General features: G+C 55.2%; 51 protein-coding genes, 4 tRNA genes and 3 rRNA genes (2 of these 58 cut by a window edge). 38 read left to right on the top strand and 20 right to left on the bottom strand.

What is annotated here, in order from left to right:
* The 13 genes from rseP to tilS form a co-directional block, all read left to right on the top strand.
* A protein-coding gene (gene rseP / locus AC236I_RS20405; protein WP_004858123.1) for a sigma E protease regulator RseP crosses the window boundary here: on the top strand, positions 1–381 show its 3' end. The gene continues 972 nt to the left of window position 1, outside the view; 381 of the gene's 1,353 nt are visible here — the last part of the coding sequence; its start codon lies off the left edge, out of view; its stop codon occupies positions 379–381.
* A 31-nt stretch (positions 382–412) separates the two neighbouring features.
* On the top strand, positions 413–2,842 hold the full coding sequence (gene bamA / locus AC236I_RS20400; protein ID WP_004858125.1) for an outer membrane protein assembly factor BamA: 2,430 nt from the start codon (positions 413–415) through the stop codon (positions 2,840–2,842).
* A gap of 122 nt (positions 2,843–2,964) precedes the next feature.
* Positions 2,965–3,450 carry a molecular chaperone Skp gene (gene skp, locus AC236I_RS20395; protein ID WP_004858127.1) on the top strand — a complete coding sequence of 162 codons (486 nt, stop codon included), beginning with the start codon at positions 2,965–2,967 and terminating at the stop codon, positions 3,448–3,450.
* 3 nt (positions 3,451–3,453) lie between these two features.
* Positions 3,454–4,479, top strand: coding sequence for a UDP-3-O-(3-hydroxymyristoyl)glucosamine N-acyltransferase (gene lpxD, locus AC236I_RS20390; RefSeq protein ID WP_004858130.1), 1,026 nt, complete (start codon positions 3,454–3,456; stop codon positions 4,477–4,479).
* Positions 4,480–4,650: 171 nt separating this feature from the next.
* A complete protein-coding gene (gene fabZ / locus AC236I_RS20385; protein WP_004858132.1) occupies positions 4,651–5,106 on the top strand; it encodes a 3-hydroxyacyl-ACP dehydratase FabZ in 456 nt (151 codons plus the stop codon).
* A 3-nt stretch (positions 5,107–5,109) separates the two neighbouring features.
* On the top strand, positions 5,110–5,898 hold the full coding sequence (gene lpxA, locus AC236I_RS20380; protein ID WP_004858134.1) for an acyl-ACP--UDP-N-acetylglucosamine O-acyltransferase: 789 nt from the start codon (positions 5,110–5,112) through the stop codon (positions 5,896–5,898).
* Positions 5,898–7,046: a lipid-A-disaccharide synthase gene (lpxB, locus tag AC236I_RS20375; protein WP_032716599.1), complete on the top strand. Its 1,149-nt coding sequence runs from the start codon at positions 5,898–5,900 to the stop codon at positions 7,044–7,046. The genes lpxA and lpxB overlap by 1 nt, the downstream gene beginning before the upstream one ends.
* Positions 7,043–7,639 carry a ribonuclease HII gene (gene rnhB, locus AC236I_RS20370; protein WP_004858138.1) on the top strand — a complete coding sequence of 199 codons (597 nt, stop codon included), beginning with the start codon at positions 7,043–7,045 and terminating at the stop codon, positions 7,637–7,639. Before lpxB ends, rnhB begins: the two co-directional genes overlap by 4 nt.
* A gap of 37 nt (positions 7,640–7,676) precedes the next feature.
* Positions 7,677–11,159, top strand: coding sequence for a DNA polymerase III subunit alpha (dnaE, locus tag AC236I_RS20365; RefSeq protein ID WP_487608623.1), 3,483 nt, complete (start codon positions 7,677–7,679; stop codon positions 11,157–11,159).
* 12 nt (positions 11,160–11,171) lie between these two features.
* Positions 11,172–12,131, top strand: coding sequence for an acetyl-CoA carboxylase carboxyl transferase subunit alpha (accA, locus tag AC236I_RS20360; RefSeq protein ID WP_015585101.1), 960 nt, complete (start codon positions 11,172–11,174; stop codon positions 12,129–12,131).
* Positions 12,132–12,244: 113 nt separating this feature from the next.
* Entirely contained in the window at positions 12,245–14,401 is a 2,157-nt protein-coding gene (locus AC236I_RS20355; RefSeq protein ID WP_015585100.1) for a lysine decarboxylase LdcC, read from the top strand.
* Positions 14,402–14,443: 42 nt separating this feature from the next.
* Positions 14,444–14,833: a VOC family protein gene (locus tag AC236I_RS20350; protein WP_004858147.1), complete on the top strand. Its 390-nt coding sequence runs from the start codon at positions 14,444–14,446 to the stop codon at positions 14,831–14,833.
* A gap of 66 nt (positions 14,834–14,899) precedes the next feature.
* The gene (gene tilS / locus AC236I_RS20345) at positions 14,900–16,201 is read left to right on the top strand and encodes a tRNA lysidine(34) synthetase TilS (RefSeq protein WP_048024667.1); all 1,302 of its coding nucleotides are present in this window, start codon (positions 14,900–14,902) and stop codon (positions 16,199–16,201) included.
* Between the two features lie 15 nt (positions 16,202–16,216).
* Here tilS and rof read toward each other — a convergent pair whose 3' ends face one another.
* A complete protein-coding gene (rof, locus tag AC236I_RS20340) occupies positions 16,217–16,477 on the bottom strand; it encodes a Rho-binding antiterminator (RefSeq protein ID WP_004858152.1) in 261 nt (86 codons plus the stop codon).
* The gene (locus AC236I_RS20335) at positions 16,464–16,664 is read right to left on the bottom strand and encodes a YaeP family protein (protein ID WP_004858155.1); all 201 of its coding nucleotides are present in this window, start codon (positions 16,662–16,664) and stop codon (positions 16,464–16,466) included. Before AC236I_RS20335 ends, rof begins: the two co-directional genes overlap by 14 nt.
* Before the next feature lie 196 nt (positions 16,665–16,860).
* On the opposite strand from AC236I_RS20335, the gene AC236I_RS20330 reads away from it, so the two are divergent.
* From AC236I_RS20330 to nlpE, 3 genes are read left to right on the top strand one after another with little or no spacing between them, the layout of a single operon-like run.
* Positions 16,861–17,406 carry a YaeQ family protein gene (locus AC236I_RS20330; RefSeq protein WP_004858157.1) on the top strand — a complete coding sequence of 182 codons (546 nt, stop codon included), beginning with the start codon at positions 16,861–16,863 and terminating at the stop codon, positions 17,404–17,406.
* Positions 17,403–17,816: an alternative ribosome rescue aminoacyl-tRNA hydrolase ArfB gene (arfB, locus tag AC236I_RS20325; RefSeq protein ID WP_004858159.1), complete on the top strand. Its 414-nt coding sequence runs from the start codon at positions 17,403–17,405 to the stop codon at positions 17,814–17,816. Before AC236I_RS20330 ends, arfB begins: the two co-directional genes overlap by 4 nt.
* A gap of 42 nt (positions 17,817–17,858) precedes the next feature.
* Positions 17,859–18,557 carry an envelope stress response activation lipoprotein NlpE gene (gene nlpE / locus AC236I_RS20320; RefSeq protein ID WP_004858161.1) on the top strand — a complete coding sequence of 233 codons (699 nt, stop codon included), beginning with the start codon at positions 17,859–17,861 and terminating at the stop codon, positions 18,555–18,557.
* 103 nt (positions 18,558–18,660) lie between these two features.
* On the opposite strand, the gene proS is transcribed toward nlpE, so the two are convergent.
* From proS to metN, 6 genes are all read right to left on the bottom strand, one after another.
* Positions 18,661–20,379, bottom strand: coding sequence for a proline--tRNA ligase (proS, locus tag AC236I_RS20315; protein WP_004858164.1), 1,719 nt, complete (start codon positions 20,377–20,379; stop codon positions 18,661–18,663).
* A gap of 112 nt (positions 20,380–20,491) precedes the next feature.
* Positions 20,492–21,199 (bottom strand): tRNA (N6-threonylcarbamoyladenosine(37)-N6)-methyltransferase TrmO, encoded by a 708-nt coding sequence (gene tsaA, locus AC236I_RS20310; RefSeq protein ID WP_088912187.1) that lies wholly within the window; start codon positions 21,197–21,199, stop codon positions 20,492–20,494.
* Positions 21,196–21,603, bottom strand: coding sequence for an Rcs stress response system protein RcsF (gene rcsF, locus AC236I_RS20305; RefSeq protein ID WP_004858168.1), 408 nt, complete (start codon positions 21,601–21,603; stop codon positions 21,196–21,198). Before rcsF ends, tsaA begins: the two co-directional genes overlap by 4 nt.
* A gap of 108 nt (positions 21,604–21,711) precedes the next feature.
* The gene (locus AC236I_RS20300) at positions 21,712–22,527 is read right to left on the bottom strand and encodes a MetQ/NlpA family lipoprotein (protein ID WP_004858169.1); all 816 of its coding nucleotides are present in this window, start codon (positions 22,525–22,527) and stop codon (positions 21,712–21,714) included.
* An 84-nt stretch (positions 22,528–22,611) separates the two neighbouring features.
* Positions 22,612–23,265: a methionine ABC transporter permease MetI gene (locus AC236I_RS20295; RefSeq protein WP_487608622.1), complete on the bottom strand. Its 654-nt coding sequence runs from the start codon at positions 23,263–23,265 to the stop codon at positions 22,612–22,614.
* Positions 23,258–24,289: a methionine ABC transporter ATP-binding protein MetN gene (metN, locus tag AC236I_RS20290; RefSeq protein ID WP_004858173.1), complete on the bottom strand. Its 1,032-nt coding sequence runs from the start codon at positions 24,287–24,289 to the stop codon at positions 23,258–23,260. The genes AC236I_RS20295 and metN overlap by 8 nt, the downstream gene beginning before the upstream one ends.
* 188 nt (positions 24,290–24,477) lie before the next feature.
* Between metN and gmhB the strand changes: the two genes are divergently transcribed.
* The 8 genes from gmhB (at position 24,478) to dkgB (ending at position 31,826) form a co-directional block, all read left to right on the top strand.
* On the top strand, positions 24,478–25,044 hold the full coding sequence (gene gmhB / locus AC236I_RS20285; RefSeq protein ID WP_004858176.1) for a D-glycero-beta-D-manno-heptose 1,7-bisphosphate 7-phosphatase: 567 nt from the start codon (positions 24,478–24,480) through the stop codon (positions 25,042–25,044).
* Positions 25,045–25,399: 355 nt separating this feature from the next.
* Positions 25,400–26,939 (top strand): 16S ribosomal RNA (locus tag AC236I_RS20280).
* Between the two features lie 71 nt (positions 26,940–27,010).
* A tRNA-Ile gene (locus tag AC236I_RS20275) sits at positions 27,011–27,087 on the top strand.
* 104 nt (positions 27,088–27,191) lie between these two features.
* A tRNA-Ala gene (locus AC236I_RS20270) sits at positions 27,192–27,267 on the top strand.
* Positions 27,268–27,474: 207 nt separating this feature from the next.
* Positions 27,475–30,381 (top strand): 23S ribosomal RNA (locus tag AC236I_RS20265).
* Between the two features lie 93 nt (positions 30,382–30,474).
* Positions 30,475–30,590, top strand: a 5S ribosomal RNA gene (rrf, locus tag AC236I_RS20260).
* The 16S, 23S and 5S rRNA genes sit together here with 3 tRNA genes alongside, the layout of an rRNA operon.
* A 191-nt stretch (positions 30,591–30,781) precedes the next feature.
* A tRNA-Asp gene (locus AC236I_RS20255) sits at positions 30,782–30,858 on the top strand.
* A gap of 164 nt (positions 30,859–31,022) precedes the next feature.
* Positions 31,023–31,826 (top strand): 2,5-didehydrogluconate reductase DkgB, encoded by an 804-nt coding sequence (gene dkgB / locus AC236I_RS20250; protein WP_004858179.1) that lies wholly within the window; start codon positions 31,023–31,025, stop codon positions 31,824–31,826.
* A gap of 61 nt (positions 31,827–31,887) precedes the next feature.
* Here dkgB and yafC read toward each other — a convergent pair whose 3' ends face one another.
* Positions 31,888–32,790, bottom strand: a complete 903-nt coding sequence (gene yafC / locus AC236I_RS20245) for a DNA-binding transcriptional regulator YafC (RefSeq protein ID WP_004858181.1) — start codon at positions 32,788–32,790, stop codon at positions 31,888–31,890.
* Positions 32,791–32,894: 104 nt separating this feature from the next.
* On the opposite strand from yafC, the gene AC236I_RS20240 reads away from it, so the two are divergent.
* The 3 genes from AC236I_RS20240 to AC236I_RS20230 all read left to right on the top strand — a co-directional run bounded on the left by AC236I_RS20240 (position 32,895) and on the right by AC236I_RS20230 (position 35,840).
* On the top strand, positions 32,895–34,082 hold the full coding sequence (locus AC236I_RS20240; RefSeq protein WP_004858184.1) for an MFS transporter: 1,188 nt from the start codon (positions 32,895–32,897) through the stop codon (positions 34,080–34,082).
* Positions 34,083–34,185: 103 nt separating this feature from the next.
* Positions 34,186–34,983, top strand: a complete 798-nt coding sequence (locus AC236I_RS20235; protein ID WP_015585098.1) for an endonuclease/exonuclease/phosphatase family protein — start codon at positions 34,186–34,188, stop codon at positions 34,981–34,983.
* An 86-nt stretch (positions 34,984–35,069) separates the two neighbouring features.
* The gene (locus tag AC236I_RS20230; protein ID WP_004858189.1) at positions 35,070–35,840 is read left to right on the top strand and encodes a class I SAM-dependent methyltransferase; all 771 of its coding nucleotides are present in this window, start codon (positions 35,070–35,072) and stop codon (positions 35,838–35,840) included.
* 64 nt (positions 35,841–35,904) lie between these two features.
* Here the strand turns inward: AC236I_RS20230 and mltD are convergent, their stop codons facing one another.
* Complete coding sequence (gene mltD / locus AC236I_RS20225; protein ID WP_004858192.1) at positions 35,905–37,272, bottom strand: murein transglycosylase D; 1,368 nt, start codon at positions 37,270–37,272, stop codon at positions 35,905–35,907.
* A 71-nt stretch (positions 37,273–37,343) separates the two neighbouring features.
* On the bottom strand, positions 37,344–38,099 hold the full coding sequence (gene gloB, locus AC236I_RS20220) for a hydroxyacylglutathione hydrolase (RefSeq protein WP_004858194.1): 756 nt from the start codon (positions 38,097–38,099) through the stop codon (positions 37,344–37,346).
* A 33-nt stretch (positions 38,100–38,132) separates the two neighbouring features.
* On the opposite strand from gloB, the gene AC236I_RS20215 reads away from it, so the two are divergent.
* Complete coding sequence (locus AC236I_RS20215) at positions 38,133–38,855, top strand: class I SAM-dependent methyltransferase (protein WP_004858196.1); 723 nt, start codon at positions 38,133–38,135, stop codon at positions 38,853–38,855.
* Here AC236I_RS20215 and rnhA read toward each other — a convergent pair.
* Complete coding sequence (gene rnhA, locus AC236I_RS20210; RefSeq protein ID WP_004858198.1) at positions 38,852–39,319, bottom strand: ribonuclease HI; 468 nt, start codon at positions 39,317–39,319, stop codon at positions 38,852–38,854. The genes AC236I_RS20215 and rnhA overlap by 4 nt on opposite strands.
* 64 nt (positions 39,320–39,383) lie before the next feature.
* Here rnhA and dnaQ point away from each other — a divergent pair, with 64 nt between their 5' ends.
* Together dnaQ and AC236I_RS20200 are read left to right on the top strand one after the other, a co-directional pair.
* Positions 39,384–40,115 carry a DNA polymerase III subunit epsilon gene (gene dnaQ, locus AC236I_RS20205; RefSeq protein WP_015585096.1) on the top strand — a complete coding sequence of 244 codons (732 nt, stop codon included), beginning with the start codon at positions 39,384–39,386 and terminating at the stop codon, positions 40,113–40,115.
* A 132-nt stretch (positions 40,116–40,247) separates the two neighbouring features.
* Positions 40,248–40,324: transfer RNA gene (locus tag AC236I_RS20200), tRNA-Asp, on the top strand.
* A gap of 75 nt (positions 40,325–40,399) precedes the next feature.
* Here the strand turns inward: AC236I_RS20200 and AC236I_RS20195 are convergent.
* The 7 genes from AC236I_RS20195 to fadE form a co-directional block, all read right to left on the bottom strand.
* Entirely contained in the window at positions 40,400–40,825 is a 426-nt protein-coding gene (locus AC236I_RS20195) for an ion channel (RefSeq protein ID WP_004858204.1), read from the bottom strand.
* A gap of 1 nt (position 40,826) precedes the next feature.
* A complete protein-coding gene (locus AC236I_RS20190) occupies positions 40,827–41,849 on the bottom strand; it encodes a DUF2955 domain-containing protein (protein ID WP_032716708.1) in 1,023 nt (340 codons plus the stop codon).
* A gap of 12 nt (positions 41,850–41,861) precedes the next feature.
* Complete coding sequence (locus AC236I_RS20185; protein ID WP_044349658.1) at positions 41,862–42,956, bottom strand: HlyD family secretion protein; 1,095 nt, start codon at positions 42,954–42,956, stop codon at positions 41,862–41,864.
* On the bottom strand, positions 42,953–44,476 hold the full coding sequence (locus AC236I_RS20180) for an efflux transporter outer membrane subunit (RefSeq protein ID WP_032716709.1): 1,524 nt from the start codon (positions 44,474–44,476) through the stop codon (positions 42,953–42,955). Before AC236I_RS20180 ends, AC236I_RS20185 begins: the two co-directional genes overlap by 4 nt.
* Positions 44,466–45,593 (bottom strand): AI-2E family transporter, encoded by a 1,128-nt coding sequence (locus tag AC236I_RS20175; protein WP_004858217.1) that lies wholly within the window; start codon positions 45,591–45,593, stop codon positions 44,466–44,468. Before AC236I_RS20175 ends, AC236I_RS20180 begins: the two co-directional genes overlap by 11 nt.
* Before the next feature lie 277 nt (positions 45,594–45,870).
* Complete coding sequence (locus tag AC236I_RS20170) at positions 45,871–46,641, bottom strand: amidohydrolase (RefSeq protein ID WP_015585091.1); 771 nt, start codon at positions 46,639–46,641, stop codon at positions 45,871–45,873.
* Between the two features lie 183 nt (positions 46,642–46,824).
* A complete protein-coding gene (fadE, locus tag AC236I_RS20165) occupies positions 46,825–49,269 on the bottom strand; it encodes an acyl-CoA dehydrogenase FadE (RefSeq protein ID WP_004858224.1) in 2,445 nt (814 codons plus the stop codon).
* Positions 49,270–49,507: 238 nt separating this feature from the next.
* On the opposite strand from fadE, the gene lpcA reads away from it, so the two are divergent.
* Positions 49,508–50,089 (top strand): D-sedoheptulose 7-phosphate isomerase, encoded by a 582-nt coding sequence (gene lpcA / locus AC236I_RS20160; RefSeq protein ID WP_004099149.1) that lies wholly within the window; start codon positions 49,508–49,510, stop codon positions 50,087–50,089.
* Positions 50,090–50,196: 107 nt separating this feature from the next.
* Positions 50,197–50,964, top strand: a complete 768-nt coding sequence (locus AC236I_RS20155) for a class II glutamine amidotransferase (protein WP_004858226.1) — start codon at positions 50,197–50,199, stop codon at positions 50,962–50,964.
* Here AC236I_RS20155 and dpaA read toward each other — a convergent pair.
* Positions 50,935–51,675, bottom strand: coding sequence for a peptidoglycan meso-diaminopimelic acid protein amidase (dpaA, locus tag AC236I_RS20150; protein ID WP_004858229.1), 741 nt, complete (start codon positions 51,673–51,675; stop codon positions 50,935–50,937). The genes AC236I_RS20155 and dpaA overlap by 30 nt on opposite strands.
* A gap of 410 nt (positions 51,676–52,085) precedes the next feature.
* Here dpaA and AC236I_RS20145 point away from each other — a divergent pair, with 410 nt between their 5' ends.
* The 6 genes in view from AC236I_RS20145 to nqrF are tightly spaced (at most 11 nt apart) and all read left to right on the top strand, a layout consistent with a single transcriptional unit that may run on beyond the window.
* Positions 52,086–53,429: a Na(+)-translocating NADH-quinone reductase subunit A gene (locus AC236I_RS20145; RefSeq protein WP_004858233.1), complete on the top strand. Its 1,344-nt coding sequence runs from the start codon at positions 52,086–52,088 to the stop codon at positions 53,427–53,429.
* A gap of 3 nt (positions 53,430–53,432) precedes the next feature.
* Complete coding sequence (locus tag AC236I_RS20140; protein ID WP_004858236.1) at positions 53,433–54,671, top strand: NADH:ubiquinone reductase (Na(+)-transporting) subunit B; 1,239 nt, start codon at positions 53,433–53,435, stop codon at positions 54,669–54,671.
* Complete coding sequence (locus AC236I_RS20135) at positions 54,664–55,458, top strand: Na(+)-translocating NADH-quinone reductase subunit C (RefSeq protein WP_004858241.1); 795 nt, start codon at positions 54,664–54,666, stop codon at positions 55,456–55,458. Before AC236I_RS20140 ends, AC236I_RS20135 begins: the two co-directional genes overlap by 8 nt.
* On the top strand, positions 55,451–56,089 hold the full coding sequence (locus tag AC236I_RS20130; protein ID WP_004858245.1) for an NADH:ubiquinone reductase (Na(+)-transporting) subunit D: 639 nt from the start codon (positions 55,451–55,453) through the stop codon (positions 56,087–56,089). The genes AC236I_RS20135 and AC236I_RS20130 overlap by 8 nt, the downstream gene beginning before the upstream one ends.
* 6 nt (positions 56,090–56,095) lie before the next feature.
* Complete coding sequence (gene nqrE, locus AC236I_RS20125) at positions 56,096–56,692, top strand: NADH:ubiquinone reductase (Na(+)-transporting) subunit E (RefSeq protein ID WP_004858248.1); 597 nt, start codon at positions 56,096–56,098, stop codon at positions 56,690–56,692.
* 11 nt (positions 56,693–56,703) lie between these two features.
* Positions 56,704–57,671, top strand: partial view of an NADH:ubiquinone reductase (Na(+)-transporting) subunit F gene (gene nqrF, locus AC236I_RS20120; RefSeq protein ID WP_004858252.1) — the 5' portion only. Its footprint extends 256 nt past the window's final position; the window shows 968 of its 1,224 coding nt (coding positions 1–968); its start codon is at positions 56,704–56,706; its stop codon lies beyond the right edge, outside the window.

Raw genomic sequence — 57,671 nt, 5'->3', positions numbered from 1 at the left:
GCCGCCATTGCTGAAGCCACGGATAAAACCTGGCAACTGATGTCATTAACCGTCAGGATGCTGGGTAAATTGATAACCGGTGATGTCAAACTGAACAACCTCAGCGGGCCGATTTCTATCGCCCAGGGGGCTGGAATGTCAGCGGAGTTTGGATTGATTTACTATCTGATGTTCCTTGCGCTGATTAGCGTGAACCTCGGAATAATCAATCTGTTCCCGCTTCCCGTCCTGGACGGGGGGCACCTGCTATTTTTGGCGATTGAAAAGCTGAAGGGCGGGCCGGTATCCGAGCGAGTTCAAGACTTTAGTTATCGCATTGGCTCAATACTGCTGGTGTTGTTAATGGGGCTTGCACTTTTCAATGATTTCTCTCGGTTGTAAGAGAGTTTGTTAGGAAGAACGCATAATAACGATGGCGATGAAAAAGTTGCTCATAGCGTCGCTGCTGTTTAGCAGCGCAACCGTATACGGTGCTGAAGGGTTCGTGGTGAAGGACATTCATTTCGAAGGCTTGCAGCGTGTCGCTGTTGGTGCGGCCCTCCTCAGTATGCCCGTGCGTCCTGGCGATACGGTGACCGATGATGATATCAGTAACACCATTCGTGCTTTGTTTGCCACTGGCAACTTTGAGGACGTCCGCGTCCTGCGCGATGGTGATACCCTGTTGGTGCAGGTGAAAGAGCGCCCAACGATTGCCAGCATCACTTTCTCCGGTAATAAGTCGGTGAAGGATGACATGCTCAAGCAAAACCTTGAGGCATCCGGCGTTCGCGTTGGGGAGTCCCTTGACCGCACGACCCTCGCTGATATCGAGAAAGGGCTGGAAGATTTCTACTACAGCGTCGGTAAGTACAGCGCCAGCGTAAAAGCTGTCGTTACGCCGCTGCCGCGTAACCGCGTCGACCTGAAACTGGTATTCCAGGAGGGCGTCTCGGCGAAAATCCAGCAGATTAATATTGTCGGTAACCATGCGTTCAGTACCGATGAACTGATCTCAACATTCCAGCTGCGCGATGAAGTGCCGTGGTGGAACGTGGTCGGCGATCGCAAATACCAGAAGCAGAAGCTGGCCGGGGATCTCGAAACCCTGCGCAGTTACTACCTGGATCGCGGTTACGCACGTTTCAACATCGACTCCACTCAGGTGAGCCTGACGCCGGATAAAAAAGGCATCTATATCACCGTGAATATCACTGAAGGCGAGCAGTACAAGCTTTCTGGTGTTCAGGTGACGGGCGATCTGGCGGGACATTCGGCAGAAATCGAAGCGTTGACCAAAGTCGAGCCGGGCGAGCTGTATAACGGCGCCAAAGTGACCAAAATGGAGAATGATATTAAGAAACTCCTCGGTCGCTATGGCTACGCTTATCCGCGCGTCCAGTCTCAGCCGGAAATTAACGATAGCGATAAGACCGTGAAGCTGCACGTCAACGTCGATGCGGGCAACCGTTACTACGTACGTAAAATTCGCTTCGAGGGCAACGACACCTCCAAAGACTCCGTTCTGCGTCGCGAAATGCGTCAGATGGAAGGGGCATGGCTGGGCAGCGATCTGGTCGACCAGGGTAAAGATCGTCTCAACCGCTTAGGCTATTTTGAAACGGTCGATACCGATACGCAGCGCGTACCGGGCAGCCCGGATCAGGTCGACGTAGTCTATAAAGTCAAAGAACGTAACACCGGTAGCTTCAACTTTGGTATCGGCTACGGTACGGAAAGTGGCGTCAGCTTCCAGGCCGGTGTTCAGCAGGACAACTGGTTGGGTACCGGCTATTCCGTCGGAATTAACGGCACCAAAAACGATTACCAGACCTATACTGAACTGTCGGTCACTAACCCGTATTTCACCGTTGATGGCGTGAGTCTCGGTGGTCGTATTTTCTATAACGACTTCGACGCGAACGATGCGGATCTGTCTGACTATACCAACAAAAGCTATGGTACGGACGTTACGCTGGGCTTCCCGGTTAACGAATACAATACGCTGCGCGCGGGCTTAGGGTATGTCCATAACTCCCTGTCCAATATGCAGCCGCAGGTGTCGATGTGGCGTTATCTGAACTCAATGGGTCAATATCCGGAAAATACCGATGATAAAAACTCATTCAGCGCCAACGACTTCACCTTCAACTACGGTTGGACCTATAACAAGCTCGACCGCGGCTTCTTCCCGACGGAAGGTTCGCGTGTCAACCTGAATGGTAAAGTGACCATTCCAGGTTCTGATAACGAATACTACAAAGCTACGCTGGATACCGCGACCTACGTGCCGATCGATAACGATCACAAATGGGTGGTTCTGGGACGTACTCGCTTCGGCTATGGCGACGGTATTGGCAGCAAAGAGATGCCGTTCTACGAGAACTTCTATGCCGGTGGTTCAAGCACCGTGCGCGGGTTCCAGTCGAACACCATTGGTCCGAAAGCGGTTTATTTCCCGGCCAGCAATCGCCACGATGGCGATGATAACTATGACAGTAACTGTAAGAGCACTGAATCTGCACCGTGTAAATCGGATGATGCAGTGGGCGGTAACGCCATGGCCGTGGCCAGCCTGGAGCTGATTACTCCGACGCCGTTTATCAGCGACAAATATGCTAACTCGGTCCGTACCTCCTTCTTCTGGGATATGGGTACCGTGTGGGATACTCACTGGGATTCGAGCGCTTACGCGGGTTATCCGGATTACGGTGATCCGAGCAACATCCGTATGTCCGCTGGTATTGCGGTACAGTGGATGTCGCCGTTGGGGCCGTTGGTATTCTCCTACGCCCAACCGTTTAAAAAGTACGAAGGAGACAAGGCCGAGCAGTTCCAGTTTAACATTGGTAAAACCTGGTAATTGCGGGCAGCAATGGAATGTAAGTGCAGTATAGCGCTGACTTTAGGCGATAATCACGGTTATCGCCTGGCCACGCAAATAACGGTACCCCTGGGTACTCATGGGATGGTAAGGAGTTAATTGTGAAAAAGTGGTTATTAGCTGCAGGTCTGGGTTTAGCAATGGTAACTTCCGCTCAGGCGGCAGATAAAATTGCAATGGTTAACATGAACAGCCTGTTCCAACAGGTTGCCCAGAAAACAGGCGTTTCTAACACGCTGGAAAACGAGTTCAAAGGCCGCGCGAGCGAGCTGCAGCGTATGGAAGGCGATCTGCAGTCCAAAATGCAGCGTCTGCAGTCCATGAAACCGGGTGCTGACCGTACCAAGCTGGAAAAAGACGTCATGGCTCAGCGCCAGACCTTCTCTCAGAAGGCGCAGTCTTTTGAGCAGGATCGTGCACGTCGCTCCAACGAAGAGCGCGGCAAACTGGTTAACCGTATCCAGACTGCTGTGAAAAGCGTAGCGAGCAGCCAGAGCATCGACCTGGTTGTTGATTCTAATGCCGTTGCATACAACAGCAGCGATGTAAAAGACATCACCGCTGATGTGCTGAAACAGGTTAAATAAGTAATGCCTTCTATTCGACTGGCTGATCTAGCACAGCAGTTGGATGCAGAATTACACGGTGATGGCGATATCGTCATCACCGGCGTTGCGTCCATGCAGACTGCAAAAGCAGGTCATATTACGTTCATGGTCAACCCTAAGTACCGTGAGCACCTGGCCGCTTGCCAGGCTTCTGCCGTTGTCATGACGCAGGATGATTTACCTTTTGCCCAAAGCGCTGCACTGGTAGTGCGTAATCCCTACCTGACCTATGCGCGAATGGCTCAAATTCTGGATACCACGCCGCAGCCGGCGCAGGATATCGCCCCGAGTGCGGTGATTGATGCCACGGCGACGCTGGGTAAAAACGTCTCGATTGGCCCTAACGCCGTGATCGAATCTGATGTTGTGCTGGGTGACAATGTGGTGATTGGCGCCGGGTGCTTCGTTGGGAAAAAGACCAAAATTGGTGCTGGCTCCCGTTTGTGGGCCAACGTGACCGTTTACCACGAGATTGAGATCGGTGAGAATTGCCTGATTCAGTCCAGCACCGTTATCGGTGCCGATGGTTTCGGCTATGCCAACGACCGCGGCAACTGGGTGAAGATCCCGCAGCTCGGTCGCGTCATCATTGGCGATCGCGTGGAGATCGGCGCCTGTACGACCATTGACCGTGGTGCGCTGGATGATACCGTGATTGGCAATGGCGTTATCATTGATAACCAGTGTCAGATTGCGCATAACGTTGTGATTGGTGACAATACTGCCGTTGCAGGTGGCGTTATCATGGCAGGCAGCCTGAAAATTGGCCGTTACTGCATGATTGGCGGAGCCAGCGTAATCAACGGACATATGGAAATCTGCGACAAAGTCACCGTCACCGGTATGGGGATGGTCATGCGTCCTATCACCGAGCCTGGCGTCTATTCTTCAGGGATTCCGCTGCAACCGAATAAGGTGTGGCGTAAAACCGCGGCGCTGGTGATGAATATTGATGAGATAAACAAACGCCTCAAATCGATTGAGCGTAAGGTTAATCAGCAAGATTAGCGCATCAGTTGACACACAAAATCATGCAAAGCAGTATCCGGGCGGCAACCACCGCTGACAAAGACACTGCCAGAGAGATGAAGTGTAAAAATTTTCGGCCTGTTGCATTCATAAGATTGCCGCAGGCCGTGTTATTATTGCCTTTTAGTATATTTAGACAGGAAGAGTATTTTGACTACTGAAACTCATACTCTGCACATTGAAGAGATTCTGGAACTTCTCCCTCACCGCTACCCGTTCCTGCTGGTAGACCGTGTGCTGGATTTTGAAGAAGGTCGTTTTCTGCGCGCAGTAAAAAATGTTTCTGTTAACGAGCCGTTTTTCCAGGGGCACTTCCCTGGTAAACCGATTTTACCGGGCGTGCTGATTCTGGAAGCGATGGCGCAGGCCACCGGCATTCTGGCATTCAAAAGCGTAGGTAAGCTCGAACCGGGTGAACTCTATTACTTCGCCGGGATTGATGAAGCGCGTTTCAAACGTCCGGTAGTACCAGGCGATCAGATGATTATGGAAGTCACTTTCGAGAAAACCCGTCGCGGCCTGACTCGTTTTAAAGGCGTCGCGCTGGTTGATGGTAAAGTGGTTTGCGAAGCAACGATGATGTGTGCGCGTAGCCGGGAGGCCTGATACGTGATTGATAAAACCGCCTTTGTTCATCCGACTGCCATCGTGGAAGAAGGCGCCGTTATCGGTGCTAACGCCCACATTGGCCCGTTTTGTATTGTTGGTGCTAACGTCGAAATTGGCGAAGGTACCGTACTGAAGTCTCATGTTGTTGTTAACGGCCATACCAGAATTGGTCGTGATAACGAGATCTATCAGTTCGCTTCCATCGGTGAAGTTAACCAGGACCTGAAATACGCTGGTGAACCGACGCGTGTGGAAATTGGCGACCGCAACCGCATCCGCGAAAGCGTCACCATCCATCGTGGCACAGTACAGGGTGGTGGATTAACGAAGGTGGGCAGCGATAACCTGCTGATGATCAACGCTCACGTCGCGCACGATTGTACGGTCGGAAACCGCTGTATTCTGGCCAACAATGCCACGCTCGCCGGCCATGTCTCGCTGGATGATTTCGTTATCATCGGCGGCATGACGGCAGTCCATCAGTTCTGCATTATCGGCGCACACGTCATGGTCGGCGGCTGCTCCGGCGTCGCGCAGGATGTCCCGCCGTTCGTGATTGCCCAGGGCAACCACGCAACGCCGTATGGCGTCAATATTGAAGGGCTGAAGCGCCGTGGCTTTAGCCGCGAAGCCATCACCGCGATTCGCAATGCGTACAAACTGCTGTACCGCAGCGGGAAAACGCTGGATGAAGCGAAGCCGGAAATCGCCGAGCTGGCGACTCAGTATCCTGAAGTTCAGCCATTTGTCGATTTCTTCGCCCGCTCCACGCGCGGTCTGATTCGTTAATGTCTGCACAGCGTCCCCTGACGATTGCCCTGGTCGCCGGAGAAACCTCCGGCGATATTCTTGGTGCAGGTCTCATCCGCGCCCTTAAAGCACGTATTCCCGATGCCCGCTTTGTCGGCGTGGCGGGGCCATTGATGCAGGCCGAAGGCTGTGAGGCCTGGTATGAGATGGAAGAGCTGGCGGTGATGGGCATTGTCGAAGTGCTCGGTCGCCTGCGTCGCCTGCTGCATATCCGCGCCGATCTCACCCGGCGATTTACCGAGCTTAAACCAGACGTATTCGTCGGGATTGATGCGCCTGACTTCAATATCACCCTCGAAGGTAATCTGAAGAAGCAGGGTATCAAAACGATCCATTACGTCAGCCCGTCAGTTTGGGCATGGCGGCAAAAACGCGTTTTCAAAATTGGCAGATCCACCGATCTGGTACTGGCATTTCTGCCTTTCGAAAAAGCGTTTTACGACAAATTTAACGTTCCCTGCCGCTTTATCGGCCATACCATGGCGGATGCCATGCCGTTGGATCCGGATAAAGGCGCCGCGCGGGATCGCCTGGGCATTGCCCGGGATGTGCACTGCCTGGCGCTGCTGCCGGGCAGTCGCGGCGCTGAGGTCGAAATGCTCAGCGCAGACTTTCTGAAAACCGCGCAGATTCTGCGCAAAGATTATCCCGACCTGCAGGTCCTGGTGCCGCTGGTGAATGCCAGAAGGCGGGAGCAGTTCGAACGTATTAAAGCGGAAACGGCGCCGGATCTTACGGTACATCTGCTGGATGGTCAGGCGCGCGATGCCATGATCGCCAGCGATGCGGCCCTGCTGGCTTCCGGAACCGCGGCGCTGGAGTGCATGCTGGCCAAGTGTCCAATGGTGGTTGGCTATCGCATGAAGCCGTTCACTTTCTGGCTGGCGAAACGACTGGTGAAAACCGACTACGTTTCGTTGCCGAACCTGCTGGCCGGCCGCGAGCTGGTCAAAGAGCTGCTGCAGGATGAGTGCCAGCCTGCGTTGCTGGCGGATGCGCTGCGGCCGCTGCTGGCCGATGGTAAAACCAGCCATGACATGCATGACACTTTCCGCGCGCTGCATCAACAAATTCGTTGTAATGCGGATGAGCAGGCGGCGGACGCAGTACTGGAGTTAGCAAAATGATTGAGTTTGTGTATCCGCATACTCACCTGGTCGCCGGCGTAGACGAAGTCGGTCGGGGACCTCTGGTCGGAGCGGTCGTGACCGCCGCGGTGATCCTTGACCCGGCACGGCCAATTGTGGGTCTGAATGACTCCAAAAAATTAAGCGAAAAGCGTCGTCTGGCGCTGTTCGATGAAATCAAAGAGAAAGCGTTGGCCTGGAGTTTCGGCCGTGCGGAACCGCACGAAATAGACGAGCTGAATATTCTGCATGCGACCATGCTGGCGATGCAGCGCGCCGTTGCTGCTCTGCCGGTTGTGCCGGAGTTTGTGCTGATCGATGGCAACCGCTGCCCGCCGCTGCCTGTGCCTTCACAGGCGGTGGTCAAAGGCGACAGCCGGGTGGCAGAAATCAGCGCAGCGTCTATTCTGGCTAAAGTCGCGCGCGATGCGGAAATGGCTGAGCTGGACCTTGAATTTCCTCAATACGGCTTTGCGCAGCATAAAGGCTATCCTACCGCTTTCCATCTGGAAAAACTGATCGAACATGGCGCAACCGAGCATCATCGGCGTAGTTTTGGCCCGGTAAAACGCGCGCTGGGCCTTGCGTCCTGATTCTTGTGTCGAGAAATAAGTAAACCGGAATCTGAAGATGTCTGAACCACGTTTCGTCCACCTGCGGGTGCATAGCGACTATTCCATGATCGATGGGCTGGCAAAAACCGGGCCGCTGGTGAAAAAGGCGGCCTCGCTTGGCATGCCTGCGCTGGCGATCACCGATTTTACTAACCTGTGCGGACTGGTGAAGTTCTACGGAGCGGGACATGGCGCGGGCCTGAAGCCTATCGTCGGCGCGGATTTTCACGTCCAGAGCGAACTGATGGGCGATGAGTTCACCGAACTCACGGTGCTGGCGGCCAACAATGTGGGTTATCAAAACCTGACGCTGCTGATTTCACGTGCCTATCAACGCGGCTATGGCGCGCTGGGGCCGTGGATTGACCGGGACTGGCTGGCCGAACATCAGGAAGGGCTGATCCTGCTTTCCGGCGCGCGTAAAGGCGATGTTGGCGTCAGCCTGACGCGTGGCAATATGGCGCTGGTCGATCAATGTCTCTCTTTCTACCAGCAGCATTTCCCGGATCGCTACTATCTGGAGCTGATCCGCACCGGCCGCGCCGATGAAGAGGCCTATTTACACGCCGCCGTGCGGCTGGCTGAAGAACGCGGTTTACCGGTCGTGGCGACCAACGATGTGCGTTTCCTGGAAACCGGTGATTTCGATGCGCATGAGATCCGCGTCGCGATCCATGACGGCTTTACCCTGGACGATCCGAAGCGCCCGCGCAAATACTCGCCGCAGCAATATATGCGCAGCGAAGATGAAATGTGCGAGCTGTTCTCCGATATTCCGGAGGCGCTGGAAAATACCGTCGAAATCGCCAAGCGCTGCAACGTTACCGTGCGTCTTGGCGAATACTTCCTGCCGCAGTTCCCGACCGGGGATATGACGACGGAAGATTATCTGGTTAAAAAATCAAAAGAGGGCCTGGAAGAGCGTCTGGCTTTCCTGTTCCCTGATCCTGAAGAGCGGCTTAAACGCCGACCTGAATACGATGAACGACTGGATATCGAACTTCAGGTAATTAACCAGATGGGCTTCCCCGGCTACTTCCTGATCGTCATGGAGTTTATCCAGTGGTCCAAGGATAACGGCGTACCGGTAGGGCCGGGACGTGGTTCCGGCGCCGGGTCGTTAGTCGCCTACGCCTTAAAAATCACCGATCTGGATCCGCTGGAATTCGATCTGCTGTTTGAACGTTTCCTGAACCCTGAACGTGTATCGATGCCCGACTTTGACGTCGACTTCTGCATGGAGAAGCGCGATCAGGTTATCGAGCACGTGGCGGAGATGTACGGTCGCGACGCGGTATCGCAGATCATCACCTTCGGTACGATGGCAGCGAAAGCGGTTATTCGTGACGTGGGCCGCGTGCTCGGCCACCCGTACGGGTTCGTGGATCGGATCTCAAAACTGGTGCCGCCCGACCCGGGTATGACGCTGGCGAAAGCGTTTGAGGCCGAGCCGCAGCTGCCGGAGATCTACGAAGCTGACGAAGAGGTCAGAGCGCTGATCGACATGGCGCGTAAGCTGGAAGGCGTCACGCGTAACGCCGGTAAGCATGCGGGGGGCGTGGTTATCGCCCCGACCAAAATTACCGACTTCGCCCCGCTATATTGCGATGAAGCCGGTCTCCATCCGGTCACCCAGTTTGATAAGAACGACGTCGAATACGCCGGGCTGGTGAAGTTCGACTTCCTTGGCCTGCGTACGCTGACCATCATCAACTGGGCGCTGGAGATGATCAACAAGCGGCGGGCGAAACACGGCGAGCCGCCGCTGGATATCGCGGCGATCCCGCTGGACGATAAGAAAAGCTTCGATATGCTGCAACGCTCGGAAACCACCGCGGTTTTCCAGCTTGAATCGCGCGGCATGAAAGATCTGATTAAACGCCTGCAGCCCGACTGCTTCGAAGATATGATCGCGCTGGTGGCCCTGTTCCGTCCGGGGCCGCTGCAATCGGGGATGGTAGATAACTTTATCGACCGTAAACACGGCCGCGAAGAGATCTCTTACCCGGACGTGCAGTGGCAGCATGAGTGTCTGAAACCGGTGCTTGAGCCGACGTATGGCATTATCCTGTATCAGGAACAGGTCATGCAGATTGCCCAGGAGCTCTCAGGCTATACCCTCGGCGGCGCGGATATGCTGCGTCGTGCGATGGGTAAGAAAAAGCCGGAAGAGATGGCCAAGCAGCGCGGTACCTTTGAAGAAGGGGCCAGGAAAAACGGCATTGACGGCGAGCTGGCGATCAAAATCTTTGACCTGGTGGAGAAATTCGCCGGCTACGGATTTAACAAATCGCACTCGGCAGCCTATGCACTGGTCTCCTACCAGACGCTGTGGCTGAAAGCGCACTATCCGGCCGAGTTTATGGCGGCGGTGATGACCGCGGATATGGATAACACCGAAAAAGTGGTGGGGCTGGTCGACGAGTGCTGGCGGATGGGCCTGAAAATCCTGCCGCCGGATATTAACTCCGGTCTGTACCATTTCCACGTGAATGACGACGGTGAAATCGTCTATGGTATCGGCGCGATTAAAGGGGTCGGCGAAGGCCCGATCGAAGCCATTATTGAAGCGCGTAACAACGGTGGTTATTTCCGCGAGTTGTTCGATCTTTGCGCCCGCACCGATACCAAAAAGCTGAACCGCCGGGTGCTGGAAAAACTGATTATGTCCGGGGCGTTTGACCGTCTCGGGCCGCATCGCGCGGCATTAATGAATTCGCTGGGCGATGCGCTGAAGGCCGCCGATCAGCATGCGAAAGCCGAAGCGATTGGCCAGGCGGATATGTTCGGGGTGCTGGCGGAAGAGCCGGAGCAAATCGAGCAATCCTATGCCAACTGCCAGCCGTGGCCGGAGCAGGTGGTGCTGGATGGTGAAAGGGAGACCCTGGGGCTGTACCTGACGGGCCATCCTATCAACCAGTATTTGAAAGAGATTGAGCGCTATGTTGGCGGCGTGAGACTCAAAGACATGCATCCGACCGATCGTGGTAAAGTCACCACGGCGGCGGGGCTCGTTATTGCTGCGCGGGTAATGGTCACCAAGCGCGGCAATCGTATCGGTATCTGTACGTTGGATGACCGTTCCGGGCGTCTGGAGGTGATGTTATTTACCGACGCGCTGGATAAATATCAGCAATTGCTGGAAAAAGACCGCATACTTATCGTCAGCGGACAGGTCAGCTTTGATGACTTCAGCGGGGGGCTTAAAATGACCGCCCGTGAAGTCATGGACATTGACGAAGCCCGGGAAAAATATGCTCGCGGGCTTGCTATCTCGCTGACGGACAGGCAAATTGATGACCAGCTTTTAAACCGACTCCGTCAGTCTCTGGAACCCCACCGTTCGGGAACCATTCCAGTACACCTCTATTATCAGAGGGCGGATGCGCGCGCGCGGCTGCGTTTTGGCGCAACATGGCGCGTCTCTCCGAGCGATCGTTTACTCAACGATCTGCGTGGCCTTATCGGCTCGGAGCAGGTGGAACTGGAGTTTGACTAATACAGGAATACTATGAGTCTGAATTTCCTTGATTTTGAACAGCCGATTGCAGAGCTGGAAGCGAAAATCGATTCCCTGACTGCGGTAAGCCGTCAGGATGAGAAACTCGATATTAACATCGACGAAGAAGTGCATCGTCTGCGCGAAAAAAGCGTTGAACTGACGCGTAAAATCTTCGCCGATCTGGGGGCATGGCAGGTTGCTCAACTGGCACGCCACCCACGTCGCCCGTACACCCTGGATTATGTTCGCCTGGCATTCGACGAATTTGACGAACTGGCTGGCGACCGCGCTTACGCTGACGATAAAGCCATTGTTGGCGGTATTGCGCGTCTGGACGGGCGTCCGGTGATGATTATCGGCCACCAGAAAGGGCGCGAAACGAAAGAGAAGATTCGCCGCAACTTCGGGATGCCGGCGCCGGAAGGCTATCGTAAAGCGCTGCGCCTGATGGAGATGGCTGAGCGTTTCAAAATGCCGATCATCACCTTTATCGACACTCCGGGTGCGTACCCGGGCGTGGGCGCGGAAGAGCGCGGCCAGTCTGAGGCGATTGCCCGTAACCTGCGCGAAATGTCGCGTCTGAGCGTTCCGGTCATCTGTACCGTTATCGGGGAAGGTGGTTCCGGCGGCGCGCTGGCGATCGGCGTTGGCGACAAGGTCAACATGCTGCAGTACAGCACCTACTCGGTCATTTCGCCGGAAGGCTGCGCCTCCATTCTGTGGAAAAGCGCGGATAAAGCCCCGCTGGCGGCCGAAGCAATGGGGATCATCGCTCCGCGTCTGAAAGAGCTGAAGCTGATTGACTCAATTATCCCGGAACCTCTGGGCGGCGCTCATCGCAACCCGGAAGCCATTGCGGCAAGCCTGAAGGCGCAGCTGCTGGCGGATCTGGCTGACCTCGACACGCTGAGTGAAGAGGAGCTGTTAAATCGTCGCTACCAGCGTCTGATGAGCTACGGCTACGCCTGATTATTTCTCGCGTCAATATTGCCTGGGGCCGGACTTTCCGGCCCCTTTTTTATGTGCGATACGCCAGCGCGATTGATATGATGCCTGACTCAGGTCAATTCCAGGAGGAAAGCGTGAATATCATCGCCATCATGGGGCCCCACGGCGTCTACCACAAAGACGAACCGATCAAAGAGCTGGAAGCGGCCCTGCAACGGCAAGGCTTTCAGACTATCTGGCCGCAAAACAGCGCCGACCTGCTGCAGTTTATTGAACATAATCCGCGGATCTGCGGGGTCATCTTTGACTGGGATGAGTACAACGCCGATCTGTGCAGCGATATCAATCAGCTGAATGAGTATCTCCCGCTATACGCCTTCATCAACGCGCATTCGACGATGGATGTCAGCAGCCAGGATCTGCGTATGACGCTGTGGTTCTTTGAATACGCGCTTGGCCTGGCAGAAGAGATCGCCACCCGAATCGCCCAGTACACGCGCGAATACCTGGATAACATTACCCCGCCGTTTACCAAAGCCCTGTTCAACTATGTGCAGGAGGGAAAATATACCTTCTGTACGCCGGGGCATATGGGGGGAAGCGCGTACCAGAAAAGCCCGGTTGGCTGCCTGTTTTATGACTTTTTCGGTGGCAATACGCTGAAAGCCGACGTGTCGATTTCGGTCACCGAGCTGGGGTCGCTTCTCGATCACACCGGCCCGCATCTCGAAGCCGAGGAGTATATCGCCCGCGCCTTTGGTGCCGAGCAGAGCTACATGGTGACGAACGGCACCTCGACCTCGAACAAAATTGTCGGCATGTATTCGGCACCGGCGGGCAGCACGCTGCTGATTGACCGTAACTGCCATAAGTCACTGGCGCACCTGCTGATGATGAGCGATGTCGTGCCGCTGTGGCTGAAACCGACGCGTAACGCGCTGGGTATTCTGGGCGGCATACCGAAACGCGAATTTACCCGCGACAGCATTCAGCAGAAGGTTAATACCACGGGTGGCGCCGGGTGGCCGGTACATGCGGTGATTACCAACTCCACCTATGACGGGCTGCTGTATAACACCACCTGGATCAAAGAGACGCTCGATGTGCCCTCGATCCATTTTGACTCGGCCTGGGTGCCTTACACTCATTTCCATCCGATCTACCAGGGGAAAAGCGGGATGAGCGGCGATCGCATTCCGGGTAAGGTCGTCTTCGAAACACAATCAACGCACAAAATGCTGGCCGCGCTGTCGCAGGCCTCGCTTATCCACATTAAAGGCAGCTACGACGAAGAGACCTTTAATGAAGCGTTTATGATGCACACCTCGACGTCGCCGAGCTATCCGATCGTTGCTTCGATAGAAACCGCGGCGGCCATGCTGCGCGGCAATTCTGGCAAGCGTTTGATCCAACGCTCCATTGAGCGAGCGCTGGATTTCCGCAAAGAGGTCCAGCGTCTGCGCGAAGAGACTGACGGCTGGTTCTTTGATATCTGGCAGCCGGAGAATATCGAGCAGGTGCAGTGCTGGCCGGTGGCAGGCGGTGAGAACTGGCACGGTTTTAAAGATGCTGACGATAACCATATGTTCCTCGACCCGGTGAAGGTGACGATCCTGACGCCGGGAATGGATGAACAGGGCAATATGGACGATGAGGGGATCCCGGCGGCGCTGGTGGCGAAATTCCTCGATGAGCGCGGCGTGGTAGTGGAGAAAACGGGTCCCTACAACCTGCTGTTCCTGTTCAGTATTGGTATTGATAAAACCCGGGCGATGGGGTTGTTACGTGGCTTAACCGAGTTTAAGCGCGCCTACGATCTCAACCTGCGAGTGAAGAACATGCTGCCGGATCTCTACGCGGAAGATCCCGATTTTTATCGCAATATGCGTATTCAGGATCTGGCGCAGGGGATCCATCGCCTGATCCGCCAGCACCAGTTGTCGCAGCTGATGCTGAGCGCGTTTGACGTGCTGCCGGAAATGAAAATGACGCCGCATCAGGCCTGGCAGCGGCAAATCAAAGGTGAAGTCGAAACCATTGAGCTGGAAAATCTGGTCGGGCGCATTTCGGCTAATATGATTCTGCCGTACCCGCCGGGCGTACCGCTGTTGATGCCCGGAGAGATGATTACCGAAGAGAGCCGGGCGGTGCTCGATTTCCTGCTGATGCTGTGCTCGATTGGGCGCCATTATCCGGGCTTTGAAACGGATATCCACGGGGCGAAGCGCGACGACGACGGCGTCTACCGGGTACGAGTCTTAAAAAATGACTCACTGCTTGCGCCGCGCTAAGCGGCGCGAGTAACCTGGATGGCATTAACTGGAGGAGTAGACATGCTGGGTTTAAAACGGGTTCACCATATTGCTATCATCGCGACCAATTATGCGCAGAGCAAAGCCTTTTACTGCGATATTCTGGGCTTTACGTTGCAGAGCGAGTTTTATCGTGAAGAGCGCGATTCGTGGAAGGGCGATCTGGCATTGAATGGCGAGTATGTCATTGAACTGTTCTCTTTCCCGTTTCCTCCCGCCCGTCCGAGCCGTCCGGAAGCCTGTGGGCTGCGTCACCTGGCCTTTAGCGTCGATGATATTGACGCAGCGGTGGCCCATCTGGAAGCGCATGGCGTGGCCTGTGAGGGGATTCGCATCGATCCTTTTACCGGCAAACGCTTCACCTTTTTTAACGATCCCGACGGCCTGCCGCTGGAGATTTATCAGCAGTAACCCTTGCCAGAGCGCGCCCGGCCCGATAATGTGCCGGGCTATCTCCCCAGCGACACTATCAAGATGATGACGCCCGATATTGCGCAAACCCTACACCCCTATCGTCAGTTTTTGGTCGCCTTCAGCGGTGGTCTGGATTCGACGGTGCTTTTACATCAGCTGGTCTGCTGGCGTGAACGGGACCCGACGCTGCAGCTGCGGGCCATCCATATTCACCATGGCCTGAGCGCGAATGCCGATAGCTGGGTTACGCACTGCCAGCAGGTTTGCCAGCACTGGCAGGTTCCGCTGGTGGTCGAGCGCGTTACCCTCGCGGATGATGGCCTGGGCGTGGAGGCGCACGCACGGCAGGCTCGCTACCAGGCTTTCCGGATGGCGCTGCAGCCGGGAGAAGCCCTGGTGACGGCTCAGCACCTCGACGATCAGTGTGAAACCTTCCTGTTGGCGCTCAAACGCGGCAGCGGCCCAACCGGGCTGGCGGCGATGGCGGCATCCTCGGGGTTTGCCGCTACGCGACTGCTGCGCCCTCTGCTGAATACCCGTCGTGAAACGCTGCACCAGTGGGCGCTGGCTCATCAGCTTAGCTGGATTGAGGACGAGAGCAATCAGGATGATACCTACGATCGTAACTTCCTCCGTCTGCGCGTTGTTCCGCAGCTTAACGCGCGCTGGCCCCATTTTTCCGAGGCGGTTGCCCGTAGCGCCAGCCTGTGCGGCGAACAGGAGCAGCTGCTGGATGAACTGCTGGCGGAAGATTTGGCAAAACTGGTGGCGGATGACGGTTCATTAGCTATCGACGCGCTGGCGTCCATGAGCGCGCCGCGCCGCGCTGCGCTGCTGCGGCGCTGGCTGGCCGGGCACTCTGCGCCGATGCCCTCGCGCGAGATGCCGGAGCGTATCTGGCGCGAAGTCGCGCTGGCGCGGGAGGATGCTTTTCCCTGCCTGCGACTTGGCGATTTTTCCGTGCGTCGTTATCAGCAGCGGCTGTGGTGGGTCAGATATCAATCTGGCCAGACGGATGTGGTGCTACCGTGGCCGGACTACCGGCGACCGCTACGGCTGCCGGAAGGTCTGGGCGAACTGACGCTGCGGTCAGGCGGACCGTTACGCGCCCCGCGTGGTGAAGAGCCGGTGACGGTGCGCTTTCGCGCCAGCGGAAATCTGCATATTGTCGGCCGTCACGGCGGCCGCAAGCTGAAGAAAATCTGGCAGGAGCTGGGCGTTGCCCCCTGGCGCCGCGATACCACACCGCTGCTGTTCTACGGTGAGACGCTGATTGCGGCGGCGGATTCGCTGTTCGTAACCTGCGAAGGGGAAGCGCGGGAAGGCGAAGGGGTAGAGATGATATGGAGGAAAACGGGCGGCTGAGCCACCCGTTTTTATTCAGGACTCGCTTACCACCACGGTACCGATTTCCGGGTGGCTGAAGCTGGCGATTTTATCCAGGCGTAGCTCGCGAATGTTTCCGCTCAGTTCCACCACCAGATACTCGATATTTTTGCGCGAGATAAGATCGCTCGCCTTCGCTTGCAGCTGCTCACCATCTTTGAGCGTCAGGACAAGCACCAGATGATGCTGGCAGGCAAGTTCGAGGTTGTCATAATCATCACAGTTGATGGGTTGATAAGTATCATTCATTGACATAATCGCTCACCAGTAAGTTTGCTGCCGCACAGGCGGCTTTTTCCCTGACTGACTCCGAAAGGGCCTCATCCGCCGCAATTTCATTCAATACTTTCAACACGCAACCCAGCGCATCTGGAATATACCCTAGGTCTCCGCTGGCTATTTCCGCATACCGCTTGCGTATTAACTCACAATATTGGTCCACATGCCCTCCTGTCAGTATTCTGACTCAACCGTGGGATGCAAGTTTAAGCCTACGAAGATACACTCTGTTTAGCAAGGTGACTATACCATAGTCATTTAAGCAATATCAGCAGGATGAAAAGAGAGCCGCCGATTGCCGGCAGCCTTTTGTCGCCAGTTTCGCTACAATGTACGCCATTTATTTCAGGAGAGTATTCATGGCGCTGAAAGCGACAATTTATAAGGCTACGGTGAACGTTGCCGATCTCGATCGCAACCAGTTTCTGGATGCCAGCCTGACGCTGGCTCAGCATCCGTCGGAAACCCAGGAGCGCATGATGCTACGCCTGCTGGCGTGGATAAAATACGCCGACGAACGTCTGCAGTTTACCCGTGGTCTCTCGTCTGATGATGAGGCGGAGCTGTGGCTGCTCAACGATCATCTCGGCGTTGACCTGTGGATTGAGCTTGGTTTGCCGGATGAGCGGCGGATTAAAAAAGCGTGTTCACGGGCGCAGGAGGTGGTGTTGTTTGCCTACAATAGCCGGGCAGCGGAAATCTGGTGGCAGCAGAACAAGAGCAAAATGGCGCAGTTTAGCAAACTGACGGTCTGGTATCTGGATGATGAGCAGCTCGCCCGGCTCAGCGCTTTTGCCGATCGTTCAATGGTGCTACAGGCCACTTTACAGGACGGCGGAATCTGGCTATCTGACGCTAAGAATAATCTGGAAATTCATTTAACGGCGTGGCAGCCGTCGGCATGATTACGATTAGCCGCAGCGTGGTTATTCCGGATGAAGAGATAACGTTGTCCGGGATACGCGCGCAGGGCGCGGGCGGTCAGCACGTGAATAAAGCGTCTACCGCCATCCATCTGCGCTTTGACATAAAAGCATCCAGCCTGCCTGAGTATTATAAAGAACGATTGCTGGCTGCCAGTCACCACTTAATTTCTGCCGATGGTGTGGTTATCATTAAGGCTCAGGAATATCGCAGCCAGGAAATGAATCGTGAAGCGGCCATTTCCCGTCTGGTTGCGTTAATAAAAGAATTAACCGCAGTGCAAAAAAGTCGCCGTGAGACCCGGCCGACCCGGGCGTCAAAAGAGCGTCGTCTTGCCTCGAAGGCGCAAAAGTCCTCTGTCAAAGCACTGCGTGGGAAAGTTCGTCAGTAGGCGGCATGGCGAACGGGTGGAATGGATTATAAGGAATTAACAGTGAAGAAAATCGTACTCTCTGTTGCCGTAGCGTGTTCGCTCTTTGCGCTATTTGGCTGCAACCATCGTTCGGATGTCGAGATGTTACAGCCGGCGCCGATGGAAGAACTGAAGCCGATGCAGCAAAGCTGGCGTGGTATTTTGCCCTGCGCCGATTGTGAAGGGATTGAAACCTCGCTGTTCCTCGAAAAGGATGGCAGCTGGGTAATGAACGAACGTTACCAGGGCGTCAGCCGTGAGCCGTCATCGTTCGCCTCGTACGGGACCTGGGCGCGGACCGCCGATAAGCTGGTCCTGACCGACAGCAAAGGTGAGAAGTCCTACTATCGCGCGAAGGGGGAAACCCTGGAAATGCTCGATCGGGAAGGTAACCCCATTGAGTCAACGCTCAACTACACCCTGAAATCGGTTAAAGCCAGTCTGCCGACGACGCCGATGACCATGCGCGGGATGTATTTCTATATGGCGGATGCGGCCACCTTCACCGACTGCGCGACCGGTAAGCGGATCGCGGTGGCTAATAATGCCCAGCTTGAGCGCGATTATGCCGCCGCTCGCGGGACGCAAACGCGCCCGGTGCTGCTGGTGGTAGAAGGGCACTTTACGCTGGAAGCCAACCCCGATAGCGGGGAGATGGTGAAAACGCTGATGGCGGATAAAGATATTAAATTCGTGCCGGGCAAAGACTGTAGCCAGTAAGCCGTTTTCTCGCGAACGCGGCAAACAAAGGCCGCGGCGAACCTGGTTGCCAACATAAAAAAGGCCCCGCATCTGCGGGGCCTTTTTACGTTTAGCGGTGGGTTCAGCCTTTGATTGCGTTAACCAGGTAATTCACGATATCGCCGGTTTTGATCAGCTGCTTCTCGCCGTTGCGACGATATTTATATTCGATATCGTCATTGTCGAGGTTGCGATCGCCGAGCACGATGGTATGCGGAATACCAATCAGCTCCATATCGGCAAACATCACGCCCGGACGCTCTTTACGGTCATCCATCAGCACTTCGATACCCTGGGCGCGCAGCTCGCTATACAGCTTCTCAGCCAGCTCCTGCACGCGGTAGGATTTGTGCATGTTCATCGGCAGGATGGCGACCTGGAAAGGCGCAATCGCGTCTGGCCAGATAATACCGCGGTCGTCATGGTTCTGCTCAATGGCCGCAGCCACCACGCGGGTTACCCCGATGCCGTAGCAGCCCATCGTCAGCACCTGGTTACGGCCGTCTTCACCTTGTACCGAAGCGTTCATCGCCTGGGAGTACTTGGTTCCCAGCTGGAAGATGTGACCCACTTCGATGCCACGTTTAATCAGCAGCGTACCCTGACCATCCGGGCTCGGATCGCCGGCGACAACGTTACGGATATCGGCGACTTCCGGGGTCGCCACATCGCGATCCCAGTTAATGCCGAAGTAGTGTTTACCATCGATATTGGCGCCGGCAGCGAAATCGCTCATTGCCGCCACGGTACGGTCGATAACCACCGGAATCGGCATATTCACCGGTCCCAGAGAACCCGGACCTGCGTTAACGATAGCGCGAATTTCTGCTTCAGTGGCGAAGGTCAGCGGGCTGGCAACCTGCGCCAGTTTTTCTGCTTTCACTTCGTTCAGCTCGTGGTCGCCGCGCACCAGCAGGGCAACCAGCGGGTAGCTGCTACCTTCAACGGCTTTAACCAGCAGCGTTTTGACGGTCTTCTCAACCGGCAGGTTGAACTGCTCGACCAGCTCAGCGATGGTTTTCGCATTCGGCGTATCGACCAGGGTCATCTCCTGAGTTGCCGCCGCACGCGGCGCTTTCGGCGCAACGGCTTCAGCAAACTCAATGTTGGCCGCGAAGTCAGAGCTGTCAGAGAAGATCACGTCATCTTCGCCGCTCTGCGCCAGAACCTGGAACTCATGAGACGCGCTACCGCCGATTGAGCCGGTGTCAGCCTGTACCGCGCGGAAATCAAGACCCATGCGGGTGAAGATTTTGCTGTAGGCGGCATACATCGCATCGTAGGTCTCTTGCAGCGATTCCTGAGAGGTATGGAAAGAGTAGGCATCTTTCATCAGGAACTCACGAGAACGCATTACGCCAAAGCGCGGGCGAACTTCGTCACGGAACTTGGTCTGAATCTGGAAGAAGTTCAGCGGCAGCTGCTTATAAGAGTTCAGCTCGTTACGGATCAGGTCGGTAATGACCTCTTCATGCGTCGGACCGAGAACAAACGGACGTTCGCCACGATCAACAAAACGCAGCAGTTCCGGCCCATACTGCTCCCAGCGACCGCTCTCCTGCCACAGGTCCGCTGGCTGAACTACCGGCATGGACACCTCGATGGCACCGGCGTTGTTCATCTCCTCACGCACGATGTTTTCGACTTTTTTCAGGACGCGCAGGCCGGTCGGCAGCCAGGTATACAACCCGGAGGCCAGCTTGCGGATCATCCCGGCGCGCAGCATCAACTGATGGCTGATGACTTCGGCGTCGGCAGGTGTCTCCTTTTGAGTGGAGAGCAGGTATTGGCTAGTACGCATGTTGTTACGGTTCCATTTGGACGATCGGAACAGGCTGGGGGACCAGCCTGAAACAAAAAAAGTGGTTTAGTTTACCAGTGTGGCAAAGATGCCAAAAGAGAGGAAAATAAAATTAGCGCGGTTCAAGGGAAAAGACTTCAAAACCGGACGGAATCACGCGCCAGCGTACGTTAAAATCGAGCAGCCAGACGGCATAGGTTTTTCCCGCTTCTTCCTCTTTACGATAGGCCGGCCGCGGATCCTGCGCCAGCACCTCGCAGATAAACGCTTTAAGGTGCGGATAGCGCTTTTCCAGGGCGAAGAGCTGCGCCTGCGTTTCAGGGGTAAAGCTGACCGTCATCTCCGCCTGCGGCGCCTGCTGGGCGTAGCTGGCGCTGGCATCCGGCAGGGCTTCGGCAAACGGCAGGTAAGGCTTGATATCGACGACCGGCGTACCGTCAACCAGATCCAGACTGCCAAGCTGAAGGATGACCTGATCTTTATGACAGCGAACGCCTTTCAGTTCAACCAGCGACATCCCGATGGGATTCGGGCGAAACGTTGAACGCGTGGCGAACACGCCCATGCGCGTGTTGCCGCCGAGGCGGGGAGGGCGCACGGTGGGGCGCCAGCCGCCTTCCATCGTCTGATGGAAAACAAACAGCACCCACAGATGACTGAATGCTTCCAGGCCGCGGACGGCATCAGCCTGGTTATAAGGTGGCAGCAGATGCAATTCGCCGCCGCCGTGTTTGACCAGGCCTGGCTGGCGCGGGACGGCAAATTTTTCTTTATATGGCGAGCGGATAACGCCTATCTGCGCAAACTGAAAAGCACTCATTGCGCCGAGACGTTAAGCGCTGAACCCAGGCAAACGGCCTGGCGATAGCATCCTGGTGTGCCGCTGGTGACTTCACAGCTGTGCAGAAGGACCGCGTTGGCTTTCATTTTAGCTGCGTTGATTTGCAGGCGCTTGCGGGCGGTTGGGATATTGGGCGGCGAGTCCTGATTGCTGGCCTGGCATGATTCGCCGGTCACTTCACCAAGATCGCGGAATGGCTTCCCGACCAGTGCGGAGGCATCGGTATAAATTCTTACCGGCGCCGGACGTACTGCTTTCGGTTTGGCAGGCTCCGTTTTGGCCGGTGCGGTTGCGGTGCTTTGTACAGGTTCGACGGGAGATCTGCTTAGCATAGAACAGCCGCTTAACATGAGTGCTAACAAACAGACCGGTAAAGCACGCATAGTATTTCCTCAATAAATGATCAAACAGGGCGCTATTGAATCAGGTGCTTGCATAAATGACAAGACGGGCATAAAGCCCGTCCTGAATGATATTACGGTGAAAAGAGATTACCAGCCTTTCACTGCACCGCCGTTAAAGATTTTGTTAGCGGCTTCGTAAACTTCATCGCTCTGGTAAGCCTGAACAAATTTCTTAACATTTTCCGCATCTTTGTTGTCTTCGCGAGCAACAATCAGGTTCACGTACGGAGAATCCTTACCTTCTACGAAAATACCATCTTTGGCCGGAGTCAGGCCGATCTGGCTGGCGTAGGTGGTGTTGATAACCGCCAGCGCAATCTGTGCATCGTCGAGGGAGCGCGGCAGCTGCGGTGCTTCCAGCTCAACAATCTTCAGGTTTTTCGGGTTTTCAATGATATCCAGGGAAGTCGGCAGCAGACCAACGCCTTCTTTCAGTTTGATCAGGCCCACCTGTTGCAGCAGCAGCAGGGAACGACCGAGGTTGGTCGGATCGTTAGGAATGGCAATCTGGGAGCCCGGCTGCAGCTCATCCAGTGATTTGATTTTTTTGGAATAACCGGCAATCGGATAGACAAAGGAGTTGCCCACGGCAACCAGTTTGTAGCCACGGTCTTTAATTTGCTGATCGAGGTACGGTTTATGCTGGAAGGCGTTAACGTCGATATCGCCTTTGCTCAATGCTTCGTTCGGCAGAACGTAATCGTTGAAGGTCACCAGCTCAACGTCGAGACCGTATTTCTCTTTCGCCACTTTTTGTGCCACTTCGGCAACCTGCTGCTCGGCACCAACGATGACGCCGACTTTAATATGGTTCGGATCTTTTTCATCCTGGCCACAACCCACCAGAGCCAGAGAACCGATTAATGCGCCGACTGCCGCAAAGGTTTTGAAATTAAAGGCCATGTTATTTCCTTTCTGTCAGAGTCTGTGTGTACACGAGTCATTGGGCCGCACGGAGACGACCCGAATGAGGAGGTGTAGATAATGTTATTTGTGAGTTACAGCCCAGACGATACGATCGCCAGAGAATTGGATTAAATAAACCAGAATAACCAGTAATACCAGCACGGTATTCATTACCGTCGCGTTGTAGCCGATATAGCCGTACTGATAGCCAATCTGCCCCAGACCGCCGGCACCCACCGCCCCGCCCATCGCGGAGTAGCCGACCAGCGTAATGAGGGTGATGGTTGCAGCGTTTACCAGACCCGGCAGTGCTTCAGGCAGCAGCACTTTACGCACGATCTGCATCGGCGTGGCGCCCATCGCGCGGGATGCCTCGATAAGCCCGGTCGGAATTTCCAGCAGCGCATTTTCCACCATACGGGCGATAAACGGCGCCGCGCCAACCGTCAGCGGCACAATGGCGGCCTGCAGCCCAATGGACGTACCGACAATCACGCGAGTAAACGGAATCATCCACACCAGCAGGATAATGAAAGGGATGGAACGGAAAATGTTAACCAGCGCGGACAGCGTCCGGTACAGCTTTGCGTTGGCAACAATCTGTCCCGGGCGGGTGACGTACAGCAGCACCCCCACCGGCAGGCCGATGACGAAACCGAAAAAGCCGGAGACGAACGTCATGGCCAGCGTTTCCCACACGCCGCGCAACAGCAGCCAAATCATTGCCTCAGACATATCCCAGTACCTCTACTTTTACATGGTGTTCCTGCAACCAGGCGATGGCCGCCTGGGTATCTTCCTGCGTGCCGTGCATCTCGGTCAGCATAATGCCGAACTTCACGCCGCCGGCGTAATCCATCTGCGCGCTAATAATGTTGTTATTCACATTAAAGCGGCGGGCGGTTTCAGAGAGCAGCGGAGCGTCGACGGAATGGCCGGTGAACTCCATGCGCAGCATAGGAACGCTATCGGGTAGCGCGGTCGGCTTCAGGCGAGCCTGGTAGTCTTCCGGAATATCCAGATGCAGCGTGGATTGAATAAACTGCTGGGCCAGCGGAGTTTTCGGATGAGAGAAGACTTCACTCACCGTATCCTGTTCGATCAACTGGCCATTGCTGATAACCGCGACGCAATCACAGATGCGTTTGACGACATCCATCTCGTGGGTAATCAGCAGAATCGTCAGGCCCAGGCGACGGTTGATATCTTTCAGCAGTTCCAGAATGGAGCGCGTGGTTGCCGGGTCCAGGGCGCTGGTGGCTTCGTCACACAGCAGTACCTTCGGGTTGCTTGCCAGCGCGCGAGCAATAGCCACACGCTGTTTCTGACCGCCGGAGAGGTTTGCCGGGTAACTGTCATGTTTATCGGCAAGACCGACCAGATCCAGCAGTTCGGTCACGCGGCGCTTAATTTCCGCCTGTGGGGTATTATCCAGCTCCAGAGGGAGCGCTACATTGCCGAAGACGGTGCGCGAGGCCAGCAGGTTAAAGTGCTGGAAAATCATGCCAATCTGGCGACGTGCGCGGGTCAGCTCTTTTTCAGACAGCGCGGTCAGCTCCTGACCGTCAACCAGGACACTGCCTTCGGTCGGACGTTCCAGTAGGTTAACGCAGCGAATCAGCGTGCTTTTACCGGCGCCGGATGCACCGATCACGCCATAAATTTGTCCGGCAGGGACATGCAGGCTGACATTATCCAGAGCCTGTATGGTGCGATTCCCCTGCAGGAACACTTTGGTGATATTCGAAAGTTTAATCATCAGTTATTTATTATCGTTTAGCCGTTTGCCGTGGCATTTTCTTCTGCCGTGTCCAGGCGATGCCTGTCAATGAAATGGATGTTAAGGCATCCAGACGTCTAAATCAATCAGCCTCTGTATAATGAGCACTTTCTTGCCTGCAGAAACATGCGATACTAATCAGACTAGCCTTTATCAGGAGCAAACCGGTGGCAAAGTCAGTACCCGCAATTTTTCTCGACCGTGACGGCACGATTAATGTCGATCATGGCTATGTCCACGAAATCGACAACTTTGAATTTATCGATGGCGTCATTGACGCGATGCGTCAGTTAAAGGAGATGGGATTCGCCCTGGTGGTGGTCACCAATCAGTCCGGCATCGCGCGCGGTAAGTTCACGGAAGCGCAGTTTGAAACGCTGACCGAATGGATGGACTGGTCTCTGGCCGATCGCGGTATCGACCTGGACGGTATCTATTACTGCCCGCACCACCCGCAGGGGACGGTTGAAGAGTTCCGTCAGACCTGTGATTGCCGTAAGCCGCACCCGGGGATGCTGATCTCGGCGCGCGACTATCTTCATATAGATATGGCTGCTTCTTATATGGTCGGCGATAAAGTGGAAGATATGCAGGCCGCCGCCGCCGCATCTATTGGGACTAAAGTCCTGGTTCGTACCGGTAAGCCGGTCACGCCGGAAGCGGAAAATGCCGCAGACTGGGTGCTGAATAGCCTGGCAGACCTGCCGGAAGCCATCAAAAAGCAGCAAAAATAGGCGTTAAGTACAAAAGATGAGCGGTTGAAATAAAAATGTATTTTTCCGCTTGTCATTCCCGTTCGGCTCCCTATAATGCGCCTCCATCGACACGGAACAACGGCAAACAAGCCGCCGGGTTGAAAGAGAAAACTTCTGAAAAACGAGGTTGACTCTGAAAGAGGAAAGCGTAATATACGCCACCTCGCGACAGAGCGCTCAGCGCCGTCGCACTGCTCTTTAACAATTTATCAGACAATCTGTGTGGGCACTCAAAGTGACATGGATTCTTAACGTCCTCGGACGAAAAATGAATACCAAGTCTCTGAGTGAACACGTAATTCATTACGAAGTTTAATTCACGAGCATCAAACTTAAATTGAAGAGTTTGATCATGGCTCAGATTGAACGCTGGCGGCAGGCCTAACACATGCAAGTCGAGCGGTAGCACAGAGAGCTTGCTCTCGGGTGACGAGCGGCGGACGGGTGAGTAATGTCTGGGAAACTGCCTGATGGAGGGGGATAACTACTGGAAACGGTAGCTAATACCGCATAACGTCGCAAGACCAAAGTGGGGGACCTTCGGGCCTCATGCCATCAGATGTGCCCAGATGGGATTAGCTAGTAGGTGGGGTAATGGCTCACCTAGGCGACGATCCCTAGCTGGTCTGAGAGGATGACCAGCCACACTGGAACTGAGACACGGTCCAGACTCCTACGGGAGGCAGCAGTGGGGAATATTGCACAATGGGCGCAAGCCTGATGCAGCCATGCCGCGTGTATGAAGAAGGCCTTCGGGTTGTAAAGTACTTTCAGCGAGGAGGAAGGCATTAAGGTTAATAACCTTAGTGATTGACGTTACTCGCAGAAGAAGCACCGGCTAACTCCGTGCCAGCAGCCGCGGTAATACGGAGGGTGCAAGCGTTAATCGGAATTACTGGGCGTAAAGCGCACGCAGGCGGTCTGTCAAGTCGGATGTGAAATCCCCGGGCTCAACCTGGGAACTGCATCCGAAACTGGCAGGCTAGAGTCTTGTAGAGGGGGGTAGAATTCCAGGTGTAGCGGTGAAATGCGTAGAGATCTGGAGGAATACCGGTGGCGAAGGCGGCCCCCTGGACAAAGACTGACGCTCAGGTGCGAAAGCGTGGGGAGCAAACAGGATTAGATACCCTGGTAGTCCACGCTGTAAACGATGTCGACTTGGAGGTTGTTCCCTTGAGGAGTGGCTTCCGGAGCTAACGCGTTAAGTCGACCGCCTGGGGAGTACGGCCGCAAGGTTAAAACTCAAATGAATTGACGGGGGCCCGCACAAGCGGTGGAGCATGTGGTTTAATTCGATGCAACGCGAAGAACCTTACCTACTCTTGACATCCAGAGAACTTAGCAGAGATGCTTTGGTGCCTTCGGGAACTCTGAGACAGGTGCTGCATGGCTGTCGTCAGCTCGTGTTGTGAAATGTTGGGTTAAGTCCCGCAACGAGCGCAACCCTTATCCTTTGTTGCCAGCGATTCGGTCGGGAACTCAAAGGAGACTGCCAGTGATAAACTGGAGGAAGGTGGGGATGACGTCAAGTCATCATGGCCCTTACGAGTAGGGCTACACACGTGCTACAATGGCATATACAAAGAGAAGCGACCTCGCGAGAGCAAGCGGACCTCATAAAGTATGTCGTAGTCCGGATTGGAGTCTGCAACTCGACTCCATGAAGTCGGAATCGCTAGTAATCGTAGATCAGAATGCTACGGTGAATACGTTCCCGGGCCTTGTACACACCGCCCGTCACACCATGGGAGTGGGTTGCAAAAGAAGTAGGTAGCTTAACCTTCGGGAGGGCGCTTACCACTTTGTGATTCATGACTGGGGTGAAGTCGTAACAAGGTAACCGTAGGGGAACCTGCGGTTGGATCACCTCCTTACCTGAAAGAACCTGCCTTTGTAGTGCTCACACAGATTGTCTGATGAAAAATAAGCAGTAAAAAATCTCTGCAGGCTTGTAGCTCAGGTGGTTAGAGCGCACCCCTGATAAGGGTGAGGTCGGTGGTTCAAGTCCACTCAGGCCTACCAAATTTTTGCTGATGCTGCGTTGCGGCGACACTCACATACTTCAGTATGCTTCGTGTCACCACGCCTTGCTTCAACAAAAATTACCGGTACAGAGATGACACAATGGGGCTATAGCTCAGCTGGGAGAGCGCCTGCCTTGCACGCAGGAGGTCTGCGGTTCGATCCCGCATAGCTCCACCATCCTTTACTGCTGCACAACAAGAAAACTTCAGAGTGTACCTGAAAAGGTATGCTGCGAAGTTTTGCTCTTTAAAAATCTGGATCAAGCTGAAAATTGAAACGACACACTGTTTCCTCTCTCCGTAATAAGAGAGGAAAAAGCGGTGTGTTCGAGTCTCTCAAATTTTCGCAACGCGGACTGTTTTACGAAACAGTTTCGGGTTGTGAGGTTAAGCGACTAAGCGTACACGGTGGATGCCCTGGCAGTCAGAGGCGATGAAGGACGTGCTAATCTGCGATAAGCGTCGGTAAGGTGATATGAACCGTTATAACCGGCGATTTCCGAATGGGGAAACCCAGTGCAATTCGTTGCACTATCGTTAAGTGAATACATAGCTTAACGAAGCGAACCGGGGGAACTGAAACATCTAAGTACCCCGAGGAAAAGAAATCAACCGAGATTCCCCCAGTAGCGGCGAGCGAACGGGGAGCAGCCCAGAGTCTGAATCAGCGCGTGTGTTAGTGGAACGGTCTGGAAAGTCCGGCGGTACAGGGTGATAGCCCCGTACACTAAAATGCACACGTTGTGAACTCGAAGAGTAGGGCGGGACACGTGGTATCCTGTCTGAATATGGGGGGACCATCCTCCAAGGCTAAATACTCCTGACTGACCGATAGTGAACCAGTACCGTGAGGGAAAGGCGAAAAGAACCCCGGCGAGGGGAGTGAAAAAGAACCTGAAACCGTGTACGTACAAGCAGTGGGAGCCTACTTGTTAGGTGACTGCGTACCTTTTGTATAATGGGTCAGCGACTTATATTCTGTAGCAAGGTTAACCGTATAGGGGAGCCGCAGGGAAACCGAGTCTTAACTGGGCGTTAAGTTGCAGGGTATAGACCCGAAACCCGGTGATCTAGCCATGGGCAGGTTGAAGGTTGGGTAACACTAACTGGAGGACCGAACCGACTAATGTTGAAAAATTAGCGGATGACTTGTGGCTGGGGGTGAAAGGCCAATCAAACCGGGAGATAGCTGGTTCTCCCCGAAAGCTATTTAGGTAGCGCCTCGTGAATTCATCTTCGGGGGTAGAGCACTGTTTCGGCTAGGGGGTCATCCCGACTTACCAACCCGATGCAAACTACGAATACCGAAGAATGTTATCACGGGAGACACACGGCGGGTGCTAACGTCCGTCGTGAAGAGGGAAACAACCCAGACCGCCAGCTAAGGTCCCAAAGTCATGGTTAAGTGGGAAACGATGTGGGAAGGCACAGACAGCCAGGATGTTGGCTTAGAAGCAGCCATCATTTAAAGAAAGCGTAATAGCTCACTGGTCGAGTCGGCCTGCGCGGAAGATGTAACGGGGCTAAACCATGCACCGAAGCTGCGGCAGCGACACTATGTGTTGTTGGGTAGGGGAGCGTTCTGTAAGCCGTTGAAGGTGGCCTGTGAGGGTTGCTGGAGGTATCAGAAGTGCGAATGCTGACATAAGTAACGATAAAGCGGGTGAAAAGCCCGCTCGCCGGAAGACCAAGGGTTCCTGTCCAACGTTAATCGGGGCAGGGTGAGTCGACCCCTAAGGCGAGGCCGAAAGGCGTAGTCGATGGGAAACAGGTTAATATTCCTGTACTCGGTGTTACTGCGAAGGGGGGACGGAGAAGGCTATGTTAGCCGGGCGACGGTTGTCCCGGTTTAAGCATGTAGGCGGAACGATTAGGTAAATCCGGTCGTTTATTCAACGCTGAGGTGTGACGACGAGGCACTACGGTGCTGAAGTAACAAATGCCCTGCTTCCAGGAAAAGCCTCTAAGCATCAGGTAACATCAAATCGTACCCCAAACCGACACAGGTGGTCAGGTAGAGAATACCAAGGCGCTTGAGAGAACTCGGGTGAAGGAACTAGGCAAAATGGTGCCGTAACTTCGGGAGAAGGCACGCTGATGGTAGGTGAAGTGACTTGCTCATGGAGCTGAAATCAGTCGAAGATACCAGCTGGCTGCAACTGTTTATTAAAAACACAGCACTGTGCAAACACGAAAGTGGACGTATACGGTGTGACGCCTGCCCGGTGCCGGAAGGTTAATTGATGGGGTTATCCGTAAGGAGAAGCTCTTGATCGAAGCCCCGGTAAACGGCGGCCGTAACTATAACGGTCCTAAGGTAGCGAAATTCCTTGTCGGGTAAGTTCCGACCTGCACGAATGGCGTAATGATGGCCAGGCTGTCTCCACCCGAGACTCAGTGAAATTGAACTCGCTGTGAAGATGCAGTGTACCCGCGGCAAGACGGAAAGACCCCGTGAACCTTTACTATAGCTTGACACTGAACATTGAGCCTTGATGTGTAGGATAGGTGGGAGGCTTTGAAGCGTGGACGCCAGTCTGCGTGGAGCCAACCTTGAAATACCACCCTTTAATGTTTGATGTTCTAACGTAGACCCGTGATCCGGGTTGCGGACAGTGTCTGGTGGGTAGTTTGACTGGGGCGGTCTCCTCCCAAAGAGTAACGGAGGAGCACGAAGGTTAGCTAATCCTGGTCGGACATCAGGAGGTTAGTGCAATGGCATAAGCTAGCTTGACTGCGAGCGTGACGGCGCGAGCAGGTGCGAAAGCAGGTCATAGTGATCCGGTGGTTCTGAATGGAAGGGCCATCGCTCAACGGATAAAAGGTACTCCGGGGATAACAGGCTGATACCGCCCAAGAGTTCATATCGACGGCGGTGTTTGGCACCTCGATGTCGGCTCATCACATCCTGGGGCTGAAGTAGGTCCCAAGGGTATGGCTGTTCGCCATTTAAAGTGGTACGCGAGCTGGGTTTAGAACGTCGTGAGACAGTTCGGTCCCTATCTGCCGTGGGCGCTGGAGAATTGAGGGGGGCTGCTCCTAGTACGAGAGGACCGGAGTGGACGCATCACTGGTGTTCGGGTTGTCATGCCAATGGCATTGCCCGGTAGCTAAATGCGGAAAAGATAAGTGCTGAAAGCATCTAAGCACGAAACTTGCCCCGAGATGAGTTCTCCCTGACTCCTTGAGAGTCCTGAAGGAACGTTGAAGACGACGACGTTGATAGGTCGGGTGTGTAAGCGTAGCGATACGTTGAGCTAACCGATACTAATGAACCGTGAGGCTTAACCTTACAACGCCGAAGCTGTTTTGGCGAAGAGACGAAATGTTCAGCTTGATTACAGATTCATCATCGCGCAGGAATGCGGGGTGAAAACAGAATTTGCCTGGCGGCGATAGCGCGGTGGTCCCACCTGACCCCATGCCGAACTCAGAAGTGAAACGCCGTAGCGCCGATGGTAGTGTGGGGTCTCCCCATGTGAGAGTAGGGAACTGCCAGGCATCAAATTAGAAGTATGGCACTGACCTTTGAGGCAGTTCACTACTCGAAAGAGAGTAGGACAAAAGTGAACGCTTTTGAACGTTGCGAAGCAACGGCCCGAAGGGTGAATCACAGAGTGATTCATAAACTGCCAGGCATCAAATTACGCAGTAAACTGATGTAAAAATCAGTAGTTGTAGAAAAATTCGGTGGAGCGGTAGTTCAGTCGGTTAGAATACCTGCCTGTCACGCAGGGGGTCGCGGGTTCGAGTCCCGTCCGTTCCGCCACTTATTAAAAGCCCTGAGCATTTGCTCAGGGCTTTTTCTTTTTCCGTCGTACTATTGTTGCTGTTTCAGCAAAAATCCTCTGCATTTATCGATCTTTTTCCCCTCTATCGCCTCAGTCATAATCATTCTCAATGAGTTAACACTAAGTAAAAAAGAGGAATTTTATGGCAATCCCTGCATTTGGTCTTGGAACCTTCCGCCTGAAAGATGACGTTGTCATCGCATCAGTGAAAACGGCGCTGGAACTGGGCTACCGTACGATAGATACCGCCCAGATCTATGATAATGAAGCGGCCGTTGGCCAGGCTATCGCCGAAAGCGGCGTGGCGCGTGATGAGCTGTTTATCACCACCAAAATATGGATTGAAAACCTGAGCCCGGAAAAGCTTATCGCCAGTCTTGAAGAGAGCCTGCAGAAGCTGCGTACAGATTATGTCGATCTGACGCTGATCCACTGGCCGTCGCCGAACGATACCGTTGCCGTCGAAGCATTTATGCCGGCGCTGCTGGAAGCGAAAAAGCAGGGGCTGACCCGCCAGATTGGTATCTCTAACTTCACCATCCCGCTAATGGAACGTGCGATTGCCGCCGTCGGTGCAGAAAATATCGCCACCAATCAGATTGAGCTCTCTCCGTACCTGCAAAACCGTAAAGTGGTGGAGTGGGCTGCGGAACACGGTATCCATATCACCTCTTACATGACGCTGGCTTATGGTAAGGCGCTGCAAGATGAAGTGATTGCGGGCATTGCGGCGAAACACAATGCGACGCCGGCACAGGTGATTCTGGCCTGGGCTTTGGGGGAAGGCTACGCGGTGATTCCTTCTTCAACGAAGCGTGAAAACCTGGCGAGCAACCTGAAAGCTCAGGATCTTCAGCTGGATGAGGAGGATCGCAAAGCGATCGCCGCGCTGGATTGCAACGATCGTCTGGTGAGCCCGGAAGGCCTGGCGCCTGAGTGGGATTGATCGTCTGAATCAGTACAGTGCCTGGCCGAGTGCGCGAAAAGAGCGGTCGGGAACGCGCGTATCACAGCTCCTGCGGGAGCTGTTTTACGTGCTCGCTAAGAAAGTCGATAAATGCCCGGATGCGCGTGCTAACGGCTCTGTCACTGTAGTAAACCGCGCTGAACGGCATTTCAACCGGCAGGCGTTTCTCGGCCAGCAGTTCAACAAACTCCCCGCGCACAATTTCCTGGTTGACCATATAATCGGACAGACAGGCAATACCATTCCCCGCCAGACATAGCTGCTTAAGGGTTTCCCCGCTGTTCGACGAGATCTCACAATTCACTTCCAGCAGTTGGCCATCGCAGCAGGAGACAGGCCAGGTATTCAACGAGACCGGCTCGGTAAAGCCCAGGCACAGGTGATCTTTCAGGTCAGCGACATTTTTCGGCGTACCGTGGCGAGCCAGATAGTCCGGGGAGGCGATAATTTTACGGTAGCTGTTAAAAAGCGGCCGGGCGCGAAGGCTGGAATCTGTTAACGTGCCGGCGCGGATCGCGACGTCGACCTTACGCTCAATCAGATTGATAAAAGTTTCTGATGACACCAACGACAGGGTCATTTCCGGATAACGCTCGCGGAAAGGTTTCACCAGCGGCATCAGGAAATGCAACATCACCGGCGTAGCGGCATCAACGCGTAGCAATCCCCTCGGCGTCGTCCGGGTCTCCAGAAGCTCATTCTCCGCCGCCGCCATCTCCTGCAGAACAATCTGCATGCGACGAAAATAGCGCTCTCCCTCTTCAGTCAGGTTGAGCTGACGGGTTGTGCGGTTCAGCAGGCTGACGCCAAGCTTTGATTCCAGCTTCTTTACCGCCCGACTAACGGCGGAGTTAGCCTGCCCCAGCTGTTCGGCCGCCCGGCTAAAGCTCCCGCTTTCAACGACGGCGATAAAGATGGCTATCTCTTCTGAAGTGGCTCTCATTATTGCACCTGTAGCAAAATTCTATTGAGACTTTGATAGTTTTTGTTATTTAAACACCGCTTCATACTACGTGTCATCTTAATCCTGATGATATGGAGTAAATTATGCCACTGGCGCTACTTGCCTTAACAATCGGTGCCTTTGCTATTGGTACCACGGAATTTGTGATTGTGGGGCTGGTCCCCACGATTGCGGAACAACTGGCGATCTCGTTGCCTTCTGCCGGCCTGTTGGTTTCTATCTACGCACTGGGGGTCGCCATCGGGGCGCCGGTGCTGACCGCATTAACCGGACGTATGCCGCGTAAACAGCTGCTTCTGGCGCTGATGGTGCTCTTTACCGCCGGTAACCTGCTGGCCTGGCAGGCTCCTGGCTATGCGACGCTGGTCTTTGCACGTCTGCTGACGGGCCTGGCACACGGTGTGTTTTTCTCAATTGGCTCAACTATCGCGACGAGCCTGGTACCGAAAGAGAAAGCCGCTTCGGCCATCGCCATTATGTTTGGTGGCTTAACGGTCGCCCTGGTGACCGGTGTGCCGATCGGGACCTTTATCGGTCAGCATTTTGGCTGGCGAGAAACCTTTCTCGCCGTCTCCATTCTCGGCGTCATTGCACTGGTGAGCAGTCTGATTTTGGTACCGAACAACATCCCAGGCCGCGCCAGCGCAAGCCTGCGCGATCAGATAAAAGTCCTCACCCATCCGCGCCTGTTGATGATTTATGCCATCACCGCATTGGGATATGGCGGGGTCTTCACCGCGTTTACTTTCCTGGCCCCCATGATGCAGGAGCTGGCCGGATTTAGTCCATCAACGGTGAGCTGGATTCTGTTGGGCTATGGTATCTCGGTGGCCATTGGCAACGTCTGGGGCGGAAAACTGGCCGATAAGCATGGGGCCGTTGCGGCACTGAAATTTATCTTTGCCGCCCTGGTCGTCCTGCTGCTGGTGTTCCAGTTTACCGCCAGTATCCAGTATGCTGCGCTGGCAACGGTGCTGGTGATGGGGATTTTTGCCTTCGGTAACGTGCCGGGGCTGCAGGTTTACGTAGTGCAAAAAGCCGAGCAGTATACGCCGGGTGCGGTTGACGTGGCCTCCGGCCTGAATATCGCCGCATTCAACGTTGGCATAGCGTTAGGTTCCGTTATCGGTGGGCAAACGGTGGAGCGCTATGGTCTGGCCGAGACGCCGTGGATAGGGGCCATCATTGTCTTCGCCGCGCTGCTGCTGGTAGTGCGCAGTGGGCGTCTGGATAAGTACCGACCGGCAAAGACGGTGAACGTCGAAGGATAAAGGTTTCTCGCGAATTGCATTGAAAGTACCCGTGAAAGTCCCTATAACAGAAGAACCAGCCGCAGTCAGGCTGGTTTCCTGTTATCGAGGTTTGATGCCCAAATTGCGAAAGAACACTTATGCTATGCGCTACGTTGCCGGACAGCCCGCGGAGAGAATTTTGCCTCCGGGGTCATTCGCAAGCGTGGGCCAGGCATTTCCTGCCGGCGTGCCATTAAGCACAGATGAAAAGATCCGCGTCCTGGTGTGGAATATCTTTAAGCAGCAGCGCGCTGAGTGGAAGTCCGTTCTCAAGAACTTCGGTAAAGATGCCCATCTTGTGCTGTTACAGGAAGCACAAACGACCCCTGAAATGGTGCGATTTGCGACGACGAACTACCTGGCCGCCGATCAGGTTCCGGCTCTGGTGTTGCCGCAGCACCCCTCTGGTGTCATGACGCTGGCTTCGGCGCATCCGGTGTACTGCTGCCCGCTGCGCGAGCGTGAGCCGATTCTGCGGCTGGCAAAGTCTGCGTTAGTGACCGTGTATCCGCTGCCGGATACGCGTTTACTGATGGTTGTGAATATTCACGCAGTAAATTTCAGCCTCGGCGTCGATGTCTACAGCAAGCAGCTGCTGCCGATTGGCGATCAAATTGCCCATCACAGTGGACCGGTGATTATGGCCGGTGACTTCAATGCCTGGAGCCGCTCACGAATGAATGCGCTCTATCACTTTGCGCGAGAAATGTCGCTGCGTGAAGTCCGTTTCCCTGACGATCAGCGCCGCCGCGCGTTTGGTCGCCCGCTTGATTTTGTCTTCTATCGTGGGTTAAGCGTACACGATGCTTCCGTGCTGGTGACGCGCGCCTCTGACCACAACCCGCTACTAGTCGAATTCAGTCCCGGCAAGCCTGATTAATTAAGGTATGTCAGGCCTGCCATCGGGCAGGTCTGCGCTCAGCACGATGCTGCCCTTAATTACTCACACAACCGAAGGACAACACAATGACAACACGCTCTCACCATGACAATGTCGAAAAGCAGTTCGGCTCACAGGCTAGCGCCTACCTGACCAGCGCCGTGCACGCTTCCGGGCGCGATCTGCAGCGCCTGGCCGAACGGCTGGCCGATTTCCCACAGGCAACGTTGCTGGATATGGGATGCGGGGCAGGGCACGCCAGCTTTACCGCAGCGGGGCAGGTGGCGCAGGTCACGGCTTATGATTTATCGAGCCAGATGCTGGAGGTGGTTGCTGAAGCCGCAAAAGATAAAGGTTTCACCAATATTGCTACCCAACAGGGGTATGCTGAAACGCTGCCGTTTGCCGATGCCAGCTTTGATGTGGTGATAAGCCGCTATTCTGCCCATCACTGGCATGATGTTGGCCAGGCGCTGCGTGAGGTTAAGCGCGTCCTGAAGCCGGGCGGCGTGATGATTATTATGGATGTGATGTCGCCCGGGCATCCCGTACGCGATATCTGGCTGCAAACCGTTGAAGCGCTGCGTGATACGTCCCATGTGCGTAACTACTCGAGCGGAGAATGGCTGGCGTTAGCGAATGAGGCCGGGCTGGCCGTCAATCAGCTGTTGACCGATCGCTTGCCGCTGGAATTTGCCTCCTGGGTCGCCCGCATGCGCACGCCAGCGCCGCTGGTGGAGGCCATCCGTTTATATCAGGAGAGCGCATCCGCAGAGGTCAAAGCCTATTTCGCTTTGCAGCAGGACGGCTCATTTACCAGCGATACGATTATGTTTGAAGCGCATAAAGCGCTTTAAAACAAAAAACGCGTTAAAACAAAAAGGCACCGGATTCCGGTGCCTTTTCTATTAAGTCGATATATCAGGAGTCTGGCCTGTCGCTGTTCTTCACGTACAGCGTCAGCTGGTCGCCAGGCTTCAGATCACCCGTGCCGCTATTCCAGCGCATCACATCACGTGTATTCACGCCGTGACGTTTCGCGATGCTCGACAACGAATCGCCTTTACGCACGCGATAGGTGATGCTATCGCTGTTGTTGGCAAGACGCTGCGCGCTGCTACCGGCGCCAATCACCAGGTTTTGGCCCACTTTCAACCCAGACCCGCGCAGGTTATTCCACTGCTGCAGATCTTTCGTCGATACGCCAAGACGCGAAGCAATCCCGGAAACCGTATCACCCGAACGCACCTTGTAGCTACGGCTGGTCAACGGCGTGTTGTCCGCCAGCAGCGTAGGTTGCACGGCGGCAATGTCGCCAGAGGCCAGTGATTCACGCAGCTGAGCGGCGTGCTTTTGTGGCACCATAACGTACTTTGGCCCGCTGGCACCGAGGGTTGATCCCTTGACGCCGGCGTTGAAGGTTTTCAGCTTGCCGACGGGTATACCTGCCATATCTGCGAGCTGGCTAATCTCAACCGGACTGTCGAGGCGAACACGCGCCAGCGCACGGCTTTCGTCTGCCGTCGGCAGCTTCACGCCATAACGTTTGCTGTTTTTGAGAATATCACTCAACGCCAGCATTTTAGGCACATACACCTTGGTTTCCCGCGGTAATGGAAGTGACCAGAAATCGGTGGGTTTACCACGCGAACGGTTCGCTTTCATTGCCTTCAGCACCCGACCTTCGCCGCTGTTGTACGCTGCGACAGTTAACAACCAGTCGCCGTCGAACATCTTGTTCAGACGCTGCATCATATCCAGCGCCGCCGTTGTAGAGGCGACGACGTCACGACGCGCATCGTAGCTGCGGGTCTGTTTCAAACCATAATTGCGCCCGGTGCTCGGAATGATCTGCCAGATGCCTGCGGCATTGGCGCCAGACGTTGCGTGCGGGTCAAAAGCGCTCTCCACTATGGGTAGTAATACCAGTTCCATTGGCATGTTACGTTTCTTAACTTGCCCGGCTATCCAGTACATATACGGCTCTGCCCGTAAAGTTACATCGTGGAGATAGCTCTTATTACTTAAATACTTCTGTTTTTGTTCGCGAATCCGGGGATTTTCCGGTATTCCCATCTTTAGCTCGTCGCCTATGGAAGTCCACAGATCCTGGTCTTGCGCGTAGAAGGTTCCATCATCTAACCAGCGCGCTTGACTTGTGAACTTACCTGCTTCCCCTTGACCAGCTGCAGAAAGGCTCTGTGCGTGCTGTTGGACGTTGCCATCGTTTTTCGACGACTGGCACCCCACCAGCAGGACAGAGGCGAGTAAAATCGCTCGTGCCTTCATGTGTGTGTCAATAGTTGCTTAAAAGACGAGCAAGAATAACGGTGAAGGCGGCGAATGACAAGAATTAAATATCAGAAGTCATCTTTCTTTGACCTTAACCAGGCAAATCTCTGCGCAGAGTGTTGCAAATTTGTTTCTTTGGATATTTCTTTAATTAAATCATTGTCATCCGTGCGTAAAAAAATATTTATACGTCGCTCATTTTTCAGAGTTACGGGGAGTGTTTTTTGTTTTTTTGCACGTAACTCATTAACTTTATGGTAGTAATCATTTATATCCCTGTCATGAGGCAGGATACTCAATGCAAACTTCATATTTGCTAAAGTATACTCATGTGCACAACAAATCAGAGTATCCTCAGGAAGCGCGTTTATTTTCCTAAATGATTGATACATCTGATCCGCCGTTCCTTCGAAAAGTCTTCCGCAGCCGCCGGAAAACATTGTATCGCCACAGAAAAGATAAGGTTCGCTGTAGAAACAGATGTGTCCTAAAGTGTGACCGGGCGTGGAAAAAATAGAAAATTCGTGACCCAAAATCATCACCCGATCGCCATCGGCCACCAGGTGAGTGGTGCCTTTATCCTGGGTTTCTGCCGGTCCGTAAACCACAAGATCCGGGAACTTTTCACGCAGTTGTTTTACACCGCCAACATGATCGTGGTGGTGGTGGGTCAGCAAAATGGCTTCGGGTTGCCAGTGATTGGTCTCGATGGCGGCCAGTACCGGCGCCGCTTCGCCGGGATCGACGATAAGACAGCGGCCGTTCTCCTCACTAAGAACCCAGATGTAGTTGTCCTGAAATGCGGGAATGCTGATAAGATTCATTAATTACCTCTCAAAGCGTAGCGGAAGGTTGCGATGAAGCCGGCAAGGATACCTCAGACAATCACAGCGCCCGAGCACTGGTCCAGTATGCCCTGGGGCGAATACTATCGCGAATCGCTGGAACGGCAGATGAAACCGTGGCTGGCTAAATTATATGGCTTTCATTTGCTTAAGATTGGCAATCTGAGCGCGGAAATCAATACGGAAGCCTGTGCTATCTCTCATCAGGTGAATGTATCTTTGCAGGGCAACCCGATTCAGGTGAAAGCCGATCCGCTGCATCTTCCTTTTGCGGAAAAATCGGTTGATGCCTGCCTGCTGGCGCATACTTTGCCGTGGTGCAGCGATCCGCATCGTTTGCTACGTGAGGCCGACCGGGTATTGATTGATGACGGCTGGATGATTTTGACCGGCTTTAACCCCGTCAGTCTGATGGGGCTGCGTAAGCTGGTGCCGGTATTACGTAAGACGACCCCCTACAACAGCCGGATGTTTACGTTGACGCGCCAGCTGGACTGGCTGGCGTTATTGAATTTTGAGGTGCTGCATTATGGCCGCTATCAGGTACTGCCCTGGTCCAGGCATGGCGGCAAACTCCTCAGCGCGCACCTGCCGGCTCTGGGCTGCCTGCAGCTGATTGTTGCCCGAAAACGGACGGTTCCGCTGACGCTAAACCCGATGAAATCAGGAAAAGCAAAAACGCAGCTGCGTCAGACGGTTGGCGCCACGCGGCAGTGGCGCAACGGGCAGAGTTAGCTTTCTGGCTGGTAGCCGGTGTCGCTCTGCGTCGGGCTGGAGGCGGCAGCGCGTGCCAGCTCATCACAGCGTTCATTTTCCGGGTGACCGGCGTGGCCTTTGACCCATTCCCATTTGATTTGATGCTGACCGAGCGCGGCATCCAGGCGCTGCCAGAGATCGACATTTTTAACCGGTTTTTTGTCAGCGGTTTTCCAGCCGCGTTTTTTCCAGTTATGGATCCACTGGGTGATCCCCTGACGCACGTACTGGCTGTCGGTGCTGAGGATCACTTCGCACTGCTCTTTCAGCGCTTCGAGAGCGACGATTGCCGCCATCATCTCCATCCGGTTGTTGGTGGTGAGGTGATAGCCCTGACTAAAGATTTTTTCTTTTCCGCGATAGCGTAAAATTGCCCCATAACCACCGGGCCCAGGATTTCCCAGGCATGAACCATCGGTGAAAATTTCTACCTGTTTAAGCATCTCTGGTAGACTTCCTGTAATTGAAATCGATAGATAAACGGCAAGTCTGACATAAATGACTGATATGAGCACTGCAATTACACGACAGATTGTTCTCGATACTGAAACCACCGGTATGAATCAGATCGGTGCGCACTACGAAGGACATAAGATCATTGAGATCGGTGCGGTAGAGGTGATCAACCGCCGCCTCACCGGGAACAACTTCCATGTTTATCTGAAACCGGACCGGCTGGTGGACCCGGAAGCGTTCGGCGTTCACGGGATCGCCGATGAATTCCTGATGGATAAACCGGTGTTTGCGGATGTGGCCGACGAGTTTATAGACTATATCCGCGGCGCGGAGCTGGTCATCCATAATGCCTCGTTTGATATCGGCTTTATGGATTATGAATTCAGCAAGTTGAATCGCGGCATTGCGAAAACGAATACTTTCTGCAAAGTCACCGATAGCCTCGCGCTGGCGCGGAAAATGTTCCCCGGTAAGCGTAATAGCCTGGATGCGCTGTGCTCACGTTATGAAATAGACAACAGTAAGCGTACGCTGCACGGGGCATTACTCGATGCCCAGATTCTGGCCGATGTCTATCTGATGATGACCGGTGGTCAGACGACGATGGCATTTTCAATGGAAGGTGAGGGGCAGCAGCAGGCCGGAGAAATGGGAATACAGCGGGTTGTTCGCGCCGCCAGCAAGTTACGCGTGGTTTATGCGACTGATGACGAGATCGTGAGCCATGAATCCCGACTCGATCTGGTGCAAAAGAAAGGCGGAAGCTGCCTGTGGCGCGCCTGAGCCACTGAGATATGCTGTAAAAATCATCTGACGGGTGATTTTTACAGCAAACGATTCAAAACTGAAGAAAAAGCGTTGACGGCGTTACGGGGAATCCGTAATATTCGCCTCGTTCCCAAGGGAACAGTAAGTGGAGCGGTAGTTCAGTCGGTTAGAATACCTGCCTGTCACGCAGGGGGTCGCGGGTTCGAGTCCCGTCCGTTCCGCCACTATTCAGAAAGCCTGAATCAGCAATGATTCAGGCTTTCGTCGTTTCGGCGCTCGTAAAAACAAACTCACCGAGTTCATTTCATATATTTCAATTGCTTGCGAATATGATGTTGCATAACGGCCAGCATGCAGGCACCGGACAGACCGATCATCAGCGCCCCGTTGACCGCCTCCAGCGGGCCGAGCAGCTTCCATCTGGCGCTCATCACAACATCGCCATACCCCAATGTCGCGAAGTTAACCCCGGAGTGATACACCGCATCCAGCAGCGTCGGAAACTCGCCCAGCCAGACAAACAGCACTCCCCAGAGCAAAATCTGCAGCAAATTACCCATTAAAATGATGATGATGGTGCCAAACAGCGCCAGTACGCCGGCAAGTAGCCCCTCTTTGCTGTGGAAACGCTTGAGATAAAAGCGAATGCACCAGATGGACACCAGAGATTGCAGCAGCATATTACACAGGATAACGGGCATGCCCGTAATCAGCGGAAGCAACATGTTAATCTCCTGAGTGAAGTTCTGTTGAGGATGAGTCAAGGGGGCGCCAGCGCTCGAGAAGGGCGATGCAGGCCCAGCCATAGAGCGCGATGATGAGATATAACGTGCAGCGCATCGCGGCGGCTGTCCAGACATCTTTTGCGGAATCGCTGTCCTGAATCGCCGGCCCGAACAGAATGAGGGCGGTTATCCAGACATTGCTCCAGAAAGAGGGCGGAAACCGTCCCGCCACCAGGCGAACCAGTCGCCGGGCCACCCACAGACTGGCCAGACTCAGCCAGAGAACCAGCATTAGCAGCGACGGCCAGAGGCTAAGACCGAACCACAGCCCCAGCGCCAACAGCGCGCCCAGTAGCGTCGATAGCACCAGTTCTTTCCCCGACGTTTTCGTGGTGAGCGTCGTCGCCTGCTGCGCCAGCGTGACGGTTTTCATCACCGCCGGGATGTAGAACGTCGGGTGGCTCAGCGCCAGAAGCCAGACGGGGAGCACAATGATCACCGCCCGTAGCGCTCTGAGATGGGGAGCGCTGACCGCCGGCGACTCCCTGGGCGGGGGCGCCTGGCCCGGCGAGGGCGGGAATAACGCCACCGCCAGCCCGTTGACCAGCGTACCGGTAATAAAACCGATCCCCAGCATTTGCGCCAGTCCTATCGCCAGCGCCTGCTCAATCAGCCCGGCAATGGGAATCACCGCTATCGCCACCACCAGCAGCATCGACAGCGTGGTCTTCCCGTAAAGGCCCATTAACATCAGCTGATACAGCAACAGCGCCGTGAGCAGCACGCCTGGTAGGGCGTAATAGGTCAGTAATGGCACCATCAGAATGCCAGCCGTCATGGTGACTATCAGGAGAGAACCCATCACGAGACCTTTTTTCAGCGCTAAAGGTTTCCCCTGGCACAGCACAATCCAGGCCATGATGCATCCGAGGTGCGGCATCGGCAGCGCGCTGGCGTAGCAGACCAGCGCAGCCAGTCCGCTACCACAGCTTATTCTCAGTACGGCGCGGTCCACGTTATGCATCGCGCAGGTCTCCTAATAGAGCCAGGAGAACAGGCTCATGACTCGGATATACAGGTAGCCCGCAACGTTCAGCAGGCTACTGCCGCTGGTATAAACCAGCACATCCGCCTGCCCGCCAACCCGCAGGCTGGTGGGCGGCGGGGCATCATCTCTTGCAAAGGCGATTTTAACCGGGAAGCGCTGGGCCTGACGGAGCCAGTCACGATTGTTATCCACGGTAGGGAGGCCGCCGGCCGGCGGGGGTTGCGATGCGTTGATACCATAGCCGATGCTGAGTACCTGGCCGCTAAAAATGTGTCCCGGCATGCTGTCGAGAACAATTGCCACCTTATTACCCGGCCGGATACGACCGAGGTTATTTTCGGTCATGTCTGCGTTGATCCAGACATCGTTCAGGGCAATCAATGTCATCACCGGGGCGCCCGCGCCAACAAACTGGCCAACTTCGGTGCGTAAATCGGTAATCAGCCCGCGGCTGCCGGCAATCACGGTGCTTTTACTGCGGTCCAGTTCGGCTTTGCGCACCGCGGCCCGGGCGCTTAACAGCTGAGAATTATTGTCGCCGGCTGCACCGGCGGCTTCGATGGCACGACGCACGTCGGCGGCGGCGGCGGCCATCTGACTACGGGCGGTTTCCCGGGTGGCCTGGGCAATCTCCAGACGCCGGACGGAAATAGTACCGGGATCTTCACGATAGAGCCGCTCCTGGCGCTCGGCATCTTTCGCGGCATTCTGGTAAGCGGTGGCGGCGGCCTGCAGGCCAGCCTTTGCCGCCACCACGCTTTCACCGTTGGCCTTCACGGCGCTGAGCACCGTGGCATAATCCGAACGTGCGCGCGCCAGGGCGATATCATAAGGTTCCGGATCCAGCTCAAACAGCGGTTCGCCCATAGCGACACGCTGATTGTCACGAACATATACCTTCTTTATTTGCCCGGTTACTTCCGCTGCGACCGGAATGACGAAGGCCTGTACCCTGGCCTGCGAGGTATAGGGCGTCACTCTGTCCGTGACTAAATACAAGCAGATCAGCAGTACAATCAGCACCACCAGGCCGATGGCCGTACGACGGCTGGCTTGTCCTGGTGAAGGGGAGGAGGCATTCATGGCGAAGGTCCTTCTGAAGGGGATGTGGCGGAAGGAAGCGGGGTATTCAGCAGCGGCAGCCAGTTATCACGCTGGCGTAGGTGCGATTCCGTCGCAGCATCGACCAGCGGGCGTGTTCGGCCACTTTCCCAGCCGCCGCCCAGCGCTTTATAAAGCGCGATCAGATCGCGCATCGCCGCACCGCGGCTGCTGACCAACCGTTCTTGTTGGTTGAACAGCGCCCGCTGTGAGTCAAGGACGCGCTGAAAGTCAGCCATTCCCTCACGATACTGTGTGTTGGCTATTTCGAGGGAGCGGCTGGCGGCTTTACCCGTTTGGGTCAGCAACACAATTTCATCTTTATCATTGGCGTAGGCGATGGCCGCATCGTCGACTTCACGCGCGGCCTGAAAGACGGTATCGCGATAGTGTTCGTGAAGCTGGAGAAAACGGGCATCCTGAACCAGAACCTGATTCCCGAGCCGCCCCTGATCCAGCAGATTCCAGCTAAACGTCGGGCCCGCCGCCCAGCTGAGCGTGCCATTACTCTCGCTCCTGCCGCTTATTCCGACGCTGCCGATCAGTGAGATGGACGGGTAGAGCTCGCTCTCCGCCACGCCGATAAGCGCCGACTGTGCGGCCATCTGTCGTTCAGCAGCCCTGACGTCGGGCCGCCGGCGCAGAAGGTTGGCCGGAAGTTCAGACACTAACGAGAGTTCGCCTGACGGGATATCGCCGGTCTGGCTCGCCATTTCCGGCAGGGGGCCGGGTTTGCGTGCCAGCAGCGCGCTCAGGGCATTCTGGCTCTGTGCGAGGCTGGTTTCCAGTTGGGGGATCGTCGAAAGCGTGGAGAGGTACTGGGTTTTTGCCTGCTGAACGTCCAGCTCTGCGCTGTTGCCGCTGAGGAATAACCGCTCGGTGATCTGCAGGCTACGTTGCTGAATCTTCGCATTGCCGCGGGTAATTTGCAGGCGGGCTTCCAGCATGCGGATATTGACGTACCACTGCGCCACCTGGGCTGCCATCAGCACCTGAATATCATCGTACTGCGCTAGCGTGGCGAAATAGCTGGCATCGGCGGATTCGACGCCGCGCTGAAACTTACCCCAGAAATCGATCTCCCATCCCAGATTGACCCCGGCGCTGTAGCGGGTCCCTGAGCTATAGTTTCCCGAACGTTGCTGGCCGGTGCGCAGCAGATCGCCGCTGCCGATCGTCGCCTGCGGTCCCAGTAAACTCTCGGCGATCCCCAGCTGCGCCCGGGATTCCAGCAGACGCAAACCGGCGATTTTGACATCCGGATTTTTTCGCAGCGCTTCGTTAATCAGCGCCGTTAAGGTCGGATCGTTGAGCTGCGTCCACCACCGCGCGTAATCGGCAGGCGTCGACCGGGAAGCCATCCGCTGCGTAGCCGGTTGCCAGTGGCTTAGCTCCGGCGTTTTCGGCGGATGATAGTCTGGCCCCAGCGTCGTGCATGCGGTGAGAACAAGGCCGGCGCCAGCGGTGAACAGGAGACGCCAGGCACGGTGCTCATTGAGCATCTTTGTCGTCCGGAACGACGGGAGTCTGGCCATCGCCGACCTGCCCATCGTTGACCCACGACATGAAGATACGATAGCCGATAGAGAGTAGGGTCGCGCCGATAAACATACCGAGAATACCGCTGGCCGCCATGCCGCCTAATGCACCAAGCAGTACCACAGGCATAGGCGCATCGACACCGCGCCCGAGCATTAGCGGTTTGAGCACGTTGTCAGCCATACCGGCCACAATCAGCAAGATCGTATAGACGATATTCATAGCCGTTCCGTGATCGCCGAGGCTCCACATCAACGCAATCGCCGGTGCGGTCACCAGAATCACCGGAATCTGCGCGATCCCGAGGATCAGCGCCAGAATAAAGAAGATCCCCACGGCCGGAATACCTGCCACGATCATAATGACGCCCACCAGCAGCGCCTGAATAAGCGCGACGCCGATAACGCCCTGCGCCACCGCACGGATCGTGCTGGTGCACAGTTTCACCAAAGATTGTCCTTTGTTCTCATCCGTCAGGCGGATGGCAATGCGCCGGGCGCTGTCTGCCCCGGCGGCGCCCCAGGTCATGATAATCCCCGCCACGATGAAGGAGAGGATAAAACCAAGCAATCCACCGCCCATACTGGCAAGAATGCCGAGGGTAGCTTTCGCGATGTCTCCTATCTGAGTGCGATAGTTGCTAATCAGCCCCGGTAAATCGTTGGACGCTTTTAACCACAGGACGCTAATTTTTTCTCCGACGATGGGAATGGTGGCGATATGTGCTGATGGCGGCGGAATGACGAAAGCACGACCGCTGAGCTTATCAATCATCACGCTGACGCTTTCGCCGAGAGAGCTAATCATCAGCACCGTGGGGACCACGATCAGCACAATGCCGAGCAGGACTATCAGGGTTGAGGACCAGCCCTGTTTTCCTCCCAGCCTGGTCGCAAAATACTGATGGAGAGGGTAGAGGGTGACGGCCAGGATAACGGCCCACAGCATCATATTAAGAAACGGAGAAAACACGGTATAGCAGAAAGAGGCTAATGCCAGGATAAGTCCAAAGCGAATGAACATATCCAGAAAACGGGCAACCAGTCTTTTTTCAACAACAAGCAGATTATTATTTTCCATGATGGTTTGTTCTCGCTGAGAATGCGCGCACAACCGTACCGGTCGGGTAATAAAACCGGACCAGGACCGAGATGGAATCGTTTTAAAAAAGCTGAAAGTTATTTGAAAATGAAGCTCGTTCTTGTTGAATTTTATCCACTTAATGAGTGTAGAACAAAAATAATCCCGCCGGAAAAATATTATTTCTCCCGCTTATTCTGCGGGCTGGTGGGGGAAAAAGAGGCGGCGGCGAGGTATAAAACGGGGTCCCCTCGGTTAACGAGGGGAGAGAAGACGATCAGTTCAGGGTGAACGGATCGGCATCCTGCCAGGCCGGAAACTTCTCACGATACTCTTTGAGCGCCGTCATCGACAGCTCTGCATCCAGACGCGTTGCCTGATGGGGTTCTGCCGTTGCCAGAATTTCTCCCTGCGGGCTGATAATGCGGCTATCGCCGCGGTAATGATGGCCGTTGCCATCGGTGCCGACGCGGTTACAGCCGGCAACATAGGCCAGATTCTCGATGGCGCGAGCCACCAGCAGGGACTGCCAGTGAAGTGAGCGTGGGGCAGGCCAGTTGGCCACATAAAGCGCTAAATCGTAGTCGTTATGGTTACGTGACCACACCGGGAAGCGCAGGTCATAACACACCAGCGGCAGAATTCGCCAGCCGCGCCACTCAAAAACAACCCGTTCGTTACCCGCCTCATAATGATGATGTTCTTCGGCCATGCGGAACAGATGGCGCTTGTCATAGAAGTGGGTTGTGCCATCGGGCTCGACCAGCAAGAAGCGGTTAACCGGCCCGCGATCGGTTTGCAGCGCCGCGCTGCCGGCAATCAGGGCATTTGTTTGCACCGCTTTACTCTGCATCCAGTCAATGACGTTTTCGGCTGACATCGACTGCTTTGCGGCCTCCATAGCGAATCCGGTCGTGAACATTTCCGGCAAGACTATGACGTCACGTCCGGTAATGCCTTCCAGTTGACGATCGAAGTGACGCAGGTTGGCGGGACCATCCATCCACACCAGGGGTTGTTGCAACAACGTAATTTTCAAACCAGGCACAGTGTTGAACTCCATCATCATGAGAGCATCAGGGTAATTTTAACACCATATCAGTCTCTCGCTGCTGAGCGGAATATGTTGTTAAAAAAATGATAACGCAGACAGCTGAATGTCGGTCGCCGGGTAAAAAAGAAAGGCGGGGAAATTCCCCGCCCTGGTCGTGATGTGGTAACTGTTATTGTTTTATGCGGCTTCAACCTTGCGGACTTTCTCCGGGAGCTTTACCGGTTTGGTCGCCAGCTCATCGGCTGCGAAATCGTCAACGTTAATGCTGCGCAGACGGCTGGTTTCCGCACGGGTCAGAATATCGGCTTCATCCTGATTGATTAAACCTTTTGCCAGCGCGTTGCGGGCCAGTTCATCCAGACGGGTAAACGGCAGGTTTTTACCCAGCTCTTTGCAGATACGCTGATGAATCGGATCGGCGGCCATGACATCGAGCAGGGCCTCTTCCAGCAGACCGACCGGGTTATGTTCACTCGGGGTCAGATACTGGCCGCGACCGATACGTGAACGCGTCGCGCTCGGAACCTGCAGGATTTTTGCCACCTTATGATCCAGCTTATCGGACGGCGCGTTGTAGTGACGGCCGGTCGGGAAGATAGCAATGCGCAGGGCGCCCGCGACAAAACGGTTCGGGAAGTTCTTCAGCAGATCGTCAATCGCCTGTTCTGCCTGATACAGCGCATCCTGGACGCCCCAATGAACCAGCGGGAGGTCGGCTTCATTGCGCCCTTCATCGTCATAGCGTTTCAGCACCGCAGAGGCGAGATAGAGCTGGCTCAGGACATCGCCGAGACGCGCGGAGATGCGCTCGCGACGCTTCAGGCTGCCGCCCAGCACCGCCATGGAGACGTCGGACAGCAGCGCCAGGTTCGCGCTCAGACGGTTCATGTGCTGGTAGTAGCGACGAGTGCCATCACGGGTCGGCGTGCTGCTTGTCAGCCCGCGGGTCAGGCCCAGCCAGAAGCTGCGGACTTTGTTACTGCCGACGTGACCAATGTGTTTAAACAGCAGTTTGTCGAAAGCGTTAACATCGTTGCTTTGCGCGGCGGCCATTTCATCCAGTACGTACGGATGGCAGCGAATCGCCCCTTGACCAAAGATCATCATGCTGCGGGTCAGGATATTGGCCCCTTCGACGGTGATAGCGATTGGTGCCCCTTGATAGGCGCGGGCGAGGAAGTTACCTTCGCCCAGCATGATGCCTTTTCCGCCGGTGATATCCATGGCGTCAATGATTGAGCGCTGTCCGCGATGGGTGCAGTGGTACTTGACGATAGCCGACAGCACCGCCGGTTTCTCTCCCAGCATGATGCCGTAGGTAATCAGCGAAGCGGCGGCATCCATCACGTATGCGTTACCGGCAATACGCGCCAGAGGCTCTTCGATGCCTTCCATTTTACCGATGGAGATTTTGAACTGGCGACGAATATGGGCATAGGCGCCGGTCGCCATCGCCACGGATTTCAGTCCGCCGGTGGCATTAGACGGCAGGGTGATGCCGCGTCCTACGGACAGGCATTCCACCAGCATCCGCCAGCCCTGGCCGGCCATCGACGGGCCGCCGATGATGTAATCGATCGGCACGAAAATATCTTTCCCCTGGGTCGGACCATTCTGGAACGGCACGTTCAGCGGGAAGTGGCGACGGCCAATTTCGACGCCCGGGGTGCTGGTCGGGATCAGCGCACAGGTGATGCCCAGATCTTCTTCGCCGCCCAGCAGACGGTCGGGATCGGAGAGTTTAAAAGCCAGGCCCAATACGGTCGCGATAGGGGCGAGGGTGATATAACGCTTATTCCAGGTCAGGCGCATGCCCAGTACCTGCTCGCCTTGCCATTCGCCCATGCAGACGACGCCGCTGTCCGGGATGGCGCCGGCGTCAGAGCCCGCTTCCGGACTGGTCAGCGCAAAGCACGGAATTTCCTGACCACGCGCCAGGCGCGGCAGATAGTGGTTTTTCTGCTCTTCAGTACCGTAATGTTGCAGCAGTTCGCCCGGGCCTAAGGAGTTCGGCACGCCGACGGTAATCGCCAGGATACCGGAAACGCCGGAGAGCTTTTGCAGCACCCGTGACTGAGCGTAAGCGGAGAACTCCAGGCCGCCGTACTCTTTCTTAATGATCATCGCAAAGAAACGATGCTCTTTCAGGTAGGCCCACAGCGCCGGCGGCAGATCGGCCATTTCATGGGTGATTTCAAAATCGTTCGCCATGCGACAGGCTTCTTCTACCGGCCCGTCGATGAACGCCTGTTCTTCGGCGGTCAGGCGCGGCTGCGGATAGTTGTGCAGTTTCTGCCAGTCTGGCGTCCCGCGAAACAGGTCGCCTTCCCACCAGGTCGTGCCCGCATCGATGGCCTCTTTTTCGGTACGCGACATCGGCGGCATCACCTTACGGAATGCGCGGAATGCCGGTGCCGAGAAAATTGACTTGCGCATCGGCGCAAAGTTGAACGGCAGCAGAATAATCGCCAGCGGCAGCAGCAGCCAGATATTCCACAGCCCGGCAACGCTGAGCGCCGCGGTCCAGGCGAGCAAAATCACGCTGCTCAGCAGGAGATTAATTCGGTGATAGAAGAGCGCACCGAGTAAAACAACGGTTGCAACAATACTCAAAATCATCATAGAGAAATGCTCCCTGTCTTGTAGGAGGTCTGACCACTTGTGATGATATGGTTGTAGTGGATGTTATTGGCTTTAGCAATGTGTTTACAAAATAATTACAACCTTGCTCACATTGTTGTACGTAAATGCGGCACGTAAAATCAAAACCACGGCGGATAACGTCGGCTGCTTCTTCTCGCTTCGGCGCCTATCCGGTACACTGCCAGGGTTATTCCAACCATACTGAAGGATTATCCTCATGTACCAGGATCTTATTCGTAACGAACTGAACGAAGCGGCGGAAACGCTGGCTAACTTTCTGCAGGACGAAGCCAATATTCACGCGATTCAGCGTGCCGCGGTGCTGCTGGCTGATAGCTTTAAGGCCGGTGGTAAAGTCCTCTCCTGCGGTAACGGCGGTTCCCACTGCGATGCGATGCATTTTGCAGAAGAACTGACCGGGCGCTATCGTGAGAATCGCCCCGGCTATCCGGCGATTGCGATTTCAGACGTCAGCCACCTGTCCTGCGTCAGTAACGATTTTGGCTATGAGTACGTCTTCTCCCGCTACGTCGAGTCCGTGGGTCGCGCTGGCGATGTGCTGCTGGGTATCTCCACCTCCGGCAACTCCGGCAACGTGATTAAGGCGATTGAGGCTGCCCGCGCGCAGGGGATGAAGGTCATCACGCTGACCGGCAAAGATGGCGGTAAAATGGCCGGTTCCGCCGATGTTGAAATTCGCGTGCCGCATTTTGGTTATGCCGATCGTATTCAGGAAATTCACATTAAAGTGATTCATATTCTGATTATGCTGATCGAAAAAGAGATGGTTAAGGCCTGATGACATGGTGTCGGGCGGCACTGTGTTTGCCCGACCTGCGGGCTGAGTTGTCGGCCGGGTAAGCTGCGCGCCACCCGGCACTGCCTGAAAGTGCGAAGAGGTGATGTATGTGCGAATTGCTCGGGATGAGCGCGAATGTGCCAACAGATATTTGTTTTAGCTTTACCGGGCTGGTTCAGCGCGGTGGAGGCACCGGCCCGCATAAAGATGGCTGGGGTATTACCTTTTATGAAGGTAAAGGCTGTCGCACATTTAAAGATCCGCAGCCCAGCTTCCAGTCGCCGATTGCGAAACTGGTACAGGACTATCCCATCAAATCGTGCTCGGTCATCGCCCATATTCGCCAGGCTAACCGCGGTATCGTTGCGCTGGAAAACACCCATCCCTTTACCCGCGAGCTGTGGGGACGCAACTGGACCTATGCTCATAACGGCCAGTTAGAGGGCTATGAGTCCCTGGATACCGGAAATCTCCAGCCGATCGGCGAGACCGACAGCGAAAAAGCCTTCTGCTGGCTGCTGCACTGCCTGACCGAGCGCTATTCGGGGACGCCGGACGATATGGTTGAAGTGTTCAGCTTTATCGCCACCCTCGCGGGCTCGCTACGGGAAAAAGGCGTCTTTAATATGCTGTTGTCGGACGGGCGTTACGTGATGGCGTTTTGCTCGACGAATCTGCACTGGATAACGCGGCGGGCGCCGTTTGGCGTGGCAACGTTACTGGATCAGGACGTAGAAATCGATTTTCAACGGGAGACCACACCTAACGATGTGGTCACCGTTATCGCCACTCAGCCGCTGACCGGCAACGAGACCTGGCATAAAATCATGCCAGGCGAGTGGGCGTTATTTTGCCTCGGGGACCGTGTAGTTTGAAGCCAGCTGCGGCTGGATAACTTCATGACTGAGCGGCTTGCTGACGATATAGCGGCCATCGGACACTGAGATAACCGGCGGCTTATGGGTTTGCTGGAAATAGTCGTAGCCTGGCTTCAGCTGTTTCCAGAAATCCGCATAGTAGGAGTATTTGTGGCGTTCCATATTGGCATTGGTCATGCGGAAAGGATAAATGCTGACCTGCACGCTGGACTGGCCGAACACGAGCGCGCCGGTCACAAACTGGAAAATCTCATCAATGCCGGTATCGGTCATCGCGTAGCAGCCGATGGATACGCAGGCACCGTGAATCATCAGGTATTTACCTTCATAACCATGGGCGCGATCGTAGGCGTTCGGGAAGCCGATATTAATGGCTTTATAGAAACGGCTGTCAGGCTTGAGCTGATTGCGCGTCACGCTATAAAACCCTTCCGGACTTTTGAAGTCGCCCTGACGCTGCTTCGGCCCCAGACCGCCGGAATAGTTACAGATCCGGTAGCTGTCGAGTAGCTGGTAGGTTTCGCCCATTTTGACGTAGAGATCGAGCGTACGCTCTTCTTTGAAGATCTCAATGTAAACCGGGGAACCCATTAATTGTTGCTTGTATTCTTTGCTAACCGGCGTCGTCGAGCCGCTATTGCTGAGTAACCCAGCAAATGAAACGCACGGCAACAGAAGCATCGCAATAAATAATGCGATTTTGCGCATACTGCTTGTTCCTTGATAAATCAAAAACCACATTGCCAGGACGGCAAGAGATACCCGAAATCAGACTTTTCTGGATTTAGAGCGCTCACATTAGCATCACGGCATTTTTTCGCAAGCGCGGCCTTACCGCGTTTACAATTTAGTTGTCCTTTATAGCGAATCCGACGTCAAAGCGCAGTCAGAACTTTGCGCAATAGATCTCATTTTATAGGTAGTTAATCGTGGTTTATCTACTGACGCCGCTCACGAAATGTTACACTTGCGCCGCTTAACGATCAGGGTAAGAAAGGATGCTTCTCTCCCGTCTTGTGAACCGCCAGGACTCAGCTTTTCCTTTTCTCTGATTTCCCATCAATGTTGCTGGCCTCGGTCTGATATCGAGGTTTAAGTTACGGATACCTGCTAACGATATGATTAAAATCACGAAAGGGCTGAATCTGCCCATAGCTGGCATGCCATCACAGCAGAAAACTTCTCAGGTTGCCGTCAAACGCGTCGCGCTGCTGGGCGAGGAGTACGTCGGTATGCGCCCCTCAATGGCGGTGCGCGAAGGTGACCGGGTACAAAAAGGGCAGATCCTCTTCGAAGACAAAAAGAACCCCGGCGTCTGCTTTACCGCACCTGCGGCTGGGGTGATTGGCGCCATCCATCGCGGCGAACGTCGGGTTCTGCAATCCATTGTTATCGATGTCGACGGCGATGAGGCCGTCTCCTTCCCCCGCTATGCACCGGGCGACCTGGCTGGATTGGCGCGGGAAACTGTGCAGCAGCAGCTGCTGACTTCCGGCCAATGGACGGCATTCCGCACTCGTCCGTTTAGTAAAACGCCGGTGCCGGGGAGCGTACCGGCGGCGATTTTCGTGACCGCTATTGATACCAACCCGCTGGCGGCAGATCCGCAACCGATTATTCTGGCCCACCGCGAGGCCTTCGATGCGGGACTCACCGTGCTCACCAGCCTGACGGATGGCAAAGTGCATGTCTGCCAGGCCAGCGGCGGCAAGCTCGGTGGCCACCCCGCAGGGCAGGTGACCTTTAACCAGTTCGCCGGGCCGCATCCGGCCGGGCTGGCAGGCACCCATATCCATTTCCTTGAGCCCGTCAGCCTGAATAAACAGGTCTGGCACCTTAACTATCAAGATGTTATCGCCATCGGCCGGCTGTTTCTCGACGGGGAACTTTACAGCAAACGCGTGATTGCGCTCGGGGGCCCGCAGGTCAAAGAGCCGCGGCTGATCGAAACCTGCTGCGGCGCCAGTCTTGATGAACTGCTGGCCGGTGAGCTGCTGGAGGGGGAAAACCGGGTCATTTCCGGCTCGGTGCTGAGCGGTACCCACGCCCAGGGGCCGTATGCGTTCCTTGGTCGCTATCACCTGCAGGTGAGCGTCGTGAAGGAAGGGCGTGAGAAGGAGCTGTTTGGTTGGGTGATGCCGGGCAAAGACAAATTTTCGATTACCCGCACCACGCTCGGACATTTTCTCAAACACAAACTGTTCAGTTTCTCAACGGATACCAACGGCGGCGAGCGTGCGATGGTTCCCATCGGCAACTACGAGCGCGTGATGCCGCTGGATATTCTGCCGACGCATCTGCTGCGGGATTTGCTGGCGGGAGACACCGACAGCGCGCAGGCGCTGGGCTGCCTGGAGCTGGATGAAGAAGATTTAGCGCTCTGCACCTACGTCTGCCCGGCAAAATATGAATACGGCCCGCTGCTGCGTGACGTCTTAACCCGCATTGAGCAGGAAGGATAAGTGATGGGTTTGAAAAATCTGCTGGAAAAAATTGAGCCGCACTTCACCCACGGCGGCAAACTGGAAAAGTACTACCCGTTGTATGAGGCGGCGGCGACTATTTTCTATACCCCGGGTCAGGTGACGAAAGGGGCCTCTCACGTCCGTGATGCCATCGACCTCAAGCGGATGATGATCCTGGTGTGGCTGGCGGTGTTCCCGGCGATGTTCTGGGGCATGTACAACGTCGGGCTGCAAACTATCCCGGCGCTACACAAACTCTACGGCGCGGAGCAGCTGCAGCAGGTGATCGCCAGCCACTGGCACTATAGCGTGGCGCAGTGGCTGGGGGTGAACTTTGGCCCGGATGCGGGCTGGCTGAGCATGATGGGGCTGGGCGCAGTGTTCTTCCTGCCCATTTATCTCACCGTGTTTATCGTCGGCGGCTTTTGGGAAGTGCTGTTCGCCATCGTGCGCAAACACGAAATCAACGAAGGCTTTTTTGTTACCTCCATTCTGTTCGCGCTGATTGTGCCGCCGACGCTGCCGTTATGGCAGGCGGCGCTGGGCATCAGTTTTGGCGTGGTGATTGGCAAAGAGATCTTCGGCGGCACCGGGCGTAACTTCCTCAACCCGGCGCTGGCCGGGCGTGCATTTCTGTTCTTCGCCTATCCGGCGCAAATTTCCGGCGATCTGGTGTGGACGGCGGCGGACGGTTTCTCCGGCGCAACGCCGCTTTCTCAGTGGGCGAGCCGCGGCGGTGAAGCGCTGGTGAATGTCACCAGCGGCCAGCCGGTCAGCTGGATGGATGCCTTCCTCGGCAATATTCCCGGCTCCATCGGCGAGGTCTCGACGCTGATGATTCTGCTTGGCGGCGCCATCATCATTTTCGGTCGCGTCGCCTCCTGGCGCATTGTCGCCGGGGTGATGATTGGCATGATTGCCACGGCAACGCTGTTTAACTTTGTTGGCTCTGATACCAACCCGATGTTTGCCATGCCGTGGTACTGGCATCTGGTGCTCGGCGGTTTTGCCTTTGGCATGATGTTTATGGCGACCGACCCGGTGTCGGCGTCGTTCACCGACAAAGGAAAGTGGGCATACGGTGCGCTGATTGGCGCGATGTGCGTGCTGATCCGCGTGGTGAACCCGGCCTATCCGGAAGGGATGATGCTGGCCATTCTGTTTGCCAACCTCTTTGCGCCACTGTTCGATTACCTGGTGGTGCAGGCCAATATCAAGCGGAGGAAGTCGCGTGGCTGAGAAAAAAAGTAACGATAGCATCGGCAAAACGCTGCTGGTGGTGCTGGTGCTTTGCCTGGTCTGCTCGGTCATTGTTGCCGGTTCTGCGGTGGGGCTGAAGCCGCGCCAGCAGGAGCAAAAAGCGCTCGATAAACAGCGTAACATTCTCTCCGTTGCCGGGCTGATGCAGCCGGACATGAAGCAGGAGGAGATTGCCTCGGTGTTTGCCGAGCGCATCAGCCCGCGGCTGCTGGATTTGAAAAGCGGCGAACTGCTGGAAAAAGATCCGGACTCCTTTAATCAGGGGCTGGCGCTGAAAGATCCTGAGCAAAGTACCGTGCTGGAGGCCAGCCAGGATCCGGCGGGCATCAAGCGTCGTACTAACGTGGTGGAAATCTACCTCGTGAAAGACGAGCAGAAAAAGGTTCAGGAAGTGGTGCTGCCGATTTACGGCAACGGCCTGTGGTCGATGATGTATGCCTTTGTGGCGCTTGATACCGATGGTCGTACCGTGAAAGGCATCACCTATTACGATCAGGGCGAAACGCCGGGCCTCGGCGGCGAAGTGGAAAACCCCGCCTGGCGTAAACAGTTCATCGGCAAAAAAGTGCTCGACGACAGCGGCATGCCGGCGCTGAAAGTGGTGAAAGGCGGTGCGCGTCAGGGTGATGACTACGCGGTTGACGGCCTTTCCGGCGCAACGCTCACGTCCAACGGCGTGCAGCACAGTTTTGATTTCTGGATGGGGGAGCAGGGCTTTGGTCCGTTCCTCAAGCAGATTCGTGAAGGAGGCCTGAACAATGGCTGAGCTCGATGAGATGAAAGAAGTAAAACGGGTGCTGGTCGGGCCGTTGATTAGCAACAACCCTATTGCTCTGCAGGTGCTGGGGGTCTGTTCGGCGCTGGCGGTGACCACCAAGCTGGAAACCGCATTCGTCATGACTATCGCGGTAACGCTGGTGACGGCGTTTTCCAGCATGTTTATCTCGATGATCCGCCACCATATTCCCAACAGCGTGCGCATTATCGTGCAGATGGCGATCATCGCCTCGCTGGTGATCGTCGTCGATCAGCTGCTGCGCGCCTACGCCTACGAAGTCTCCAAACAGCTGTCGGTGTTCGTCGGGCTTATCATCACCAACTGTATCGTGATGGGGCGCGCGGAAGCGTATGCCATGAAGTCGCCGCCGCTGGCGAGCTTTATGGACGGTATCGGTAACGGTCTGGGCTACGGCGCCATTCTGATGATTGTCGGTTTCCTGCGCGAGCTTATCGGCAGCGGCAAACTGTTTGGCGTCACCGTGCTGCAAACCGTGCAGAACGGCGGCTGGTATCAGCCGAACGGCCTGTTCCTGCTCGCGCCGAGCGCGTTTTTCATCATCGGTCTGCTGATCTGGGCGCTGCGCAGCTGGAAGCCGGAACAGCAGGAGAAGGAGTAACCGAGTATGGCTCATTACCTCAGTCTTTTTGTCCGCGCGGTGTTTGTTGAAAACATGGCGCTGGCCTTCTTCCTCGGCATGTGTACGTTTCTTGCGGTGTCGAAGAAAGTCTCCACGGCGTTTGGTCTTGGCGTAGCGGTGACGGTGGTGCTCGGCATTTCCGTGCCGGTGAACAACCTGATTTATAACCTCGTACTGCGTGACGGTGCGCTGGTGGACGGGGTGGATTTGAGCTTCCTCAACTTCATCACCTTTATCGGGGTGATCGCCGCGCTGGTGCAGATTCTGGAGATGATCCTCGATAAGTATTTCCCGTCGCTGTACAACGCACTGGGGATCTTCCTGCCGCTTATTGCCGTGAACTGCGCCATTTTTGGCGGCGTCTCCTTTATGGTGCAGCGCGACTATAACTTCCCGGAATCCATCGTGTATGGCTTCGGCTCCGGTATCGGCTGGATGCTGGCGATTGTGGCGATGGCGGGCATCCGCGAAAAAATGAAATACGCAAATGTGCCCGCGGGTCTGCGCGGGTTAGGGATCACCTTTATTACCACAGGTCTGATGGCGCTGGGCTTTATGTCATTCTCCGGTGTGCAGCTATAAGGGCGGAAAGTATGGAAATTATTCTTGGCGTCGTGATGTTCACGCTGATCGTGCTGGTGCTGTCGGGGCTGATCCTGGCGGCGCGCTCGAAGCTGGTCAACGCCGGTGATGTGGTTATTGAAATCAATAATGAAGCGGATAAACAGATTCGCACGCCGGCGGGCGATAAGCTGCTGAATACGCTGTCCAGCAACGGGATCTTTATCTCTTCTGCCTGCGGCGGCGGCGGTTCCTGCGGCCAGTGCCGGGTGACGGTGAAGGAGGGGGGCGGTGATATCCTGCCTACCGAACTTTCCCATATCAGCAAACGCGAGGCGAAAGAGGGCTGCCGTCTGGCCTGTCAGGTCGCCGTGAAACAAAACATGAAGATCGCGCTGCCGGAAGAGATTTTTGGCGTCAAAAAATGGGAGTGTGAAGTTATCTCCAATGATAACAAAGCGACTTTCATTAAAGAGCTGAAGCTGGCCATCCCGGAAGGCGAAAGCGTGCCGTTCCGCGCGGGCGGCTATATTCAGATTGAATGTCCGTCGCATAAAGTGGCGTATGCCGATTTTGACGTGCCGGACGAGTACCGCGCGGACTGGGATAAATTTAATCTGTTCCGCTATGTTTCCGAGGTTAAAGAGCCGACGTTGCGCGCCTATTCGATGGCGAACTATCCGGATGAGAAGGGCATCATTATGCTCAACGTGCGTATTGCGACGCCACCGCCGAAAGTGCCGGATGCGCCGCCGGGGATCATGTCTTCGTATATCTGGTCGCTGAAAGCCGGTGATAAGGTGACGATTTCCGGGCCGTTCGGCGAGTTCTTCGCGAAAGAGACGGACGCCGAGATGGTCTTTATCGGCGGCGGTGCTGGTATGGCGCCCATGCGTTCGCATATTTTCGACCAGCTTAAACGGTTGCACAGCAAGCGCAAAATCAGCTTCTGGTACGGCGCCCGTTCGCTGCGTGAAATGTTCTATGACGATGAGTTTGA

The sequence above is a fragment of the Klebsiella sp. Sb-30 genome (genome assembly GCF_057652795.1).
This window is presented reverse-complemented; position numbering and strand designations above follow the sequence as displayed.

Bases quoted from the DNA above. Each gene is read 5' to 3' on its own strand.
- dpaA (WP_004858229.1), bottom strand. From the start codon at position 51,675: ATGCGCAAAATCGCATTATTTATTGCGATGCTTCTGTTGCCGTGCGTT.
- AC236I_RS20350 (WP_004858147.1), top strand. From the start codon at position 14,444: ATGCTGGGTTTAAAACGGGTTCACCATATTGCTATCATCGCGACCAAT.
- dkgB (WP_004858179.1), top strand. From the start codon at position 31,023: ATGGCAATCCCTGCATTTGGTCTTGGAACCTTCCGCCTGAAAGATGAC.
- arfB (WP_004858159.1), top strand. From the start codon at position 17,403: ATGATTACGATTAGCCGCAGCGTGGTTATTCCGGATGAAGAGATAACG.
- AC236I_RS20145 (WP_004858233.1), top strand. From the start codon at position 52,086: ATGATTAAAATCACGAAAGGGCTGAATCTGCCCATAGCTGGCATGCCA.
- lpxD (WP_004858130.1), top strand. From the start codon at position 3,454: ATGCCTTCTATTCGACTGGCTGATCTAGCACAGCAGTTGGATGCAGAA.
- dnaQ (WP_015585096.1), top strand. From the start codon at position 39,384: ATGAGCACTGCAATTACACGACAGATTGTTCTCGATACTGAAACCACC.
- rnhA (WP_004858198.1), bottom strand. From the start codon at position 39,319: ATGCTTAAACAGGTAGAAATTTTCACCGATGGTTCATGCCTGGGAAAT.
- AC236I_RS20230 (WP_004858189.1), top strand. From the start codon at position 35,070: ATGACAACACGCTCTCACCATGACAATGTCGAAAAGCAGTTCGGCTCA.
- AC236I_RS20300 (WP_004858169.1), bottom strand. From the start codon at position 22,527: ATGGCCTTTAATTTCAAAACCTTTGCGGCAGTCGGCGCATTAATCGGT.
- AC236I_RS20215 (WP_004858196.1), top strand. From the start codon at position 38,133: ATGAAGCCGGCAAGGATACCTCAGACAATCACAGCGCCCGAGCACTGG.
- rcsF (WP_004858168.1), bottom strand. From the start codon at position 21,603: ATGCGTGCTTTACCGGTCTGTTTGTTAGCACTCATGTTAAGCGGCTGT.
- yafC (WP_004858181.1), bottom strand. From the start codon at position 32,790: ATGAGAGCCACTTCAGAAGAGATAGCCATCTTTATCGCCGTCGTTGAA.
- AC236I_RS20155 (WP_004858226.1), top strand. From the start codon at position 50,197: ATGTGCGAATTGCTCGGGATGAGCGCGAATGTGCCAACAGATATTTGT.
- rof (WP_004858152.1), bottom strand. From the start codon at position 16,477: ATGTCAATGAATGATACTTATCAACCCATCAACTGTGATGATTATGAC.
- AC236I_RS20185 (WP_044349658.1), bottom strand. From the start codon at position 42,956: ATGAATGCCTCCTCCCCTTCACCAGGACAAGCCAGCCGTCGTACGGCC.
- AC236I_RS20190 (WP_032716708.1), bottom strand. From the start codon at position 41,849: ATGCATAACGTGGACCGCGCCGTACTGAGAATAAGCTGTGGTAGCGGA.
- metN (WP_004858173.1), bottom strand. From the start codon at position 24,289: ATGATTAAACTTTCGAATATCACCAAAGTGTTCCTGCAGGGGAATCGC.
- AC236I_RS20240 (WP_004858184.1), top strand. From the start codon at position 32,895: ATGCCACTGGCGCTACTTGCCTTAACAATCGGTGCCTTTGCTATTGGT.
- bamA (WP_004858125.1), top strand. From the start codon at position 413: ATGGCGATGAAAAAGTTGCTCATAGCGTCGCTGCTGTTTAGCAGCGCA.
- gloB (WP_004858194.1), bottom strand. From the start codon at position 38,099: ATGAATCTTATCAGCATTCCCGCATTTCAGGACAACTACATCTGGGTT.
- nqrE (WP_004858248.1), top strand. From the start codon at position 56,096: ATGGCTCATTACCTCAGTCTTTTTGTCCGCGCGGTGTTTGTTGAAAAC.
- fadE (WP_004858224.1), bottom strand. From the start codon at position 49,269: ATGATGATTTTGAGTATTGTTGCAACCGTTGTTTTACTCGGTGCGCTC.
- tsaA (WP_088912187.1), bottom strand. From the start codon at position 21,199: ATGAGTGCTTTTCAGTTTGCGCAGATAGGCGTTATCCGCTCGCCATAT.
- lpxB (WP_032716599.1), top strand. From the start codon at position 5,898: ATGTCTGCACAGCGTCCCCTGACGATTGCCCTGGTCGCCGGAGAAACC.
- tilS (WP_048024667.1), top strand. From the start codon at position 14,900: ATGACGCCCGATATTGCGCAAACCCTACACCCCTATCGTCAGTTTTTG.
- proS (WP_004858164.1), bottom strand. From the start codon at position 20,379: ATGCGTACTAGCCAATACCTGCTCTCCACTCAAAAGGAGACACCTGCC.
- lpcA (WP_004099149.1), top strand. From the start codon at position 49,508: ATGTACCAGGATCTTATTCGTAACGAACTGAACGAAGCGGCGGAAACG.
- AC236I_RS20130 (WP_004858245.1), top strand. From the start codon at position 55,451: ATGGCTGAGCTCGATGAGATGAAAGAAGTAAAACGGGTGCTGGTCGGG.
- dnaE (WP_487608623.1), top strand. From the start codon at position 7,677: ATGTCTGAACCACGTTTCGTCCACCTGCGGGTGCATAGCGACTATTCC.
- accA (WP_015585101.1), top strand. From the start codon at position 11,172: ATGAGTCTGAATTTCCTTGATTTTGAACAGCCGATTGCAGAGCTGGAA.
- AC236I_RS20330 (WP_004858157.1), top strand. From the start codon at position 16,861: ATGGCGCTGAAAGCGACAATTTATAAGGCTACGGTGAACGTTGCCGAT.
- AC236I_RS20175 (WP_004858217.1), bottom strand. From the start codon at position 45,593: ATGGAAAATAATAATCTGCTTGTTGTTGAAAAAAGACTGGTTGCCCGT.
- AC236I_RS20195 (WP_004858204.1), bottom strand. From the start codon at position 40,825: ATGTTGCTTCCGCTGATTACGGGCATGCCCGTTATCCTGTGTAATATG.
- AC236I_RS20140 (WP_004858236.1), top strand. From the start codon at position 53,433: ATGGGTTTGAAAAATCTGCTGGAAAAAATTGAGCCGCACTTCACCCAC.
- AC236I_RS20180 (WP_032716709.1), bottom strand. From the start codon at position 44,476: ATGCTCAATGAGCACCGTGCCTGGCGTCTCCTGTTCACCGCTGGCGCC.
- rnhB (WP_004858138.1), top strand. From the start codon at position 7,043: ATGATTGAGTTTGTGTATCCGCATACTCACCTGGTCGCCGGCGTAGAC.
- mltD (WP_004858192.1), bottom strand. From the start codon at position 37,272: ATGAAGGCACGAGCGATTTTACTCGCCTCTGTCCTGCTGGTGGGGTGC.
- AC236I_RS20295 (WP_487608622.1), bottom strand. From the start codon at position 23,265: ATGTCTGAGGCAATGATTTGGCTGCTGTTGCGCGGCGTGTGGGAAACG.